Genomic DNA, 47,828 nt, shown 5'->3' with positions numbered 1-47,828 from the left:
AGCGATGGCAGTCGGCGGCATCCGCTGCGCCGCTCTCGGCGCTATCGGCGCTATCGGCGCATGACCTTGCGGGCCAGCCAGTTGCCGAGGAACTGGACGGCCTGCACGAACACGACGATGAGGATGACGGCGGCCCACGTGATCAGGGGCTGGAACTGCCGGTAGCCGTAGACCTGGGCGAAGTTGCCGAGTCCGCCTCCGCCGATCAGGCCGGCGACGGCGGTCATGTCGATGATGGCGACGAGCACGAAGGTGTAGCCGAGGATGAGCGGCCCGAGCGCTTCGGGGACGACGACCGTTCGGAGGATCCGGAACGGACCGGCACCCATCGCTCTCGCGGCCTCGATGACGCCCGGCGAGACCGTGAGCAGGTTCTGCTCGACGATGCGCGCGATCGCGAAGGACGCAGCGATGGACAGCGCGAACACGAGGGCGTCGTTGCCGATGCCCGTGCCGATCACGACGCGCGAGAGCGGCTGCACCGCCGCGATGAAGATGATGAACGGGATCGGACGGAAGAAGTTGATGACGACGTTCACGACGGTGAACACGGCTCGGTTCGACAGCAGGCTGCCGGGCCGCGTCGTGTAGAGCACCATGCCGAGCAGGAGCCCGGCGACCCCGCCGAACAGGAGCGTGAGCCCCACCATGTAGAGCGTCTCGACGGCGGCGGCCCAGAACTCGGGGCCGAGTTCGAACAGGCGGTCCATCACGACACCTCCGTCACGTCGACGCGGGAGGATATCTCGGCGAGCACCGCGTCGACCGCGGCATCCGCGCCCCTGATCGCGAGCGTGAGGTGACCGAAGGCTCGCCCCTGGATGTCGTTGATGCCGCCGTAGACGAGCTCGAACTCGACGCCGGCGGTCGCGAGGGCGACGAAGACCGCAGCCTGCGAGGCGTCGCCGTCTCGGAACGAGACCGTGACGATGCGACCCTCGTGGCGCTCGCGCAGCACGTCGAGCTCGGCGGGCGACGGGATGCCCTTCACGACCGTGCCGACGAAGCGCTGCGACGACGGGTTCTGCGGGTTCGAGAAGACGTCGAACACGTCGCCGTGCTCGATCACGCGACCGCCGTCCATGACGGCGACCTTCGTCGCGATCGACTGGATGACGTCCATCTCGTGCGTGATGACGATGATGGTGACCCCGAACTCGCGGTTCACGCGCTTCAGCAGCGCGAGCACCTCCTGCGTCGTCTCAGGGTCGAGCGCGCTCGTCGCCTCGTCGGCGAGCAGCAGCCGCGGCGAGGTCGCGAGCGCACGGGCGATGCCGACGCGCTGCTTCTGCCCGCCCGAGAGCTGGTCGGGGTAGTTCCTGGCCTTGTCGGTGAGGCCGACGAACTCGAGCAGCTCGGCGACGCGAGCCGCGATCTCGCTCTTCGACGCCCCAGCGACCGTCAGCGGATAGGCGATGTTCGCCCACACCGTCTTCGAGTTGAAGAGGTTGAACTGCTGGAAGATCATGCCGATACCGAGACGGATGCCGCGGAGCTCGCGCTCGGGCATGGTCGTGATCTCCCGGCCGTCGACCTCGATCGAACCCGAGGTCGCGGGTTCGAGCGCGTTCACGAGTCGCACGAGCGTGGACTTGCCTGCGCCCGAGTAGCCGATGATGCCGTACACGTCACCGGGTTCGACCTCGAGGGTCACGCCGTCGATCGCGACGACGGGCGGGGCGCCCTTCTCGGGCGCGGGGTACGTCTTCGTGACGTTGCGCAGGGCGACGAGCGCCATGGTGTTCTCCTTCAACGCCGAACCGGGCGACGGGCACCGGAGTCGGTGCCCGCCGCCCGTCGGCGGGTGGTCGATCGCGAGAGCTGATCCGGATCGCTCCGGGTCGGAACTCGGGAGATCAGCCCTTGAATGCCTTCGTGTCGGCCTCGACCTTGGTGAGCGACTTCTCGAGGTCCGCGACGGGGGTCTGCACCGAGACGCCGGTGCCACCGGATGCCTCGAGGAGGCCGGCCTGCACCTCGGGGTCGGTCTGGAAGATCTCGACGAGCTTCTTGTAGGTCGCGTTGTCCTTGTCTTCGGCGCGCGTGGCGAAGATGTTCACGTAGGGCAGCGCGTTCGGGTCGGTCGGGTCGTCCTGCGCGATCGCGTCCTCGAAGGTGAGGCCCGCGTCGGCGACGAAGTCGTTGTTGATGACGGCCGCGGCGAGGTCGGGCAGCGAGGTCGGCGTGAGCGAGGCCTCGAGTGCGGTGACCTTGACCTTCGACGCCGACTCGTCGATGTCGGCGAGGTCGGAGAAGATGGTGCCGCCGCTCTTCAGTTCGATGAGGCCGGCCGACTGCAGCACGAGGAGTGCACGCGCCTGGTTCGAGGCGTCGTTCGGCACGGCGACGGTCTCGCCCTCGGGGATGTCCTTCACCGAGTCGTACTTCGTCGAGTAGAGCCCGAGCGGGTAGATCGCGGTCGAGCCGATGGGCGCGAGGTCTTCGCCGGCCGACACGTTGTAGTCGGCGAGGTAGACGATGTGCTGGAACTGGTTCAGGTCGAGCTCGCCCTCGGTGGTCGCCGGGTTCGGCTGGGCGTAGTCGGTGAAGTCGACGAGTTCGATCTCGATGCCCTCGTCGGCAGCGGCCTCTTCGAAGGCGGCCCACTGGGGGTCGGCCTTGCCGACGACGCCGATCTTGATGACCTCGTTCGCGGCGTCGCCCTCACCGGCAGCCGGAGTGGCGCAGGAGGCGAGGCCGAAGACGAGCGGCACCGCGGCGAGTGCGGCGATGAGCTTCGACTGGCGGGAGGACGGGTGCTGACGTGACATGGTGGTTCCCTTTCGCTGTATTGCACGCGATCGGGTGCTGTTGGCGTGGAGCGGGCATGGCTCCGCCACAGTTGTTGACGGTGGGGGCTTCGATGCCGCGATCGCGGGTGCAGGAACAACGCTAGGCGAAGAATCTTTGCCCACTTGACGCCAGAGTCACAGTGCGTCACAGCTTCTGCGACGCTAGGCCTCCAATGACTCGGAAACTTCGAGCCAGCGCGTTTCGAGGTCGGCGACGGAGGCCTCGAGCTCGCGCAGCGAGTCGCCGAGCGCCGCCAGGCCGACGTAGTCGCCCTGGTCGTGCACGGCGAGCTTCTCGTGCTGCGTCGCGATCTGGGCCGACAGCTTCTCGAGCTTGCGGTCGATCGAGGCGAGCTCCTTCTCGGCGTTGCGCTTGTCGGCGCCCGCGAGCGAGCTCACGCTGCTGCCGGCCGCCGCCGCCGCCGCGGCGGCGGGCTGCTGCGTCGTCGTCGGGCTCGGCGTCGCGGCTGCCGCGGCATCCGATGCCCTGCGCAGCTCGAGGTACTGCTCGACGCCCCTCGGCAGGTCGCGCAGGTGTCCGTCGAGGATCGCGAACTGGCGGTCGGTGACGCGCTCGATGAGGTACCGGTCGTGCGAGACGACGAGCAGCGTGCCCGACCAGGAGTCGAGCAGGTCCTCGATGGCCGCGAGCATGTCGGTGTCGAGGTCGTTGGTCGGCTCGTCGAGGATCAGCACGTTCGGTTCCTGGAGCAGGATGAGCAGCAGCTGCAGGCGACGCTTCTGTCCGCCCGAGAGGTTCTTGACGGGCGTCGACAGCTGCGCCGTCGTGAAGCCGAGGCGCTCGAGCAGCTGCCCTGGCGTCATCTCCTTGTCGCCGACCTGATAGCTCGACCGCTGCTCGGCGACGACCGCGGAGACCCTCGACTCGGCCCACTCGGTGAGCTCGTTCAGCTCTTGACTGAGGGTTGCGATGCGCACCGTCTTGCCGCGCTTGACCCGGCCGCTCGTGGGCTCGACGGCACCCGTCACGAGCCCGAGCAGCGTCGACTTGCCGGCGCCGTTGACGCCGAGGATGCCGGTGCGCTCGCCGGGCGCGATGCGCCATTCGACGTCGTGCAGCACCGTGCGGGTCGCCGGTTCCCCGGTCACGGGGTCGACCATCGGGAACTGCACCGTGACGTCGATGAGGTCGACGACGTCCTTGCCGAGGCGGGAGACCGCGAGCCGGTCGAGTTCGACCTTGTTGCGAATGGGCGGCTCGTTCGCGATGAGCTCGTTCGCCGCGTCGATGCGGAACTTCGGCTTCGAGGTGCGCGCCGGGGCGCCGCGGCGCAGCCACGCGAGCTCCTTGCGCATGAGGTTCTGGCGCTTCGCCTCGGATGCCGCGGCCGAGCGGTCGCGCTCGACGCGCTGCAGCACGTAGGCCGCGTAGCCGCCCTCGAACGGCTCGACGATGCCGTCGTGCACCTCCCAGGTGGCGGTGCAGACCTCGTCGAGGAACCAGCGGTCGTGGGTCACGACGACGAGCGCGCCGGAGTCGGTCGGCCAGCGACGCTTCAGGTGCCCGGCGAGCCAGGCGATGCCCTCGACGTCGAGGTGGTTGGTCGGCTCGTCGAGGAAGACGACGTCCCAGTCGCCGACGAGCAGTGCCGCGAGGCCGACACGGCGGCGCTGACCTCCCGAGAGGCTCGCGATCTGCCCGTGCCACGGCACGTCGCCCAGGAGACCGGCGATGACGTCGCGCACCTTCGCGTCGCCCGCCCAGACGTGTTCCTCGATGCCGCCCACGACGAACTCGGCGACGGTCTTGCCGGGGTCGACGACGTCGGACTGGTCGAGCGTGCCGATGCGGATGCCGCGGCGATGCGTGACGCGGCCGCCATCGGCAGTGAGCCGGCCGTCGAGGAGCTTCAGGAGCGTGGACTTGCCGTCGCCGTTGCGGCCGACCACGCCGATGCGGTCGCCCTCGTCGATGCCGAGGGTGACCTCGTCGAAGACGACGCGCGTCGGGAACTCGAGGTGCAGGCGCTCGGCGCCCAGAAGATGTGCCATGTCCCTCCGAGCCTAGTCGCCGTCGCGGTCGCCCCTCATTCGAGCACCGCGCCGGTTCAGGGCCGCGAGGGGAAGACGCGCGCGAAGCCGTGCACCGCGCGGCGATCGGTGTCGTCGTCGGGAATCTCGCGCCGTCGCCACGACAGGAAGAGCTCGTCGAGTTGACGTCCGAGCTGGGCGAGCTCGTCCGCGTTCAACCGGAGCCAGTAGTGCCCCGAGACCGCGACGTCGTCCCACGGCGGCTCCGCCGACTCCAGGAACGATCGTGCTCGCTCGAACTGCCGCTCGAGGATGACGGCATCGGCCGATCTCGCCGCCGATTCGGCGGCCGTCCTTCCCCGGAACTGCTCGGCGGACCAGCGCATTCCGCGGGTCACGAGCGACCAGCGGCGCTCACGGAGGTCGGACGGGTCCTGCGGCGCCCTCACGACGAGCCCCGCATCGACGAGCACCTGCAAGTGATGCGACACACTGCCGGTCGCGATGCCGAGCGCACCGGCGAGCGCCCCGGTGGTGGAGTCGCCGTCGACGGCGAGCGCGTCGACGAGGCGCGAGCGGACCGGATGCGCGAGCGCCGCGAGCGCCCGCACCTCGTCGATGGTCCGCACGTCCCCTGGTTCGTCGTGTTCCGGCTCCGCGTGCTGCATGCCCTGATCCTACCGAATTTACGCAAGCATATTTGCGCAAGTGTTCTTGCGGAGATATCGTCCTCGCATGAGCCCCACTGCTGCGACAGCCGCCGACCTGCAATACGCCACCCTCGGGCGAACCGGCATGAGCGTCTCGCGCTTCGCGCTCGGCACCATGATGTTCGGGGCGGCCGGGAACCCCGATCACGACGAGTGCGAGCGGATCCTGCATGCAGCACTCGACCGCGGCATCAACTTCGTGGACACGGCCGACATGTACTCCGGCGGGGAATCCGAGGCCATCGTCGGCAACGCCCTTCGCGGACGTCGCGACGACGTGATCCTCGCCTCCAAGGGTCACTTCCCACTCGAAGAGGGGCGCAATCGCGGCGGCAACTCCCGACGCCACCTCCTCAACGCCGTCGACGCCAGCCTGACCCGGCTCGGCACCGACTACCTCGACCTGTACCAAGTCCACCGGCCCGACTTCGAGACCGATCTCGAAGAGACCCTCGGCGTGCTCTCCGACCTCGTCCACGCCGGCAAGATCCGCGCGTTCGGATGCTCGACGTTCCCCGCCCACGAGATCGTCGAATCGCACCGGATCGCCGAAGCACGCGGCCTGATGCGGTTTCGCACCGAGCAGCCGCCCTACAACATCCTCGCGCGCGGCATCGAGCGCGACGTGCTGCCCGTGGCCGAGCGCTGGGGAATGGGCGTGCTGACCTGGAGCCCCCTCGCCTTCGGCTTCCTCACCGGACGGTACCGGCGCGGCATGGCAGCCCCGTCCGCCGAAGGACGCGCCGCACTCCGCCCGGCATGGTTCGACCCCGACGACCCCGTGACCGCACGCAAGCTCGAGGTCGTCGAACGGCTGATCCCGATCGCAGAGCGGATCGGACCTCGCTGCCCGCGCTGGCCGCCGCCTTCCCGCTCGCGCACCGCGCCGTCACCTCGGTGATCCTCGGGCCGCGCACCCTGTCGCAACTCGAGTCGCTCCTCGAAGCGGCGGCCGTCGAGCTCGACGACGACGTGCTCGATCTCATCGACGAGATCGTGCCGCCGGGCACCGATGTCTACGCCCCCAACGGCGCATTCGCCATTCCGTGGCTGGTCGATCCGCATCGCCGACGACGGGCAGTCGGGCGACCGGCGGGGTCGCCGAACGACTAGATGATGCGCGCCCCGTGCACCGCCCCGTGCACGTGCACGGCGTGCAGGCGGGCGGCCGAGAGCGCGACCTGCAGCTCGAGCGCCGAGTCGGTGTCGTCGACGAGGAACGCGACCGTCGGGCCCGACCCCGAGACGAGACCGGCGAGCGCCCCGTGGGCGGCGCCGAGGTCGAGGATGCCGCCGAGCCCCGGGGCGAGGCTCAACGCTGCGCTCTGGAGGTCGTTGTGCAGCGACTCGGCGAGACGGTGGGCGTCGCCGGCGCGGAGCGCCTGCAGCACCGCGGCGTCGACGACCGGCGCCGTGCCGTCGTGCACGAGCCCGAGCCGCGACTCGCGCTGGCGGTCGAGCTCCCGGTAGACGGCGGGCGTCGACAGCCCGAACTCCGCGACAGCGAGCACCCAGTGGAACGACCCCGTCGCCAGCGCGGGGCTGAGCTGGTCGCCGCGACCCGTGCCGATCGCCGTGCCGCCGGAGAGGGCGAACGGCACGTCGGCGCCGAGCTTGGCGGCGAGGGCGTGCAACTCCTCCTTGGAGAGCGAGGTGCCCCACAGCGCGTCGCAGGCCACGAGCGTGGCAGCGGCATCCGCCGACCCACCGCCCATGCCGCCCGCGATCGGCACGTGCTTCTCGATCTCGAGGTGCACGCCGCCCGGCACGCCCGCGGTGCGGGCGAGGAGCTTCGCGGCCTTGATGGCGAGGTTCGAGCGGTCGGTCGGCAGCCCCGAGGTGTCGACGCTGCCGCTGAACGAGACGGTGAACCGATCGTCGGGCCAGGCGCGCACGTCTTCGTAGAGCGAGACGGCCTGGTACGCGGTGGCCACGTCGTGGTAGCCGTCGGCCTGCACCGCCCCGACCCGCATGAAGAGGTTGATCTTGCCGGGTGCCCGAACGTGCACTGCCTCGTCGGTCGCCGCGATCGTCATGACTCCACGCTAACCGACCGCTTCGACGGTCACTGCGCCGAGCCAGCTGCGCAGGGTCGCCTTGGCCCCGGCGAGGTCGTCGCCGTTCGCCATGCGCCCGCGCACGAGACCGATCGACGTCTTCCCCGCGCCGCGCGCAGACGCCGAGGCGAGCAGGAACTCGCCGCCCTCGAGCGGGAAGCGGGCGGTCGGGTACTTCGCTGCGAGGTTGAGGGCGAGCGGTTCGACTCCGGTTCGTGCGGTGACGACCGCCGCGAGCGCGCGGAGCGCCGGCTCGACGTCGCCCGCGATCGTGCGCGTGACGCTCACTTCGAACGTGCCGTCCTGCCGCTGGCCGGGCAGGCGGATGCCTCGTGCCTGCTCGTACCCGACGGTGATGCCCTGAGCCCACCACGGGTCGACGCCCTGGTCCCGCGCGAGCCAGGTCGCGATCGCCTGGTGCTTCCACTCGACGGCGCCCGCCGCGTCGAGCAGCGCGAACCACTCATCACGCGACTTCCCGGTCGCGCTGACGACGGCGTCGTCTCCGATGCCGTCGGCGCTGCCGCCCACGGCATCCTTCCCCATGCCCTGCGTCCCCACGGCACCACGCTAGCGCGTGATCAGGCCGCGCGGGCGATGCGCAGGAAGTCGGCGACGGTGAGTTGCTCGCCGCGCTCCTGCGGGTCGACGCCTGCTGCCTCGAGCACGGCCGTCGCCTGCGCCGATCCCCCGCCCAGCACCGTCGAGAGCGACTGGCGCAGCATCTTGCGCCGCTGCTGGAACGCGGCGTCGACGAGGGCGAACGTGGCGAGGCGCTCGGCCTCGGTACCGGGGGCATCCGTTCGCTCGAAGCCGACGAGCACGGAGTCGACGTTCGGAACCGGCCAGAAGACCATGCGCGAGACCTGGCCGGCGGTGCGCCAGTCGCCGTACCAGGCCGCCTTGACGCTCGGTGCGCCGTAGACCTTCGAACCGGGTTCGGCGGCGAGCCGGTAGCCGACCTCGGCCTGCACCATGACGATGCCCGACTGCAGCGAGTCGAAGTGCTCGAGCAGGTGCAGCAGCACCGGCACCGAGATGTTGTACGGCAGGTTCGCGACGAGCCGCACGGGGTCGCCCGGCAGCTCGGTGACGCGCATCGCGTCTTCGGTCACGACCGTGAGCGAGGTGCCCGGCTGCATGATGCCCGCGGTGTGCGGCAGCTGAGCGGCGAGCCGCTTGTCGATCTCGACGGCGATGACGGATGCGCCGGCCTCGAGCAGCCCGAGGGTCAGCGAACCGAGGCCGGGCCCGATCTCGAGCACCGTCTCACCCGAGCGTACGCCCGCGGTCTGCACGATACGGCGTACGGTGTTCGCGTCGTGCACGAAGTTCTGGCCGAGCTTCTTCGTCGGCGTGACATCGAGCAGCTGCGCGAGATCACGGATCTCCGCCGGCCCCAGCAGGCGCGGCGCGGTCTCGGCCCCCTCGGCCGCGTGTCGATGCGCGTTCACGCCGTCGCCCTCATCACGGGCTCATCCTGCCACGAGCCGTACACCGCCACCGTGTTCGCCGCGAGCCGTTCGCAGAACTCGTCGAGGTCGTTCTCCAGCACCTCGGCCATGAATCGCACCGTGTGCGGCACGAGGTAGGGGGCGTTCGGACGGCCGCGGAGCGGAACGGGCGTGAGGTACGGGGCATCCGTCTCGACCAGGATGCGGTCTCGCGGGGCGACCCGGAGCGCCTCGCGGAGGTTCTCGGCGTTCTTGAACGTGACGTTGCCGGCGAACGAGAGGTACCAGCCCTCGTCGGCGGCGAGCCGCGCGAGCTCCTCGCCGCCCGAGAAGCAGTGGAAGACGGTGCGGTCGGGTGCGCCGACCCGGCGCAGCGTCTCGACGACGTCGTCGTGCGCGTCGCGGTCGTGGATCTGCAGGGCGAGACCGTGCCGCTTCGCGATGTCGATGTGGGCCTCGAAGGACCGGAACTGCGCGCCCCGTCCGTCTTCGCCGGTGCGGAAGTAGTCGAGTCCGGTCTCGCCGATCGCGCGCACGCGCGGGCGCGCGGCGAGCTCGTCGATCACCGCGAGGGCCTCGTCGAGCGTGCCCGCGGCCTCGAGCTCGGGCGCCTCGTTGGGATGCAGCGCCACGGCCGCGAGCAGCCGCTGCTCGACCGCCGCGACCTCGGCCGACCAGCGCGACGTCGCGACGTCCGTGCCGACCTGCACGGCACCGGCGATGCCGACGGATGCCGCGCGCTCGAGGTGCTCGTGCACGTCGATGGGCAGCGCGCCGTCGGCGATCTCGAGGTGCGTGTGGTTGTCGTACACGGCCACGGGGAGCGCCTCGGGCGCCGGCGGGTACTCGGCGGCACGGCCGCCGTCGGAGCGGGTGCGGAGGTGTGCGGGCGAGGGGTCGCTCACGCCGCCGCTGCTCCGAACCGCATCATTCGGCCACCTCGACACGCGGGAAGAGCGCCTCGAGCGGCGCGACCTGCGTGCCGGTCGCCCAGGAGTCGGCCCGATCGATGCGCTGCTCCTGCACGGTGCCGGAGGCGCCGAGGGCCGTCCAGAGCTTCGCCGTCGCGACCGGCAGCACGGGCGAGAGCAGCACGGCGAGGGTGCCGAGGCCGTGGTACGCCGTGGCGAGCACCGTCTCGAGCCGGTCGCGCTGCGCCGGGTCCTTCGCGAGCGTCCAGGGCTCCTCGATCGTGAGGTAGCCGTTCAGGGCGTCGACGAGCTCCCAGGCCGCGCCGATCGCGTCGTGGATCGCGAGTCGGTCGATCGCCTGCCACGAGGCATCCGTCGCCCGGCGCTCGACGCTCGCGATCTCGATGTCGGCGGCCGTCAGCGTGCCGGCCGTCGGCACGGCGCCGTCGCAGTATCGGTTGATCATCGCCACCACACGCGAGGCGAGGTTGCCGAAGCCGTTCGCGAGCTCGGCCTGATAGCGGGCCGCGAGGTCCTCCCAGGAGAACGAGCCGTCTTGGCCGAACGCGATCGCGCGCAGGAAGTAGTAGCGGAACGCGTCGGAGCCGAAGGTCTCGGTGATCTGCTCGGGGGCGATGCCCGTGAGCTTCGACTTCGACATCTTCTCGCCGCCGACGAGGAGCCAGCCGTGGGCGAAGACGCCCTTCGGCACCTCGAGACCGCCGGCGAGCAGCATCGCGGGCCAGATCACGGCGTGGAAGCGCAGGATGTCCTTTCCGATGATGTGCTGGGCGGGCCAGCGCCGCGCGAACTCGGCGTCGTCTTCGCCGTAGCCGGCCGCGGTGATGTAGTTCAGCAGCGCGTCGAACCACACGTAGACGACGTGCGACTCGTCCCACGGCACCTTCACGCCCCAGTCGAACGTCGACCGCGAGATCGACAGATCGGCGAGGCCCGACTTCACGAACGAGACGACCTCGTTGCGCGCCGATTCGGGCTGCACGAAATCGGGCCGCTCCTCGTAGAGGGCGAGGAGCTTGTCGGCGAAGGCCGACATGCGGAAGAAGTAGTTCTTCTCGTGCAGCAGTTCGACGGGCTTCGAGTGGATCGCGCAGACCAGCTGACCCTCGTACTCCCCGGTTCCGGGCACGAGGTCGGAGGGCTGCTTGTACTCCTCGCAGCCGACGCAGTAGTAGCCCTCGTACTCACCGGTGTAGATGTGGCCGTCGTCGTAGAGCTTCTGCAGGAACTTCTGCACGTTCTTCTCGTGCCGCTCCTCGGTGGTGCGGATGAAGTCGTCGTTGGCGATGTCGACCGTCTCGAGCAGCGGGATCCACGCCTCGGCGACGAGCTTGTCGGCCCACTGCTTCGGCGTCACGCCGTTGGCGGTCGCGGTGCGCAGGATCTTCTGGCCGTGCTCGTCGGTGCCGGTGAGCATCCAGGTGTCGTCGCCCGCCTGTCGGTGCCAGCGTGCGAGCACGTCGGCGGCGACCTCCGTGTAGGCGTGCCCGATGTGGGGCACGTCATTCACGTAGAAAATGGGCGTGGTGATATAGAACGAGGAGCCGTCGGCCATCCCCCAATCCTACGGGCGACCGGATGTCCCGGAGTCCCGGTTACGTCGGCGGCGGCGAACGCTCCCGTCGAGGATCGCCGGCGGCACCGCCTCCTCCACCTCCATGTGCTCGTGCGGGGTCGGCACGCCGAGCGTCACGTCCTGCTCCTTGATCGCGGGTTCGTGGACCTTCTGGCCGGCGTAGCCGACGACGCGCATGCCGAGCACGATCTTTCCGGGCGCCTCGCGCCGGTCGAGTGCCCGGTAGGCGTCGGCGACGGCTTCGAGCGGGAAGATGTCGGCGATCGGCAGCCGTGCCCGCCGGGCCGCGACGAGGGCGGCGACGCGTCCGAGCGCCACGACGTCGCCGGCGTAGAGCTTGACCGCCTCCTCCTCCTGCACGGCGTCCCAATCGAGCACCGTGAGGATCCTCGAGCTCGGCACGCCGAGCGCGATCGCGGCGTCGGTCTCGCCGCCGAGGAAGTCGAGGAACGCGGTGACCGGCCCCGGCGCGACCGGCCGCACGCGCTCGGCGAGGTCGGGCCCGTACGCGACGGGCAGCACCCCGAACTGCCGCAGGAAGTCGAAGCGGGTCTCGATGCTCGTGCCGATCACGGTTGCGCCCCGCATGCGGGCGAACTGGGCGGCGAGGCATCCGACGCCGCCGGCTGCCGCCGTGATGACGACCGTGTCGGACGGACCCAGCGCGAGCCCCTCGACGGCCGTCCATGCAGTCGTGCCCGCGACGTAGAGCGAGCCCGCCACCTCCCAGGTGAGTTCGGGCGGCTTCGTCATCAACTGCGCCTCGGGCACGACGACGTGGGTCGCGTGGGCGCCGCGATCGACGAACCCCATGACCTCGTCGCCGTGCGAGAACGTCGACACGCCGGGGCCGGTCGTGGCGACGACTCCCGCGAGATCGCGACCCTGCAGCGACGGGAAGGTCACGGGCCAGCGATCGGGATGGTCGCCGCGCCGGATCGAGCTCTCGACGGGGTTCAACCCGGTCGCGAAGACCGCGACGAGCACTTCGCCCTCGCCCGGAACCGGCATCGGCTCCTCGACGACCTCGAGCACCTCGGGTCCTCCGTGCTCCGAGAATCGGACGACGTGAGCCAGGTCGTGGGTCGGGTCGTGAGACATCTCGCACCTCCACCGCTCTACGGGTACTGCCATTCTCCGCCTGCGGGGTGGATTCCGACAGGGCTTGACACGCTGCGCGGGCGACCCGCCTGGCGGCCCGCCGTGTCGGCCGCCGCCGCGGCGCGTCAGGAGGTTCAGCCGCGTTTCCGCGCCTGCAGTGCCGCCTCGTAGAGATCGCGCGTGCTGAGTCCGCTCTCCGCGGCGACGAGCGCGGCCGCGTCCTTCAACCGGGTGCCGGATGCCGCGAGCTCGAGCACTCGTGCGAGCGCGTTCTCGGGGTTCGCCTCCTGCTCGGCTGCGCCTCCGACCACGATCACGATCTCGCCGCGCACCCCGGCCTCGGCCCACGTCGCGAGCTCCCCGAGCGGGCCGCGACGCACCTCCTCGTACATCTTCGTGAGTTCACGGCAGACGGCGGCGGGCCGGTCGGCCCCGAACGCCTCGGCGAGCGCGGCGAGACTCGCGGCGAGCCGCGACGGCCCCTCGAAGAACAGCAGGGTGCGGCGGTCGCCCGCGAGTTCGGCGAGGCGACGGCTCCGCTCACCGGCCTTGCGCGGCAGGAACCCCTCGAACGCGAAGCGATCGGTCGGCAGCCCCGACACGGCGAGCGCGGTGATCACGGCCGACGGCCCCGGGAGCGCGGTGACCTCGACTCCGGCTTCGGCGGCCGCCGCCACGAGCGGGAACCCCGGGTCGGACACGGTCGGCATGCCGGCGTCGCTCAGTACGAGCAGGTCGGTGTCGCGAGCGAGCTCGACCAGTTCGGCCGCCTTCTGCCGCTCGTTGTGCTCGTGCAGGGCGATGAGCCTCGGACGGTTCTCGATGCCGAGGCCGGCGAGCAGTCGCTGCGTCACCCGGGTGTCCTCGGAGGCGATGACGGCCGCCGCTTCGAGGGCGTCGCGCAGACGGGCGGAAGCGTCGCCGAGATTGCCGATGGGCGTCGCCGCGAGGATGATCATGGTCTCAAGCATGACACCAGCCCGCCTGCCGGACTCGTTTAGGGTTGGCGCATGGGAGTGGAGCCGGGCGCCGCCGAGACGCGCGATGAACGCATCGGCGAGGCATCCGCTCACGACGAACCTGCAGACGTCGCGGCCGCCGAGACCGATGAATTCGACGAGCCGGTCGAGGAGCGCCGGGGCACGCGCCTCGACGACTGGTGGGCACGGGTGCTGTCGACCTCCCGTCGGCGCGCGCTCTGGTACTGGGGCGGACCGATCCTCGTCACGCTCATCGCCGCGGTGCTGCGGTTCTGGAACCTCGGGCATCCGCCGGCGATCGTCTTCGACGAGACGTACTACGTGAAGGACGCGTGGACACTCCTGCAGAACGGGTACGAGTCGAGCTGGCCCGAGGGCGCCGACGCCGACTTCGCGGCGGGCGACACCGGTGTCTTCAACGACGCACCCTCCTATGTGGTGCATCCCCCGCTCGGCAAGTGGATGATCTCGCTCGGCATGGCCGCCTTCGGCGCCGGCGACCCGTTCTGGTGGCGCGCCTCGACCGCCCTCGCGGGCACGATCGCCGTCTTCCTGATGACGGTCATCGCCCGCCGCCTGTTCGCGTCGACGATGCTCGCGGTCATCGCCGGCCTGTTGTTCGCGGTCGACGGCAACGCGATCGTGATGTCGCGCGTCGCACTGCTCGACAACTGGGTCATGCTCTTCTCGCTCCTCGGGTTCTGGTTCGTGCTGCTCGATCGCAGCCGGTCGAACCGCCTGCTCGAAGGCCGCCTCGAGGAAGCCCGCGCCTGGGGTCGCGAGCCGCACTACGGGCCGGCGCTCTGGGCCCGCCCGTGGGTCGTCGCTGCGGGCGTCGCCTTCGGCGCGGCGACCGCGGTGAAGTGGTCGGGCCTCTGGTTCCTCGCCGCGTTCGGCATCTACCTCGTCGTCGTCGACGCGGTCGCCCGCCGTCGTGCCGGGGTCCCCTTCTGGCTGTCGGCATCGATCCTGAAGCAGGGACCGGTGACGTTCCTGCTCCTCGTGCCCGTCGCGGCGGTCGTGTACCTCGCGTCGTGGACGGGGTGGCTCGTGACCGACGGCGGCTACTACCGGCACTGGGCCGAAGAGGCGGGCAACGCCGCGACCGGGGCGTTCTCGTGGGTTCCGCTCGCCCTGCAGAGCCTCTGGCACTACCACGAGGCGGCCTACGGCTACCACGTCGGCGTGCACAGCCCCCATCCGTGGCAGTCGAATCCGCTCACCTGGCTCTTCATGATCCGCCCGACGAACATGTACTTCTCCTCGACCGACGACGGCTCGGGGGGCTGCGGCGCCGACACCTGCTGGTCGTCGATCATCGAGATCGGCAATCCGCTCATCTGGTGGGCGGCGGCGGCGGCGTGCTTCTACCTGGCCTACCGGCTCGTGCGCTACCGCGAGTGGCAGGTCGGGGCGATCCTCGTCGGGCTCGCGGCGGGGTACCTGCCGTGGCTCGGCTACCTGAACCGGACGGTCTTCCAGTTCTACTCGATCGCGTTCGAGCCGTTCATGGTGCTCGCGCTCGTCTTCGTCATCGGGCTCGTGCTCGGTCGGCGCGACGACCCGTCATGGCGACGCGAGCGCGGCATCGCCACCGTCGTGATCTACCTCGGCTTCGTGCTGGCGGTCTCGGCGTTCTTCTTCCCGATCTGGTCGGGCGTTCCCGTGGTGCCGACGTTCCGCCAGCTGCACTTCTGGCTGCCGAGCTGGGGATGACGCGTCGGCCGACGGGCGTCACTCCCTGAGCGGCCGGAAGAACTCCCGCATCGCGGTGGCGACCGGCCCGGGTGACTGCTTGACGGTGAAGTGCCCGCCGCTCGGCAGTTGCCGCCAGTCGCGGATGTCGCGGTAGGTGCGTGCGGCGTAGCTCTGCGGGAACCCGCGTTCGCCGTACTGCACGGCCACGCCCACCGGCACCTCGACCGGCGGCATCGGCGCGGTGTCGAACCGATCGTCGAAGTACGCGCGGAACGAGGTGCCGATGCTCTGGGTGGCCCAGTAGAGGGTGATCGTCGTGAGCACGTCGTCGTCGCTCCACGCAGCCCGGTACGCGTCGTCGCCGCCGCTCCAGGTGCGGAACTTCTCGACGAGCCACGCGGCGAGCCCAGTGGGCGAGTCGTTCAACGCCGCGGCGAGAGTGTCGGGCTTCGTCGACTGGAGTTCGCTGTAGGCCGACTCGCCGAGCCACTTCGCATCGAGCCATTCCCGGAACCCGAGCTCCTCCTCGGTGGGATCGGCGCGACGATCGGCCGAGGGGAACGCGGCGTGGGTCGCGAAGAGGCCGAGCACCGACTCCGGATGCAGCGCCGCCGTCCAATCGCTGATCCACGTGCCGACGTCTTCGCCGTAGCTCGCGTAGCGCTCGTAGCCGAGCACGTCGTGCATGAGCGCATGCCATCGCTCGGCGATCCCGTTCGCGATGAACTGCGCTTCGCCCGGGGCATCCGAGAACCCGAACCCGGGCAGCGACGGCAGGACCACGTCGAACGCGTCGCCCGCCGTGCCGCCGTGACGCTCGGGGTCGACGAGGTACGGCACGATCGGCAGCATCTCGGCGAAGGTGTACGGCCACCCGTGGCTGAGGATGATCGGCACCGGCGCCGGATCGCGCCGCTCCGCGCGGATCCATGCGAAGTGCACGCGGCCGCCGCCGACATCGGCGGTGAACTGCGGCACCGAGTTCAGCCGGCGCTCGACCGCGCGCCAGTCGAATGCGCCGCCCCAGTAGGCGAGCAGTCGCTCGAGCTCGGCGGGATCGGTGCCGGCCGACCACGGCGGCCCCGGTGTCGGTGGCGGGAGCCGGCGCCCGGCGATGCGTCGGCGCAGGTCGACGAGCACGTCGTCGGCGATGTCGACCCTGAAGGGTTCCATGCGGCGACGCTACCGCCGACCGCCGACGATCGGCCCGGGGCCCTCCGATAGATACCGGGCCGGTGCCTGCGTCGGATACCGTTGTGCGGTGCGTCGTTTGCTGCCGGGACTCGTCGTCGCGGCATCCGCGGCGCTCATCGCGTGGCTCGCGCACCTGGCCTTCCCCGCCGTGCCGCTCCTGACCGCCGCCGTCGCACTCGGCATCGTCGTCGGGCAGATCCCGGCACTCCGACCGAGTCTCGGCGGCACCCTCGCACCGGGCATGCGGGTCGCCGCCCGCCGGCTGCTCCGCATCGGCATCGTGCTGCTCGGGCTGAAGCTCAGTCTCGTCGACATCGCATCGCTCGGCTGGGTCACGATCGCGACGACGGTCACCGTGGTGGTGCTCACCTTCGTCGGCACGATCGGCCTCGGCCGGGCGCTCGGCCTGCCGGGCCACCAGCCGCTCCTCGTCGCGAGCGGCTTCTCGATCTGCGGGGCGTCGGCGATCGGCGCGATGGGCGCCGCGGTGCGTGCCCGCGACGAGGAGCAGGCCGTGCCGGTCGCCCTCGTCACCCTGTGCGGCACCCTCGCGATCGCGGTGCTGCCGGCCCTGTGGCATCCGCTCGGCCTCTCGAACGTGCAGTTCGGGCACTGGGTGGGTGCGAGCGTGCACGACGTCGGCCAGGTGGTCGCGACCGCGCAGATCGCCGGCACGGCGGCGCTGGCCGTCGCCGTCGTCGTGAAGCTCACCCGGGTGCTCATGCTCGCCCCGATGGTCGCGATCACCGTCGCGGTCGAGCGGCGACGGGCGGTCGAGGTCGTGGGCCCCCGGCCCGCGATCGTGCCGCTCTTCGTGGCGGGGTTCCTCGCCGCCGTACTGCTGAACACCTTCGTGCCGCTGCCCGAGTGGGTGCTGACGGGCGCCGACGCGCTGCAGACGGCGGTGCTCGCGATGGCCCTCTTCGCCCTCGGCGCCTCGATCCGCCTCGGCGAGCTCGCGAGCACCGGGTGGCGGGCCGTCGTCGTCGGCCTCACCTCGTGGGTGCTCGTCGCGGGGCTCGCCTACGGCGCCGTGCTGCTCGGCTGAGCGGCCCGGCCCGGCCGGTCGCCCGTCACCGCGATGACGATCTTGCCGCGCACCTCGCCCGACTCCAGCATGGCGACCGCCGCAGCAGCCTGCTCGAGCGGGAACACCCGGTCGACGACCGGACGCACCTCGCCGTCGTCGATGCGCCGCGCGAGTTCGGCGAGGTCGTCGCCGCTGCGAGCCGCCGCGAGCGGCCTCAGTCGCTGCGACACGAACGGCGAGATGACGGATGCCGCGGCCAGTCGCCGCATCGGCCCGAGCACGGGGCCGCCCCGGCCCGACGACAGCACGAGCGTTCCCCGTGGTGTGAGGGAGCGGCGGACGCGACCGAGCGCGTGGTCGGCGACGAGATCGAACACGACGTCGTAGCGGCCGGCGTTCGCGGTGAAGTCCTCGGCCGTGTAGTCGATCACGTGGTCGGCGCCGATCGCCCGCACGTGCTCGGCCTTCGCACCGCGGCAGACCCCGGTCACCTCGGCGCCCGCCGCCTTCGCGAGCTGCACGGCGAACCCGCCGACGCCGCCGGAGGCGCCGTTGACGAGCACGTGCTGCCCGGCCGCGACGCCCGCGAGACGCAGGCCCTGCAGGGCCGTCGTGCCCGAGACGACGACGGCGGCGGCATGCACGGCGTCGACGGAGGTCGGCCGTGCGGCGATGAACCGTTCGGGCACCGCGACGAACTCGGCGAAGCCGCCCTGGTCGGATTCCGCGAAGACGGCATCACCGACCGAGAACCGCGTGACGGCGGCGCCGACCGCGACGACCGCGCCGGCGACGTCTCGTCCGATGATCGGCCGCTTCGGTCGCCGGAGGCCGTAGGCGAGTCGCACCGCACGCGGTTCGCCGCGCATGAGCAGCGCGTCGCCCATGCTGACCGCGACCGCCGCGACGCGGATGAGGACCTCGTCGGCCTCGGGTTCCGGCGCGTCGACCTCGGCGAGCTCGAGCTCGTCGGGGCCGCCGTACCGGTGCTGGACGACCGCCCTCACGCTGCGGCCCCCTTCGGGGACGGCGACGGAGACCATGACGACGAGGATGCCGCCGGCGACACCGCCACCACGACGCTGCCGACCTTGTGCCCGGTGTCGACGCGTCGGTGCGCCTCCGCGATGTCGTCGAAGGCGACGATGCGATCGATGACCGGCACGAACTCCCCCGCATCGATGAGTTCGACGAGCAGGGCGAGTTCCGCCGCCTTGAGCCGGATGTCGCGGAGTCCGGTGAACGCGATCGCCGCCCGGCGGCCGCGGCTGAACCAGCGGGTGGCCGGCCACTGCACCATGATCGCGGCCGACGGCACCGTGGTGAGGTAGATGCCGTGGGGCGTGAGCGCGCGTCGGACCGCGCCGAACGAGCGCTTGCCGACGGCGTCGAAGATCGCGTCGTAGGCGCCGCGCGCCTCGGCGAAGTCCTCGCTCGTGTAGTCGATCACGCGGCCGGCGCCGAGCGATGCGACGAGCGGCGCGTTCGCGGTGCTGCACACGCCGACGACCGTCGCGCCGAAGTGCCTCGCGAGCTGCACCGCCGCGGAGCCCACCGTGCCGGTTGCCCCGTTGACGAGGACGACCTGCCCGGGGGCGACCTCGGCGAGATCGCGGAGGAAGGGCAGCGCCGTGAGGAACCCGTCGACCGTCGCGACGGCCGCGGCCGCGTCGAGCCCGTCGGGGATGTGCGCGATCGGCGCCTCCTCGGCGATCTTCACCAGCTCGGCGTGCGCCCCCATCGCCGGTGCGAGCGTGCCGAACACCCGGTCGCCCGGCGCGAATCGGGTCACGTCGGCGCCCACGCGCTCGACGACGCCGGCGAAGTCGGACCCCAGCACCGGGTGCTTCGGTCTCGTGAGTCCGAAGAAGAGGCGGGCGAAGCGCGGGGTGCCGCTGCGCCCGGCGCTGTCGGACGGGCCGACTGTGCTCGCCTCGACCCGCACGAGCACCTCGTTCGCATCGATCTCGGGATCGGCGGCCTGCTGCAGGTGCACCACCTCGGGCGGGCCGTACCGTTCGTGGACTGCGATTCTCATGATGCCGACTCCTCCGCGTCCGTTGCCGCGTCGTGTTCGGGGTACTGGAAGACGTCGTCGAGCGGCACCCCGAAGATCCGCGCGAGCTGGAAGGCCATCTCGAGCGAGGGCGAATAGCGTCCCTGCTCGATGGCGATGACGGTCTGACGGGTCACCCCGAGACGCTTCGCGAGCTCCGCCTGGGTCATCTCGCCGGCCCTGAACCGCAGCGAGCGGATTTCGTTCGTGACCCTCGTGGGCTTCACCATGCCGGCACTCCCCTGCGGTAGGCGACGAGCTTCGTGATGCTCGAGACGACGGCGGAGAGCACGAAGCACAGGTAGACGGTGTTCGCGATCCAGAATCCGTCGGCGTCGAACATCGCGAGCACGAGCGCCCCGAGGGCGCCGATCACGACGAACGAGCCGCCGACCCGCTCCCCCAGCCGGTCGATCTCCTTGTCGCGGATGTCGCCCCGCGTGCTCTCGCTCGGCGAGAGGATCTCGACCAGGATGCGACCGATGATCGAGGCGACGATCGCGCCGCCGATCACCCAGAGCATGACCGGCACGTAGTCGATCTGCGCGGCCGCGGTGCCGCCGAGCAACTGGGGCAGCACGAGCGAGAGGTACACCGCACTGCCCACGACGGCGACCACGAGGTAGACCCAGGTGCCCTTCTCCTCGTACGACATGGCGGTCCCCTTTGCGTGTCAAAGATTGTTTACACTCAATGTAAAACGCAGGTGACATCATGTCAATGTTTTTTTACATTTGGCCAAACCTGCGCCAGACGACGAACGCGCGACTCGAGCACGAGTCGCGCGTTCAGTGGGTGGCGGGGCGAACCTAGTGGCTGCCGCCGTCGACGAACTTGAGGCCGACGACGCAGCCGACGAGCCCGAACAGCAGGGCGATCTTCAGCCACGAGACATCCGTGTCGCCCGTGACCATCGCCCAGATCACGGTGAGCGCAGCGCCGATGCCGACCCAGACCGCGTAGGCGGTGCCGGTCGAGATGTCGCGCATCGCCCAGGCGAGGCCCGCCATCGAGAGCGCGAGCGCCCCGAAGAAGACGACCGACGGCCAGAGCTTCGTGAAGCCCTCGGACTTGCCGAGCGCGGTGGCCCAGACGGCTTCGAGCACGCCGGACACGATGAGGATGACCCAAGCCATGACTGCTTCACTCCCGTGGCCAGTCTTGTCGCGTTCCGGGTACTGATCCATCGTCCGGGGCCGCAGTCGGCGGCCTGAGACGATGCTAGCAACCGGGGCTGGGCAGGCACTGTGCAGCGTGAGCACCGTGCAGCAACCCGAGCGGATGCCGCGGCGCGCCATCCGCTCGGGTCACGCGATGCGGGCGACCTCCGCGAAGTGCTCGACGACCGGGAACGGCTCGTAGAACCGGTGCAGGAGCTCCCGCCAGCGGCCGTACTCGGGCGATCCGCGGAACCCGACCTCGTGGGCCTCGACGCTCTCCCATTGCACGAGCAGCAGGTACTCGTTCGGCGTCTCGATCGAGCGCGACAGCTGCAACTCGATGAAGCCGGGCATGCCGGCGATGATCGCCTTCGCCTCGGCGAACGCCGCTTCGAAGTCGGCCTCGCGGCCGGGGACGACGGGCAGCAGCGCGTGTTCGAGGACCGCACCCTCTCGCTCTCGCTGCATGTCAGCTCTGTCGCGTGAAGGCGATCGCGTGACGTTCGGCCTGGTCGGCCACGAGCTCCAGCACGGCCCGCACCTCGGCGTCACTGCGGCCGTGCAGGCCGACGTGGAGATATCCGGGGTCGCCGAGCATCGGGCCGAACAGCACGAGCTTCTGCGTCTTCGACACCGCTCGGGCCTTGACGGACGGGTAGTCGCTCAGGCGGATCTCGATCTGCTTCATGCCGCGGTCGATGCCGGCCGCGTCGAGCGCGGAGGTCGCAAGATCCGCTCCCGAGCCTGCTGCGCCCGATCCGGTCACCGTGATCGGCCCCGTCCAGCGGTAGCGGACCTCGGAGATCTCCCCCCATGGCACGGCCAGCCCGCCCTGCACGACGACCCCCTCGTCGGCGACGACGATCTCGATGAGGTCGTCGCCGGTCAGCGCCGAGGCCGTTCGGCTGTTCATCGAAACGAGCGCCCAGACTCCCGCGGCCACGACGCCGACGGCGAACATCACCCAGCCGAGGACCGTCACGGTGGCCAGCCCGAGCACCAGGCCCACTGCGGCGAGCGCGATCGAGACGCCCATGATCACGACGCCCTTCGAGCCGTGCGACTTCAACTCCGCCGGATCCGAGACGAGGCTGAGCCGCGCGTGCCAGCCCTGGTGCAGTGAAGATGTCGACATGTCGCTCCTGAATCGGCTCGAGTAAGGGTGCGCGGCCGGCGGCGCGCGCGTGCCAACCCTAGACGGTGCACGCCCGTGCCCGTTGCTCTCCGTTACGCGATGGAGGCGGCGATCTCGCCGGTGAAGCTAGCGTTGCCGCATGGCAGACCGCGAATACGGCTTCAAGACCCGCGCCATCCACGCGGGCAACATCCCCGACCAGGTGACGGGCGCCCGCGCGCTCCCGATCTACCAGTCGAGCGCCTTCGTCTTCGACGACACGGCCGACGCTGCAGCCCGGTTCGCCCTGCAGAAGTACGGCAACATCTACTCGCGCCTCGCGAACCCCACCGTTGCGAGCTTCGAGGAGCGCGTCGCGAGCCTCGAAGGCGGCCTCGGCGCCGTCGCCACCGCGAGCGGCCTGTCGGCGCAGTACATCACCTTCGCGAGCCTCGCGGGCACCGGCGATCACATCGTCGCCTCGGCGAACCTCTACGGCGGCTCGATCACCCAGTTGGATGTCACGCTCCGCCGCTTCGGCATCGAGACGACGTTCGTGCAGTCCGCCGATGCCGCCGACTACGCCGCCGCGATCACCGACAAGACGAAGGCCCTGTTCGTCGAGACCATCGCGAATCCCTCGGGCGAGATCGCCGACCTCGAGGCGCTCGCCGACGTCGCGCACGCGCACGGCATCCCGTTCATCGTCGACTCGACGATCGCGACCCCGTACCTGAACCGTCCGATCGAGTGGGGCGCCGACATCGTGACGCACTCCGCCACGAAGTTCCTCGGCGGACACGGCACCACGCTCGGCGGCGTCGTCGTCGAGTCGGGCCGCTTCGACTGGCACTCCGAGAAGTTCCCGCTCTTCGGCCAGCCCGTGCCGAGCTACGGCGGCCTCCAGTGGTCGGGCAACTTCGGCGAGTACGCCTTCCTCACTCGGCTCCGCGCCGAGCAGTTGCGCGACATCGGCCCCGCGCTCGCGCCGCACTCGGCGTTCCTGCTCGCGCAGGGCGTCGAGACCCTGCCGTACCGCATCCAGGCGCACATCGACAACGCGCGTGTCGTCGCCGAGTGGCTCGAGAGCGACCCCCGCATCGAGCGCGTGCTGTGGGCGGGCCTGCCCGGCCACCCGCACCACGACCGGGCGCTGAAGTACCTGCCGAAGGGCCCGGGCTCCGTGTTCAGCTTCGAGGTGAAGGGCGGCCGCGCCGTCGGCCAGGCGCTCATCGAGAACGTCAACCTCGCGAGCCACCTCGCCAACATCGGCGACGCCAAGACGCTCATCATCCACCCCGCATCGACCACCCATGCGCAGCTGACCGAGCAGCAGCTCGTCGACGCAGGCGTCCTGCCGGGGGTTGTGCGACTGTCGGTCGGCATCGAGGATGTCGAGGACATCATCGACGACCTCGATCAGGCCCTCACGATCGCGACGGGAGCAGCACGATGACCACGCAGGCCACGAGCACGGCAGCGCTGAGCGAGACGGATGGCGCGGCATCCGCTGCCCTCGAGACCGGCGATCTCGAGACTGTGCGCCTCGTCAACGGCCTCTCGTGCGAACTCCCCGCGAGCTCGCCGCTCGCGAAGCTGCTGAAGTCGCAGCGCACCTGGACCGGGCCCGATGCGAAGCAGCGGCTGAAGATCCTGAACGCGGCGAAGTCGGTCGCGATCGTCGGCGCCTCGCCGAAGCCGCAGCGCTCGAGCTTCTTCGTCGGCACGTACCTGCAGCAGTCGAGCGACTACCGGTTGTACTTCGTGAACCCCATGGAGACCGAGATCCTCGGCCAGCCCGCCTACGCGAGCCTCGCCGACCTGCCCGAGGTGCCCGACATCGTCGTGGTGTTCCGCCGCGGCTCCGACATCCCGCAGGTCGTCGACGAAGTGCTCGCCTCGGGCGCGAAGACGATCTGGGTGCAGCTCGGCATCTGGAACCAGGAGGCCGCGTACTACGGCGAGGAGCAGGGGCTCACCGTCGTCATGGACCGCTGCATCAAGGTCGAGCACGCCCGCTTCCACGGGGGCCTGCACCTGCTCGGCTTCGACACCGGCCAGATCACGGCGCGCAAGACCGTTCGCTGAGCGACGGTCACGAGCCGACCCGGCGGCGAACGGACATCGTCCGTCGCCGCCGAGCCGACCCGCTCGCCGGGCGACCGGCGGGGCTCGGATCCCCGAGCGTCAGCGCCCGGGCCACACCGTCTCGTCGAGGTTGGCCAGGGTTCCGGGGCTCAGGGTCGCGGTGTCCTTCTCCGTCAGGTGGCCGGGGCCGAAACCGGCCATCGGGCCGGAGACCGGAAGGTTCAAGCGCGAACCGCTCAGCGCGATCGTGTACGGGGTCGCCGCGTTGTCCACGGCCACGACACCGTTCCGGCTGCCGCTGATCACGATGCCGAGCTGATGACCTGCCGGCACCACGACGTCGTTGGCGGCCAGTTCGACCGTGACCTTGTGGTTGCCTGCCCCGTCGAGGCGGGCCCAGCCCCGGGCCAGCACCTGCAGCTCGGTACTCGAGATGCGCTTGGCGACGTCCAGGTAGCAGGCGTCGTCGGTCGCGATCGCCGGGCCCCAGCAGGACTCGGTGCTGAGCGTCTGCGCGCCGTCACCCGAGGCGCTGACGCGATCCATCACGCCGTAGTCGACCAGCATGACCGACACCTGCCCGACCGGGGCCGTGTGCGTCACGTCGAGGTCGAGGGTCGGTGTGCCCGAGATCCGGACGTCGTGCTTGATCGTGCCGGTGAGGAACTGCAGTCGGTTGGCGTTGGCGCCGATCCTGACCGCGTTCGCCTCGCTCAGCGACGTGGAGTTGACATAGCCGGCCGTGGAGCGATCCTTCTTGCCGAGCATCATCGTGCCGTCGGCGTGCAGGTTCAGCGTCTGGGTGCGAGCCGACGAGATCGGCCAGGTGTCCGACTGCTCCCACTGGTTCGGCGCGGTCTCCACGCTGACGGCGGGCTCCCGGTCGATGCCGTTGTCGATGTCCATGAGCTCGTGGTCGAACCAGCGGTGCAGGGTCTCGACCCACAGCGCGCGCTCGGAGTCGAAGGGATCGACGTGCCCGAGGCGGGTGAGCCACATCTTGCGGTCGACGCCCTGCTCGCCGAGGTCCTCCCACCACTTCGAGGCGTTCATCGTCTTGACGTTGGTGTCCTGCAGCCCGTGCATGATGAACACGCTGGCCGTGACCTTCGACACGTCGTACGAGGAGCCCTCGCGGTAGTCGCGCTCGGCCCAGAAGTCGGTGTAGGCCCCCGTCTCGTCGCCGTCGTTGGCGTTCATCCAGTTCAGCCGCGCCGAGCAGTCCGTCGCGATGGTCCGGTTGGAGGCGACCGACCGGGACAGGCTGCTCGGGTAGTTGAAGGACTTCACCGCGCCCTGCCAGCGGTTGTAGTCGTACCACGAGCTGATGGCGCTGATCGGCACGATCGTCTTCAGGCCCTCGACTCCGGTGGCGGCGACGCCGTTGGCCAGGGTCCCGTCGTAGGACTTGCCGATCATGCCGGTCTTGCCGTTGCTCCAGTCGGCGTCGACGACCGCGCCAGCGGCATCGTGGGCGACACCCGTGCCGTTCAACCACTCCACGACGGCCTTGACCGACTCGATGTCTGAGCGGCCGCCCTCATCGGTGCAGCCGGTCGAACGGGCGGTGCCGGCCATGTCGACGGCGACGAAGGCGTAGCCGCGGGGCACGAAGTAGTTGTCGTAGTAGAGCGGGAACTTGACGAGGTTTCCGTCGGCGTCGTAGACCTTCCGCTCCGCCTCGTTGCCCCGTCCGGAGCTCAGGTAGTAGGGGCTCGCGTCCATGATGACCGGAACCTGTGCGACGCCGTCGAGTTCGCGGGGGCGGATGATGTCGGTCGCGATCCGCTCGTCGGCACCATCTCCGTCGAGGTCGGGGGCGATGACCCACACCGTCTCCCGGATGGCGCCGGAGTAGTCGTAGATCGGGGCGGTGACGTCGTCCACGAGCGTGACCGGAGGGTTGTCTCCCGGTGCCGCGCTGGCCGTCGCGGCCGCACCGAGCGCCAGCGGCGCCGCGATGACCACCGAGCCCGCGAGGGCGAGAATTCTGGATTTCACGATGAGGTCCTTCCGTCGCGGGACGCGATCGTCCCATTGGGAGTGCTGGGCTCTTCCTGAGGGAGCGGCGGCGACGTCGGACGCCGGTGTTCTTCGGCGAATGGTGTCGAAAGCGCACCGAAGTCCGTGCCACTCCGGTGATTTCCGGGATGTTATGTGGCAACCTACGGTGCTCGACCGAGATTGGTCAACAATCCGGGTCGGAGGGTCGGGTGCTATCCCACCCGCCGCATGGCCTGCTCACGGCGATCGGCGACGCGCGATCCCGACTCGCGCCGAGCCATGCGCCGCAGCACGATCGGCGCGAGCACGAGCCCGACGATCGCCCAGGCGCCGAGCACCGCCGCCGTCTCGAGCTGGCGCCACGATTCGCCGATCTCGATGACCACCGCATCGTCGGGCAGGAACGACGCGCGCATGCCGAGCCCGAGCCAGTAGATCGGGAACACCTGGGCGATCCACTGCAGCCAGTCGGGCAGTGCGGTGATCGGGGCGAAGATGCCCGAGATGGCGATGAGCCCGAGGATCGGCAGCGAGAGGTATCCCGCGCCCCGCGGCGTCGCGATCACGGATCCGAGGAGCACGCCGATGGCCTGCGTCGCGACGAGGCCGAGCACCAGCACCCACGCGAAGGTGATCCACGAGTACGGGTCCGAGATCTCGAGGCCGTCGACGAGGACGGCCCCCGGGATCAGGATGATGGCGAGGTACGCGAGGATCGTCGCCGAGATCTGCACGAGCTTGCCCACGAGATAGGCGCGGATGCCGTTCGGCGTCGCCTTGGCGCGCAGGAGCGTGCCGTCCTCGCGATCGGCGGCGAGCTGCTGCACGACGAGCAGCATGCCCAACGCGACGAACATGCCGAGCGCACCCGGCAGGATGATCGTGCCGAGCGAGGACGCCGTGCCGCCGATGACGACGTCGCGGAGGAAGTACACGGTCACGAGCGTGGCGACCGGCCAGAGCAGCTGGCCCACGAGCTCCATGCCGGTGAACGCCTGCCGAAGCTCGATGAGGCCGCGTCCGATCCCGGCGCGGAGGGGGGCGACGGCGGTCATCGCGGTGCTCCATTCGGTTCGGGAACCGCGCCCGAGGGCTCGGGCTCGGCGTCGAGGTCATCGCTCGCCGATTCGGCGTCCTTCACGAGCGCCAGGTAGGCGTCCTCGAGCGACGCGCGGCGGAGTTCGAGGTCGCGGATGTCCGCCCCGTCGCGTGCGAACAGTGCGCGGACGAATGCGGTCGAGTCCGGGCCGTGCCGCTCGTGACGTTCGCCGCCCTGGACCCAGCGCACTTCGTCGTGCCCGGCGATCTGCCGGGTGAGCTCCTCGGGCGTGCCGTCGGCGACGATGCGTCCGCGCGCCAGGATGACGATCCGACTGGCGAGCTTCTCCGCTTCGTCGAGATCGTGCGTCGTGATGAGCACCGTTGTCTCGAAGTCGTCGCGGATGCGCCGGACGAGTTCATGGAAGTCGCGTCGCGCCTTCGGATCGAGTCCGGTCGTCGGCTCGTCGAGGAAGACGAGCTCGGGGCGGCCCACGAGACCGATCGCGACGTCGAGCCGTCGTCGCTGGCCTCCTGAGAGCACCTTGATCGGTCGCTCGGCCTGGTCGGTGAGTCCGACGGCGGCGAGGAGGTCGTCGACGTCCCACGGCCGGCGGATCAGTGCCGTCGAATACGGCTCGTAGAGCGAGCCCTGGAACGCGAGGAGCTCGCGCACACGCCACTTCGGGTGGTCGCGCCACGACTGCAGCACGATGCCCATGCGGGCACGCCACTGCTCGGTGCCACGGGCCGGGTCGGCTCCCAGCACCTCGGCGCGTCCCGCGGATCGCATGCGGAACCCCTCGAGGATCTCGATCGTCGACGTCTTGCCCGCTCCGTTCGGGCCGAGCAGTGCCAGCACTTCACCCCGGCGCACCTGGAACGCGACGTCATGCAGCACGTCGGTCGTGCCATACCGCAACCGGAGTCCTTCGACCTCGATCGCGAGTCCATCGGCCTCGGTCGTCATCTCCGCCCCTGACCTGTGCCGGGCGTGGTCAGGCTCGCCCGAGTGCGTCGATGAGCGCGGCTCGATCGACGCCCGCGTAGGCGAGCGCACGGGGGACGGTGCCGAGATCGGCACGCAGGATGCCGACGAGCGCGTCGGCGACGGCGAGTCGATCCCGCTCGGTTCGGCCACGGTTCCGGTGGCTCGTGAAGTCGGCACGCCGCAGCGCCTCGCGCACCGTCGCTCCCCAGGTCGGCCGCGACTTCCGCGTGGCGGCGAGTCGCTCCTCGGCGACGGGCTCGATGCCGGCCGCACGCAACGACCGTTCGCGTTCACCGCGGAGCGCGGCGTCCACGCCGTCGTGGTCGAGACCGAACTCGGCGAGCGTGCGGCCGGCGACGTCGTGGCCGGCCGAGATCGCGAGCAGCAGGTGCTCGGCCTCGACGCTCGCCGCGCCGCGATCGATCGCCTCGTCGATCGCGTTGACGATGACCTGCTTCAGCGTCGGGTCGAGTGTGTCGTCTTCCAGGCGGTCAGGCATTGCGCCTCCTCAGTTCGATGCCGGCGAGTTCGAGCCGACGGTGGTGCTTCTTGTGCACGGCCTGCCGGGTGACGCCGAGGGCTTCGGCGACCTGCGTCCAGCTCCACCCCTCGCGCATCGCGCGTTCCACGGCTGCGTCCTCGAGTCGGTCGGCGAGCTCGCGCAGTGCCACGACTGCGGCGAGATCGTCGGCTTCGGCGCCGGTGGGGTCCGGGATCTGCTGAGGCGGCGGAGGCGGGGTCATAGAAGCAACTTAGGTTGCTTATCCAGTTTTGTCAACTGAAGTTGCTAAAAGGCCACGGAACGCGCTCGGTCACGGGCGGGAACAGCGCAGGAGTCCGCCCCGGAACTCGGCCTCCCATCGGCCCGGAGTTCAGCGAGCTACTCGGCCCAGAACGCGGCGAGCGCACGCGTGATCTCGTCGCGCACCTCGCGATCGGTCGCCGTCGCGACGCCGTCGCCGGGTTGCACGCCGTAGTCGCCGAAGCTCGCATGGTTGGCGCCGTCGATCTCGACGAAGACCGCGTCGGCGGGCAGCAGGTGCGCCGCGTCTCCGATCTTCTCGGGGGTGCTGAGCCCATCGTCGGTGCCCGCGATGCTGAGCACGGCGAGTCCGGAGTCGCTGACATCGTTCGCGCAGTACGAGCCGAAGAACACGATGCCAGCGACGTCCTCCTCACCCGCCATCATGCAGGCACGCACTCCGCCGAGCGAGTGGCCGCCCACGTACCACTCGGACACCTCGGGCGCGTGGCGTGTGAAGGTGTCGAGCGGCCGTTGGTCGAAGAACGCCAGGTTCAGGATCGGCTTGGTGATGATCACGGTCGTGCCGGTCTCCGCCACCGCGTCGACGAGCTTGGCCAGGTACGCGTACGGGTCGACCTTGGCGCCGGGAATGAAGACGAGCCCGCGATCCGATGCGCCGTCGAGCGGCGTCATGACGATCGAGTCGTCGAACGACTCGATGCTGACGCGCTCATCGGTCCAGGCCTCGAGCGAGGCCGGTCGCTCGCCCTGCATCACGGTCTTCGCCCACACCAGGAACCCGACGACGACGAGGACGAGGACGACGAGCACCGCGAGCAGCACTCGGACGACGCGACGGCCCGTCGGAGTGCGGCGCGGCTGGTGCGGTGCAGTGGTCGACATCGCATCAGTCTCGCAGAGCGGCGCGGGCCACCGACCTCGAATTGGCCGTTGCCCCGCGGGCGTCGCTGCGGTTCCATCGGAGCATGCACGACGACCTCGAGTTCTCCGCCGACCCTGCACGCCTCGACCTCGACCGCGTGCACACCTGGCTCGCCGAGGAGTCGTACTGGGCACTCGGCCGCTCACGTGCGGCGCTCGAGGCCGCCGTCGCCGGGTCGCGCAACTACGGCATCTACGACCGGGCGAGCGGCACGCAGCTCGCCTACGCGCGGGTGATCACCGACGGCGTGACGTTCGCCTGGCTGTGCGACGTGTTCGTCGACGCGGACGCGCGAGGTCGGGGCATCGGCGTGGCGATCGTCGAGCAGGTCATGGCGACGCTCGAGCCGCTCGGGCTCCGCCGCATCGGGCTCACGACCGCCGATGCGCACAGCCTCTACGAGCGGTTCGGCTTCGCGGCGCTGGAGCGCCCGGATCAGTGGATGGCGCGCGTGACGCCCGTCGCCGCGGACTGACCCGGGCCGGCGGACCGCTCAGGCTGCGCCCGACTCCCCGCGCACGCTGCCGGCGTCGACGCCGGCGTCGCGCCCGTAGGCCATCATGAGGAAACCCGTGCCATCGGGGCGTTCGAACATGAACTCGCGCTCGTGCAGCCGCTCGAATCCGAGACGGTCGTAGAGCCGCTGCGCCGCCAGCATGTCGGGCCCGGTGTTCAAGACGACCCGCTCGAGGCCGCGGATGCGCGCGAGCCGGAGCACGTGCGCGACGAGCACCTCGCCCACACCGCGGCGACGGGCATCAGCGGCGACCCCGAGGAAGCGGAAATCGAGCTCCCCCGCCCGCGCGAGCGGCGAGATCGCCGCGCCCGCCACGGGGGTCGAGGCCGTGCCGAGGAGCGCGCCGCTCGAGGCATCCGTCGCCACCCAGACCTGGTGGTCGCGTGCGCGCTCGGCGACCGCGACGATGTCGGCACGGTATGCATCGCTCAGCTCGAAGTCGCTCGCGTACGCGGCTTCGACGAGTTCGGTGACCGGCCCGACCTCGTCGGGGCGCATGAGTCGCACGCGGAGGTCGGCCTGCTCCTGCAGGGCGAAGCGGTACGCGAACGCCAGCACGTCGCCGAAGTGCTCGTCGCGCTCGGGTTGCCGCTCGAATCCGAGCCGCGCGTAGAGGGCCTGCGCCCGGAGGTTGCGTTCACCGGTGTCGAGCAGCAGCGCGTCGGCGCCCCACCCCAAGGCGGTCTCCATGCTCGCCCGCATCAGCGCCTCCCCCATGCCCGCACCCTGGGCGGAAGGGTCGACGGCCACGAGCCGCACCTCGGCCTCGTCGCCGATCGCGACTCGCGAGTACGGCGTGCCCGCGCGCAGCACGCTCGCGGTGCCGAGCAGTCGCTCGTCTTCGGCGACGGCCACGAGCACGGCCCCGGATGCCGCGCGCCCCGAAACGTCGCGCTGGAGCGCGCGTCGCTCCTCGCTCACCGGCAGGTGCCCGTAGGGGCCCGCAGCGAACGCGGCGGCGATGAGGGCGGGTTCGGCGGCGAGGTCGGCGTCGCGGATCGGACGGATGGTGAGCTGGCGGCTGTCGGTCTGCATCGCCGTCCAGCCTACGGCGGGCAGCCCGGCATTAGGCTCGACAGCGTGCCGCCGACCACGACCGATGCACCCCGAGTCGCCCTGCTCGGGCCCGTGCTCGTCGCGGGCCGGAGCGGCGAACTCGTCGAGCCGCCCGGCACCCTCGCGAAGGCGCTCATCGCGCTGCTCGCCGAGGCCGCCGACCAGCCCGGCCGGCGCGGCCTCAGCACGAACGCGATCGCGGCCGAGCTGTGGGGCGAGGCCCAGCCGCGCAACCCCCGTGCAGCGCTGCAGACCCTCGTCTCGCGCGCTCGCGGTGCGACGGTCGAAGGCCTCATCGTCTCCACGACGAGCGGGTACGCACTCGCGGCCGACGAGCGGCCGAGCGATCTCGCCCTGGCGCGGTCGCTCCTCGCCGATGCTCGATCCCTCCTCGACCACGAGCCGGGCGAGGCCCTGGCAGCGGTCGAGGATGCCCTCGCGCTGTGGCGCGGCGAACCCGGCGCCGATCTCGGCGACGCCCCGATCGGGGCCGAACTCGCCGGATCCGCGGCAGCTATCAACGACGAGCTGCACGAGGTGCGGGCCCGGGCGCGGCTCGCGACCGGCGACCCCGGCGGTGCCGCCGACGATGCGGGCAGGCTCGCGACGACGCATCCGCTGAACGAGCGGCGGCAACTCCTCCTGCTGCAGGCGATGGCCGACGACGGACGCCGCCAGGAGGCGCTCGAGGCCTTCGGGCGATTCCGCGCGCGCCTTCGCGACGAGCTCGGCGCCTCCCCTGGCGCAGAGCTCGTCGCCCTCAACACCAGGCTCCTCGACGATGAGCCGGGAATCGAGCACCGCGTGCGCCTCGGCCTCCGCGCCGAACCCAACGAGCTGCTCGGCCGCGAGCACGACGTCGCGGCGATCTCCGCGCTGCTCGGGTCGGCACGACTCGTGACCGTGCTCGGTCCCGGCGGGCTCGGCAAGACCCGGCTCGCGCAGGCGGTCGCGGCTCGCGCCGACGATCCCGCGGTCGTGGTGGTCGAGCTCGCGAGCATCCGCAGCGATGACGATGTCACGCTCGCCCTCGCCTCGACGCTCGGCATCGGCGAGCCGTCGGTGAGCACCCGCCTCTCCGATGCGGCGCCCCGACCAGACCTCGCCACCCGCGTCGTCCAGCAGCTCGCCGAGCGCCCGACGCTGCTCGTGCTCGACAACTGCGAGCACGTCATCGACGGCGCGGCGCGCTGGACCGCGACGCTCCTGGCATCGGCTCCGCATCTCCGCGTGCTCGCCACCAGCCGCAGCCCGCTCGCGATCACCGCGGAGCACGTCTATCCGCTCGGCGCCCTCCCGACGGTGAACGCCGACGGGGTGCCCGGTGCCGCGGTGCAGCTGTTCCGAGACCGGGCGAACTCGGCGCGTCCCGGTGTCTCGCTCCCCCGCGAGGCCGTCGAGCGACTCTGCACGCACCTCGACGGGCTCCCGCTCGCCATCGAACTCGCGGCAGCACGCGTGCGCTCGATGTCGGTCGAGCAGATCGAGGCGCGCCTCGAGCACCGCTTCGCCCTGCTCGTCTCCGGCGACCGGTCGGCTCCCGAACGGCACCGCACGCTGCAAGCGGTCATCGAGTGGAGCTGGCGCCTGCTCGAACCGGCCGAGCAGCGTGCGCTCGCGCGGCTCTCGCTGTTCGTCGACGGATTCGGCGTCGACGCAGCAGCCCGCATGATCGGCGACGACGGCGACGCCGCCACGGCGGAGACCGCCGACCACGTCGTCGATGCGCTCGTCGCCCAGTCGCTGCTCGCTGTGGCCGAGCCGCCCGGTTCGACCGCCCCGCGCTATCGCATGCTCGAGACCGTGCGAGAGTTCGGCCAGCTCGAGCTCGACGCCGCCGGCGATGCCGACGACGCTCGACGCGCGATGTTCGAGTGGGCCGTGGAGTTCGCACTCGACGGTGTCGAGCGCACCGCCGACCACCGCCAGATCGAGATGCTGCACGGTGTCGCGCTCGAGCAGGACAACCTGGTGTCGATCCTGAGGGCCGCGATCGCCGGGCGCGACGCGCGCGTGGCACTCGGCGTCTTCGCGGTGCTGGCCTACTCGTGGTCGGTGCGCGGCAACCACGACGAGGTGCTCTCCTTCATCGGCGACCTGCTGACGGCGAGCACCGGGTACACGCCCGAACCGCGATTCAACGAGTTGGCGGCGACCGCGTACATCACGATGTCGGCGACGGCGCTCGTCGCCGAGCACCGCCAAGGGCTCATCGCGCTCTCACGGCTCCGCCGGATCATCCGCTCGGGTGCGGAACTCGCGCCGTGGCAGCGCGGAGCTGCGGAGTTCCTCCTGGGCCTCTCCGATCTCGATCACGCGCACGCGTCGCTCGAACGGATGACCGCCTCCGACGACCTCGCCGAGGCGCTGCTCGGCGGCATCCTCACCGCCCAGGTCGCCGAGAACGAAGGCGAGATCGATCGCGCCGCGACGGCGGCACGTCGCGCCTTCGAACTCTCGGAGCGGAGCGGGGAGGCATGGATCGGCGCGATGGCGGCGATGACCCTCGCCCAGCTCGCCAGCCAGACGGCGCGGCCCTCCGAGGCGCTGCGCTGGAGCGAGGAGGCGGCGCGGCGCCTGCGATGGTTCGGTGCGGCCCCCGACCTGCTGCAGCTCGAGTGGATCGAGGCGGTGGCGCTGCTCTCGCTCGGCCGACTCGACGAGGCCGAGCAGCGATTCGAACGGATGACGCAGGGCGATCGCACGGGCGACATCCGCTTCGATCTCGGCGCGATCGGCGAGCTCGGGCTGTCCGAGGCGGCGCGCACCCGCGGGGAGACCGCCAACTCCGTCGAGCACACGCATCGCGCGCTCGAACGATACGCGCTGCCCGGCCGCCGGGCGTCGCCCTGGTACGTCCTCTCGCTCGCGGCGTTCGTCGCCGCCGGGGTCGACGACGACCGTGACGGGAACGAGATCGCCGACACGGCACGGCGGCTCCGCGCACGCACGCTCGCCATGCACCGGGTCAGGCCGGGGTACATCGACAAGCCCGTGCTAGGCACCGCGCTCGTCGGCTGGTCGAGTTGGGCGATGACGGTGCCATCGCTCGAGGACCGGGCACTCGAGCTGCTCGCCCTCGCCGAGCGGCTGTCGCCGCGCCAGGACCTGCCGCTGCTCGCGCTCACGGCCCGCGTCGAGGCCGCCGAGCAGCGGCTCGGTGCGGCGCGGGTGCACGAAGCCCGGTCGGCCGCGGCATCCGTGTCTCCGGATGCCGCAGTCGACCGGGCCGTCGAGCTCCTCTCGGAGCGGGTCCCGTAGCCGAGGCGGCTACGCCTTCCGCATGTACGCCCGCACCGTGAGCGGTGCGAAGACCGCGACGATGACGGCCGCGCCGAGCAGCGAGACGCCCGCGTCGGGCCCCCACGTACCGGTGTTCACGAGGTCGCGGACCGCGGTCACGAGGTGCGAGACCGGGTTGATGTCGACGAACCACTGCAGCCAGTCGGGCATCGTGTCGGCCGGCACGAACGCGTTCGAGAGGAACGTCAGCGGGAAGAGCACGATCATCGAGACGCCCTGCACGCTCGATGCGGTGCGAGCGATCACGCCGAAGAAGGCGAAGATCCAGCTGATCGCCCACGAGCAGGCGATGACGAGGAGCCCGGCCCCGACGACCGACCAGATACCGCCCTCGGGGCGGAATCCCATGAGGTAGCCCATCACGAAGGTCAGGGTGGTCGCGATGCCGTATCGCACGGTGTCGGCGAGCAGGGCGCCCGACAGGGGCGCGATCCGCGCGATCGGCAGGGAGCGGAACCGATCGAACACGCCCTTGTCCATGTCCTCGCGAAGCTGCACGCCCGTGACGACCGAGGTCGTGATGACGGTCTGCACGAGGATGCCCGGAATGATGATCGGCAGGTAGCTCGCGACGTCGCCCGCGATCGCACCGCCGAAGATGTACGTGAACATCAGGGTGAACAGGATCGGCTGCACCGTCACGTCGACGAGCTGCTCGGGGGTGCGCTTGATCTTCAGCAGGCCCCGGTACGCCATGGTGAGCGTGTGCGAGACGGTCTCGGAGATCGAGACGCGGTTCTTGAGCGTGCGCTGGGCGCCCGGGGTGATCGGCGACGCGGCGGTCGCCTTCGGGGAAAGCATGGTGGTGGTCATGCGCGGCTCCCTTCGAGCTCGGCGGATGCTCCGGTCCCCGCGTCGTCGGATTCGACGCCGTGACCGGTGAGGGTGAGGAAGACCTCGTCGAGCGTCGGCTTCTGCACGCTCATCTCGGCGAGGTGGATGCCCTCGTCGCGGAGCGTCACGAGCAACTCGGTGACGAGGTCGGGGTCGTTCATGGGCGCGGTGAGGCGACCGGCCTCCGGCGAGGCGGATGCCGCGACGCCCAGCACGCGCTGGATCGCGACGCGCGCGTCGTCGGCGTCACCGAGGTTCACGAGCCGCAGCTCGAGGGTGGACTCCCCCACGGAGGCCTTGAGGTCGTTGGCCGTGCCTTCCGCGACCACGCGGCCGCGGTCGATGACCGCGATGCGATCGGCGAGCTGGTCGGCCTCGTCGAGGTACTGCGTGGTCAGCAGCACCGTCGACCCCGACGACACCAGGCGGCGGATGGTGTCCCACATCTGGATGCGCGTACGCGGGTCGAGGCCCGTCGTCGGCTCGTCGAGGAAGATGAGCGGCGGCTGCGCGATGAGGCTCGCGGCCAGGTCGAGACGACGGCGCATGCCGCCGGAGAAGTTCTTCAGCGGTCGCTTCGCGGCATCCGTCAGGCCGAACTCCTCGAGGAGTTCGGTGGCCTTGCGACGCGAGTCCGCGGCGCTCAGTCCGTGCAGTCGCGAGAACAGGAAGAGGTTCTCGGTGGCCGAGAGCGTCTCGTCGACGGAGGCGTACTGGCCCGTGACGCCGATGAGCTGACGCACGACCTGCGCCTCGCGCTGCACGTCGTGGCCGAAGATGCGGGCGCTGCCGCCGTCGGGCTTGAGCAGCGTCGCGAGCATGGAGATGGTGGTCGTCTTGCCCGCGCCGTTCGGGCCGAGCACGCCGTAGACGGACCCGGTGGCGACGCGGAGGTCGACGCCGTCGACGGCGCGATTCGCACCGAACGTCTTGACGAGCCCCTCGGCCTCGACGGCCCAATCGGGTGATGTGTGTGTGGTCATGGGTACACAGTGGGCGCGCGTGCTTGCACGACGCTCACGCGGCGCTCACAGCGCCCTGACGGCCGCGACGGACTCCGACAGCCGCTGACCGCCGCTGCCCCGCGACGGACGCCCTGACCGGCGACGTGCGTGCGGGGCGCCGATCTTGCGCCGAACCCGCGCCGCGAACGCCGGATGCGCATGAATCTGCGAGTTCCCGCCACAACACTGCGCGCCCTGCGGCGTAGCCTTGAAGGGTGACAGCGTTCGTCTCAGCCCTCGATCTCTTCTCGATCGGGATCGGCCCCTCGAGTTCCCACACCGTCGGCCCGATGCGGGCCGCACGGGCGTTCGCCGAACACCTCGCGCGAGACGGCGTGCTCGACCGCGTCACCCGCATCACGTGCTCGCTGTACGGCTCGCTCGGCGCCACCGGCCTCGGGCACGGGACTCCCGACGCGGTCGTCGCCGGCCTGGCCGGCCTCGAGCCGCACGACTGCGACCCCGACGAGGTTCGCGGCGCCTGGGCGGGTCTCGGCGATGACGGCGCCGAGGTGCGCATCGTCGGCACGCACACGATCCGGATGCTCCGCAGCGATGTCGCCCTCGAACCGCGCACCCGCCTGCCCGGCCACCCCAATGCGATGACGCTGCAGGCGTGGGGCGACGACGCGCTCCCCCTCGCGGAAGACACGTACTACTCGGTGGGCGGCGGGTTCATCCGCCGCGAGGGCGAGACGGCGTCCGAGGCCGAGGCGCTGCGGCATCCGCTGCCCTACTCGAGCGCCGACGAACTGCTCGCACTCTGCGAGGAGCACGGCGTCTCGCTGTGCGACGTCGCACGGTACAACGAGGTCGCGGTCCACGGCGAGCAGGGCATCGACGACGGCCTCGACGCGATCTGGGCGGCGATGGCCGAGTGCGTCTCGAACGGGCTCTCGGCCGACGGCACCCTGCCCGGCGGCCTGCGGGTCAAGCGGCGCGCATCGCTCGTGCGACAGCGCCTCGAGGAGTACGACCGCGACGAGCATCTGCGCGACACCTCGACCGAATGGCTGCACGCGTTCGCGCTCGCGGTGAACGAGGAGAACGCGTCGGGCGGGCGGGTCGTCACGGCCCCGACGAACGGCGCGGCCGGCATCATCCCGGCCGTCGGCCACTACTACCTGAAGTTCGTGCCCGGTGCCGATGCTGCCGGCATCCGCCGATACCTGCTGACCGCCGCGGCGATCGCCTCCCTCGTCAAGAAGAACGCCTCGATCTCGGGTGCCGAGGGCGGGTGCCAGGCGGAGGTCGGTTCGGCGTGCGCGATGGCGGCCGGTGCACTCTGCGCCGTGCTCGGCGGGACGCCCCGACAGATCGAGAACGCCGCGGAGATCGCCATGGAGCACCACCTCGGCCTCACCTGCGATCCCGTCGGCGGCCTCGTGCAGGTGCCCTGCATCGAGCGCAACGCGATCGCCTCGTCGACCGCCGTCTCCGCCGCACGCCTCGCACTGCACGGCGACGGCACGCATGTCGTCTCCCTCGACACCGTCATCGAGACCATGCGGCAGACGGGCATCGACATGATGACGAAGTACAAGGAGACGAGCGAGGGCGGGCTCGCGGTCAACGTCATCGAGTGCTGATCGGCGGGCACGGCACCCGCCGTGTCCCCCGATCGGGAATCTCGCGGTGCACGCGAGCGTCTGACACGCTGTGCAGATGGACACCCCCGACCCGAACATGCCCGATCTGCTCTGGGGCGCAGGCCTCATCGGCCTCGTCATCGGCCTCGTGATCTATCTCGCCGTGCTCGGGCTCATGCTCTGGATCGGCTACCTGATCATCAAGGCCGCGGTGCGCAACGGCCTGCGCGACCACACGATGTGGCTCGAGGGCCGGCGCAGCCCGTTGCGCTGAGACCGGAGCCGGCAGCCGCATGGGACTGCCGGGTGGGTGCCGGTGTCCCGGCCGGCGCCCACCCGTGCTCGGCGCGCCCGCGTCAGCAGGCGCAGCTGATGACGCCGTCGGCGACGGCGCCGCCGCCGAGTCCCGTCTCGACGACGTTCGTGAGCGGGTCGGCCGCGAGCTGGGCCGGCCCGTCGGCGGTGTCGTAGGCGAATCCCTCGCGCACCCAGTACTCGAATCCGCCGATCATCTCCTTCACGGGGTGGCCGAGCAGCGCGAACTCGAGTGCGGCGCGCGTCGCCCCGTTGCATCCCGGACCCCAGCAGTAGACGACGACCGGCGTGCCGGTGGGGATCAGCGCGGCGGCCTCTGCGGCGATGCGGCGCCACGGCAGGTGCACGGCGCCGGGCACGTGGCCCTGCGACCACGAGGCGTCGTTGCGGGTGTCGACGAGCACGAAGCCCGGCTCCGAACCGGCGAGCGCGGCGGCGACATCCGAGACGTCGGCCTCGAAGCCGAGCCGGCCCCGGAAGTGCGCGATCGCCGCGTCGCGGTCGGCGACGTGCGCGAAGAGCGCAGGTGAGGGTGCGGGTGCGGCTGTCGGCGGCGTGGCCGTGATCGTCTCGGTCATGCTGTTCACACTGTCAGCCGCCGCCGGTCGAGGGCAGGGAATATCGCGCCGTCGTGGCGCGACATCCCGCCACTCGTGGTCGTCAGCCCGCGAAGAAGGCGGTGACGGCAGCGCCGAGTGCGGCGAGGTCGTCGACGTGCGCGAGCTCGCGCGCCGAGTGCATCGAGAGCAACGGCACGCCGACATCGACCGTGCGGATGCCGAGCCGGGTCGCCGAGAGCGGGCCGATGGTCGAGCCGCACGGGATCGAGTTGTTCGAGACGAACGGTTGCGTCTCGACGCCCGCCTGCCGGCAGACCGCCGCCCAGAACCCCGCACCCTCGGCGTCGCTCGCATAGCGCTGATTGGCGTTGAGCTTGAGCAGCGGACCCCCGCCGAGCGAGGGCCGGTTCGCCGGGTCGTGCCGTTCGGGATAGTTCGGGTGCACCGCGTGGCCCGCATCGGAGGAGACGATCCAGGATGCCGCGTACGCACGCCGACGCTCGATGTCGCCGGCGCCGAGCCCGGCGCCGATGCGCACGAGCACGTCGTCGAGGAAGGGGCCGCTCGCACCCGAGCGCGACTCGGAGCCGAGTTCCTCGTGATCGAACGCGGCGAGCACGCTGACATGACCGGCATCGCCGGGCACCTCGAGCAGGGCCACGAGCCCGGCATAGACCGAGCTCAGGTTGTCCATGCGCCCAGAGGCGAACAGGGTGTCGTCGAGGCCGAACCGCGCCGGCGCCTGCGTGTCGGCGACGAGCACGTCATGGCCGACGATCCGCTCGGCGTCGACCCCGGCCGAGGCCGCGAGCACCTCGAGCACGTCTCCCGTGCCGCCGGCACCCCAGATCGGCTGCACGTGGCGCTGCTTGTCGAGGGTGAGCCCCTTGTTGACCTCGCGGTCGAGGTGGATCGCGAGCTGCGGGATGCGCAGCATGGGGCCGGTCCGCACGAGGTGCGTGGCGCCGTCGTCGGTGACGATGCGGCCCGCGAGCTCGAGTTCGCGGTCGAGCCACGAGTTCAGGAGCGGCCCGCCGTAGACCTCGACCCCCGCCTGCAACAGGCCCTCGGAGCTCGACGTCGGGCGCGGCTTCAGCTTGAACGACGGCGAATCAGTGTGAGCGCCGAGCACGCGGAACGGCGTCGTGCCGCCCGCGGCCGCCGGCGTCACCCACGCGATGACGGCGCCGTCGCGAACCACCACGTGGCGTCCTCCGCCCGACGGCCATTCGTCGCGCTCGTCGAGTCGATCGAAGCCGGCGGATTCGAGACGGCGCGCGACCTCTTCCGCCGCGTGGTACGACGACGGCGAGGCGCGGACGAAATCGGCGAAGTCGGCGATGTAGGCGTCAGTGCGTGATGCGGGCATCCTCCCATCCAACACCGCTCGCGGCCCGTGGTCGAGTTCGCCGCTCGGCGTCGGGCGAACCAGCTCGTGCTCGCGCCCGCCGCGCGGCAGCGCAGGTCAGGCGAACCGCACGACGGCCTGCAGGCGCGAACGCACCTCCATGACCTCGGTGCCGCCGAGGTGGGCCGACCCCGGCAGGCCCTCGCGCACCGCGCTCGCGAGGCGCGAGCGACGCACGAGCGCGACGACGGCGCCGCGATTCGTGCCGCCGAGCTCGAGGGACTCCTCGGCGTGCTCGTCGGGCACGACGATGATGAGCGCGGTCGGCTTGACCTTGGCGGCGCGACCGATCGCCTTCGCGCGCGCGGCGAGCGCTCGCACCGGGCGCTCCCCGTCGAGCGCCGCGCCGACCAGTTCGCCGCGCTTCATGGCGACGGGCCCGCCCCAGTCCTCGGACTGGATCGCGAAGAGGCCCGTCGGGCCGAGCACGAGGTGGTCGAGCTTCGGCGGCAGGCCGTGGCCCGCGGCATCCGTCGCGACGTCGTGCCACACGGTGTAGGCGATGCCCAGCGTCGACAGCGAGCGGGCACTCGCCTCCTCGGCGAGCGCGTCGGCGAGCACATGACGGATGTCGCGTGGTGCACTTCGCACGAGCGCGGGGTCGTAGGGGTCGGCGAGGGTCACGCCGCGGCCGGCCCACTCGCGGATCAGCCCGAGGTAGCGCTCGCGCGACAGGCCCCCGGGGTGGCCGTAGGTGCGGGCGAGCGGGCGCGAGTCGCGACGCGGCTTCGGCGCAGCCGGCGCCCACGCCTCTCGGCTCGGCGCCGGGGCCCCGCCGCGGGCGCCGCGGTCGAAGAGCGCACGCGCATCGGGCGTGCCCACGAGCTCCCACGCGAGTTGCACGGCGTGGAACCGCACGACATCGCCGCCCGTGTCGGGGTGCGCGCTCCGGAGCGCTCGACGATAGGCGAGCCGCAGCGTCGCGTCGTCCGCGTCGGACGCGACGCCGAGCACCTCGTACGGTGAGGCGGAGAGCGGACTGTCGGGCATGGGCTCGCTTTCGAATGTGCGACCACGAGAATACCGCGGCGCGGCTGTACGCGGGTCTAGACTGCCGACCACAGGGGCCCGAGCGGGTCGTGGGAGAGGCTGAAATGCTGATCGACGTGAAGATTGCCGTGACCGAGCGCGTGACTCGTCGGAGGAGCTGAGATGCTCGTCGACGTCAATTACTGGGCCGTGATCGTCGCCACGCTGTCGACAATGCTCGTGGGATCGATCTGGTACACGCCGAAGGTCTTCGGCAACTACTGGATGCGGGTCGCGAAGGTCGACGATTCCGGCGAGCGCGGAGCGGTCGGACCGATCCTCACGACGCTCATCGTGAGCTTCATCTCGGCGTGGGTGCTCGCGATCGCGACCCAGGTCGCCTGGACGGCGCTCGGCGGCAACTACCTGCTGATGGCGTTCACGACCGGCCTCATGCTGTGGGCAGGCTTCACCGCCGCACGCTTCATCACGCACGACGTGTTCGAGGGCCGCCCGCCCGGGCTCACCATCCTCAACATCGGGCACGAGCTCGTGACCGTGGTGGTCATGGCGCTCATCATCGGAGTCTGGCCGCCCGCGGGCACCGTCTGACGGGGAGCCGGCCCGGCTCGCTCCGCCTCAGTCGGCGAATCGCAGCATGCCGTCGTCGACGAGCGTGCGCACCGCGGGCAGCAGCTCGCCCGCGAGCGCCGTCTCGTCGACCTCGAGCAGCTGGGCCAGCGCGGCCACGATCGCGCCGACGGGCAGCTCGCCGTCGCTCGCGCCGACGAGCGCCGCGAGCCCCGTGTCGAGGCTGATCGCCCGCCCGAAGCCGCCGCCCTGGCGCAGCAGCATCGCCGTCGGGTCGTCGTCGCCCGGCCAGTAGTGACGCTCCTCGGTGACGTCGCCGGCAGCCGTGAACCGGGTCGCGGCGAGCATGGCATCGTCGAGGGCGGCCTGCCGGTCGTGTCCGGCGAGGCACTCGGCGAGGTGCGCTCCGAGTCCGGACTCGTTCGAGCCGAGCGGTCCGTGCAGGCGCTCGAGTCGCGCGAGCCCGCCCTCCGAGCGAGTGGATGCCGCGGCATCCGCTCGTCGCAGCAGCACGTAGCCGAAGCCGACGCGCTCGACCCCGCGTGCGGCGAAGTCGTCGAGCCAGGCATCGTAGAGCCGGTCGAACTCGGCGCTGCCGGGCCGCGTGCCGCCGTCGCGAATCCACGTCTCCGCATACTCGGTGACGTGCTGCACCTCGCGCTCGATCACCCAGTGCTCGAGCATGGCCGCCCAGTCGCCGACGCGTTCGAGGCCGTCGGAGGCGGAGGCGCCGGCGGGGCCGCCAGCGGAGGCGCCCACGCCCCGGTACTCCCAGTTGCCGAGGAGCTGCGCGACGCCGCCGGGCTCGAGATGGTCGTGAGCCCCGCGGATCACGGCTTCGACGAGCGCATCGCCCACCATGCCGCCGTCGCGGTAGTCGTACTCGGGAACGCCCTCGATGCGCGGGGTGATGACGAAGGGCGGGTTCGAGACGATGCGGTCGAACCGCTCGCCCGCGACCGGCTCGAAGAGGCTGCCGAGCCGGAACTCGACGCCGCCGATGCCGTTCAGCACCAGGTTCAGTCGCGCGATCTCGAGCGCACGCTCGGAGATGTCGGTCGCGACGATGCGCTCGGCGAACCGCGACGCGTGCATCGCCTGGATCCCGCAACCGGTGCCGAGGTCGAGCACGCGCTTCGCGGGCGTCGGCAGCATGAGTCCCGAGAGCGTCATCGACGCGCCCCCGACGCCGAGCACGTGGTGCTCGCCGAGCGCGTGTCCGAGGGCGAGCTCTCCGAGGTCCGAGAGGATCCACCACTCGCCGGCGCCGTACGCATCGGTGAACGCATACGGACGCAGGTCGAGCCGAGCGCGCACGGTTGCTCCGCGGCCCGAGCCGCCGCCGTCGCCGGCATCGCCGACGAGCCCGAGCTCGATGGCCCCCTCGACCCCGAGCCCGACGAGGGCGTCGGCGAGCTCGCCGTGCGGCACGGGGACACCGAGCACGAAGAGTTCGGCGAGCGTCGCGAGGCCGGCGGATGCCCCGTGCTCGCGCCTGCGGGCATCGAGCACCCGCCTCGCGGGCACGCGCTCGCCCCGATGCAGGGCCGCTGCGGCGTCCTCGCCCCACAGTTCCTCGAGCGCAGCGACCGTGAAGTCGGCGGCCACGAGGTCGGCACGCAGGAGGCCCAGCAGCTCGTCGGCACGAGCCTCGTCGACGGCGGTGAGGGGCGACGGATTCGGCTCGGTGCTCATTCGACCATTCAAGCGCACCCGCGCCGCGGCGATCCGATCGGGGCTTCGGTCAGCGGGTCGCGAGGTCGAGCACGAGCGGGAACGGGCCGAAGCCGTCGTCGATCGTGAGGTGGCCGCCACCCGCCACGGTGACGTACTCGGCACCGAGCGGCTCGGCGAAGACGCGGCCGGCCCCCTCGGGGCAGTACGGGTCGGCGTCACCCGAGACCACGATCACGTGTTCGGCGGCGGCGTGCACGGCCTCGCCGTCGAGGGCGAACCCGGCGACGTTCGGGATCCCCCTGAGCACGGGGTCCGAGACCGGGGCGACGAGCAGCAGTCGGGTCGCCGCGGCATCTGTTCGCCCTTCGGCCGCGCGTCGGGCCGCGACGACGAGCCAGGCCGCGCAGCCGAGGCTGTGGCACACGACCGTCAGCGACGCGGGGTCCGTGCCGGCCAGTTCGGCCTCGATCGCGGCGACCCAGTCGTCGAGCACGGGTTCGTCGGGCTCGGGCAGCTGGGGGTAGCGAACGGATGCCCCGCTCCCCTCGAGTTCGGACGCGAGCCACCGCTGCCAGTGCCCGTCGGGGCGCCGGTTCTCGTAGCCGTGCAGGATCAGGTACGTCAAGACTCGTGCCCCTCAGGTTCGGCCGGCATGGCGGCTCCCGGCAGTGCGCACCATTCAAGCAGGTGGCCGGCGCGACGACGATGCCGACCGTCATCGATTCGTCATCTGGAGTACATGTCGGGTTGCGCTCTGTAACCCGCCCGTCACACGGTGCGTTTAGCGTTGATTACGATCGAGACAAGGCGAGGGGAGGTGCGCATGGCAGAGTCGACGACACTCGAGCGGCTGCGTCAAGACGCACGCGACGAGCTCTCGGCGCTCATCGAGCTCCGATGCCGCCTCGGCGAGGACCCGTGGGTGTTCCTGCCCGACCTGCCATCGGTCGACGAACAGGTCGTCGCGACGCTGCGTGAAGACCGGCTCCACTCCGAGCGCTGGCGCACGGTGCGGGCCCGCGCCTATCACCCGGCCGCGCGCGAGGGCGACGTCGCGAAGTTCGAGTACGAGCTGCTGCGCGAGATCGCCCTCGAGCATCCCGACCTCAGCCCTGCGGTGTGGTCGGTGCTCGACCGGGTGCCGTCGCGCTGGTGACCCGCTGCACGCGCATCCAGGTGATGAAGCCGAAGATCGTGAACAGTCCGTAGAAGACGTACAGCAGCGCCGAGGCGTAGTAGCCGGCGCTGATGAGCAGCGGCACGCCGACGATGTCGACGGCGACCCAGATGAGCCAGAACTCCGTCCATCCCTTGGCCATGCCCCACGTGGCGAGCAGCGACCCCATGAAGATCCACGCATCGGCCCAGACCGGTTCGAACGAGCCGAGAGCCCGGAAGATCGGGGTCAGCACGAGCGTGCCGCCGAGGAGGGCGACTCCGAGCAGGATGCGGGCTCGCGCGCTCGCCCACCTCGGCTCGACCGCGGAGTCGCTCACCTGACGGTGCTGCGACCAGCGCACCCAGCCGTAGATCGACACGGCGATGAACATGAGCTGCCGCCCGGCCTGACCGAGCAGGTTCACGGGGTTCGGCGTCTCGAAGAGCGCGCCCATGAAGACCGTGAAGAGCAGCGCGTTGCCCACGATGCCGACCGGCCACGCCCAGACCTTGCGCCGGAGCCCGCCGAGCGCGCTCGCGAGCCCGAACACGTTGCCGACGATCTCGCGCCAGAGGATGACCTGGTCGCCGATCACGAGCTGGGCGTCGAAGAGCCACTCGATGGGGTTCATGCCGGATCGCCCCGCGAGGGGTCGGCGGCACCCGCCTCGGCCCTGGCACGCGCGCCGCGCGTCACGAGCATCGCGATGAGCCGCCATCCGAGCAGGAAGGCGGCGAGCGTCAGGGTCGCGACGATGATGAACGCGAGCTGCGTGCCCTGGCCGCTCACCGCGCGGAGCAGCATGCCGCCCACGACGGTCACCGCCCAGACGATGACGCCGGTCGGCCAGACGGCGAGCGGATGCCGCCACGCTCGCGCCGCGAGCCAGCCCGCCACGAGGGCGGCGAGGAAGGGCCACGCCGTGCCCGCGATTCCCGCGAGGTCGAGCCCCTCGGCGTGGCTCCTCCGGCCGATCGACACGAAGACGACGACGAGCACCGCATCGAGGATCGCCGCGATCGCGATCGTGCCGGGGCGGTGCTTCACGGGCTGCGTCATGCTCTCATCGTACGGATCCCGGAGTTCTCGTGCGCACCCGATGCGCCCCGCCCTCACTCGAGCGGGCCGAGTGCTCCGAGCATCGACGGGTCCTCGACCGGGAGCGCGCAGACGAACGCCTCGCAGCGGTACGCGACGGCCTTCCCGTCGCGCGCAGTGCGCGCATCGAACAGCGAGAATCCCGCCTCCGCGAACTCGCGTGCCTGCCGCTCGTCGACGATGACGACGACGGATGCCTCGTGCGCCCGGGTCGCTGCGACGAGCGCGAGTTCCTCGGGTGCGACACCGTCCACGTCCCCGTCCGCGTCCCCGTCGGCGTCCGCGTGCTCGGGGTCGCTGTCGATGCGTTCGGGCCCGCTGCCGGCGCGCTCGGGCACGACCGTCACGAGCTGCACGACCGGCGCCGCGAGCCTCGTCATGAGCGCGAGTGCGCCGCCGAACGCGAGCGGGCGCTCCAGTGCGATGCCCGCCACGGACGACATCGCCTGCTCCGCCGCGGCGAGATACGCATCGCCGGCTCCCAGCAGGTGCAGTCGCCACGCGGCATCCGCGCAGGCGGTGACCCCCGATGGGGCTGCGCCCTCCGCCGGATCGTCGGGCAGCTGGAGGCCGCGCGCCCGCAGCACGGGGTCTCCCCCGCCCGGTGCTGCGAACGGGAGTCTGCTGTCCCCATCCTGATCGGCACTCGCGGCCGCCATCGCCGCATCGACGAGGGCGCGCGCTGCGACCGCGTAACCCGACTCACCGGTCACTGCTGCGAGTTCGAGGAGCCCGCCGGCGAGCATGCCCGTGTCCTCGAGGGTCGCGACGGCCGTCGAGGCCAGCCCATCGAGCGACGCCCGAACGAGACTGCCGTCGGGCAGCAGGTGCGTGGCCAGCAACAGCGCTGCGCAGCGTCTCGCCGCCTCCACCGACTGCGCGTCCCCGCGCACGAGTCCGTGCCTCGCGAGCGCGGCGATCGCGAGTCCGTTCCATCCGGTGAGCACCTTCTCGTCGAGGGGCGGGGGCGCGAGCCGCGCCCGCCCTTCGGAGTCCTGTCGGTAGTACCCGCCCTCGCTCCGCTCGCCGTCGATCACGCTCTCCGAGTCCTGGGCGCTCGCGAATCCGCCGCTCGGCAACTGCAACCGGTCGATCAGGAACCTCGCGATGCCGTCGGCGATCGACAGCGTGTGCTCGTCGCTCGGCCATGCCCGCCCGAGCTCGGTCGCAACCCGGAGGAGCAGCGCATTGTCGGTGAGCATCCGCTCGTAGTGCGGCTCGCTCCAGTCCGCCCGCGTCGCGTAGCGGAAGAACCCGCCGTCGACCGGGTCGTGCAGCGGGGATGCGCCCATGAGCCGCACGGTCCGCTCGGCCAGCGCCCTGCCCGATCCGCCGGCTGCCGTCAGGAACTCGAGCACGGGCGCCACCGGGAACTTCGGCGCACCGCCGAATCCGCCGTGCACCCGATCCTCCTGGGCGGCGAGCGCCTCGACGGCGCCCTCCAACTCGTCACGACGCGGCAGCGCACCCTCGGTTCGAACAGCGGATGCCGCGGCCAATGCCTCGGCCACTGCCGACGCCGTCGCGTCCAGCTCCGCGCGCCGGTCCCGCCAGGCTGCGCTGACGGCGGCGAGCACGTTCGTGAAGGAGGGGGTGCCGCGGAGCTCGTGCGGCGGGAAGTACGTGCCGGCGTAGAACGCACGCCCTTCCGGCGAGGCGAACACGGTCAGCGGCCAGCCCAGGTCGCGCGTGAACGCGGAAGCAGCCGCGAGGTAGCTCGCGTCGACATCGGGATGCTCCTCTCGGTCGACCTTGATCGCCACGAATCCGTCGTTCAGCACTGCGGCGACCGCGGGATCGCTGAAGCTCTCCCTGGCCATCACGTGGCACCAGTGACAGGTCGCGTACCCGACGGAGATCAGCACCGGTACATCCCGTTGCCGGGCCGCCTCGAATGCCGCTTCGCCCCAGGGGTACCAGTCGACCGGGTTCGACGCGTGAGCGCGCAGATAGGGGCTCATCGCATCGCCGAGCCGGCTGCCCATTCCCTCAGGATAGCGAGGTGGTTGTGTGGTGGTTCGGTTAACGGCGAAAGGCCGCCCTGTCGGGCGGCCTTCGGTCGTGTGCGTGGTGGTGCAGCTCGGGGGCTGCAG

General features: G+C 71.0%; 49 protein-coding genes and 1 riboswitch. Of the genes, 12 read left to right on the top strand and 37 right to left on the bottom strand.

Features of this window, described 5'->3' with window-relative positions; genetic code table 11:
• Positions 1–50 precede the first annotated feature (50 nt).
• From ACFTQE_RS09530 to ACFTQE_RS09510, 5 genes are all read right to left on the bottom strand, one after another.
• Entirely contained in the window at positions 51–710 is a 660-nt protein-coding gene (locus ACFTQE_RS09530) for a methionine ABC transporter permease (RefSeq protein WP_376924826.1), read from the bottom strand.
• The gene (locus tag ACFTQE_RS09525) at positions 710–1,738 is read right to left on the bottom strand and encodes a methionine ABC transporter ATP-binding protein (protein WP_376924825.1); all 1,029 of its coding nucleotides are present in this window, start codon (positions 1,736–1,738) and stop codon (positions 710–712) included. The genes ACFTQE_RS09530 and ACFTQE_RS09525 overlap by 1 nt, the downstream gene beginning before the upstream one ends.
• 118 nt (positions 1,739–1,856) lie before the next feature.
• A complete protein-coding gene (locus ACFTQE_RS09520) occupies positions 1,857–2,771 on the bottom strand; it encodes a MetQ/NlpA family ABC transporter substrate-binding protein (RefSeq protein ID WP_376924824.1) in 915 nt (304 codons plus the stop codon).
• A gap of 183 nt (positions 2,772–2,954) precedes the next feature.
• A complete protein-coding gene (locus ACFTQE_RS09515) occupies positions 2,955–4,805 on the bottom strand; it encodes an ABC-F family ATP-binding cassette domain-containing protein (RefSeq protein ID WP_376924823.1) in 1,851 nt (616 codons plus the stop codon).
• A 56-nt stretch (positions 4,806–4,861) separates the two neighbouring features.
• Positions 4,862–5,452, bottom strand: a complete 591-nt coding sequence (locus ACFTQE_RS09510) for an ArsR/SmtB family transcription factor (RefSeq protein WP_376924822.1) — start codon at positions 5,450–5,452, stop codon at positions 4,862–4,864.
• 67 nt (positions 5,453–5,519) lie between these two features.
• On the opposite strand from ACFTQE_RS09510, the gene ACFTQE_RS09505 reads away from it, so the two are divergent.
• Positions 5,520–6,395, top strand: a complete 876-nt coding sequence (locus ACFTQE_RS09505; RefSeq protein WP_376924821.1) for an aldo/keto reductase — start codon at positions 5,520–5,522, stop codon at positions 6,393–6,395.
• Positions 6,341–6,607, top strand: coding sequence for an aldo/keto reductase (locus ACFTQE_RS09500; protein ID WP_376924828.1), 267 nt, complete (start codon positions 6,341–6,343; stop codon positions 6,605–6,607). The genes ACFTQE_RS09505 and ACFTQE_RS09500 overlap by 55 nt, the downstream gene beginning before the upstream one ends.
• On the opposite strand, the gene ACFTQE_RS09495 is transcribed toward ACFTQE_RS09500, so the two are convergent.
• From ACFTQE_RS09495 to rsmI, 7 genes are all read right to left on the bottom strand, one after another.
• Complete coding sequence (locus ACFTQE_RS09495) at positions 6,604–7,530, bottom strand: 4-(cytidine 5'-diphospho)-2-C-methyl-D-erythritol kinase (RefSeq protein ID WP_376924820.1); 927 nt, start codon at positions 7,528–7,530, stop codon at positions 6,604–6,606. The two genes, ACFTQE_RS09500 and ACFTQE_RS09495, sit on opposite strands and share 4 nt — an antisense overlap.
• Positions 7,531–7,539: 9 nt before the next feature.
• Entirely contained in the window at positions 7,540–8,112 is a 573-nt protein-coding gene (locus ACFTQE_RS09490; RefSeq protein WP_376924819.1) for a hypothetical protein, read from the bottom strand.
• Positions 8,113–8,132: 20 nt separating this feature from the next.
• Positions 8,133–9,005 carry a 16S rRNA (adenine(1518)-N(6)/adenine(1519)-N(6))-dimethyltransferase RsmA gene (gene rsmA, locus ACFTQE_RS09485; RefSeq protein WP_376924818.1) on the bottom strand — a complete coding sequence of 291 codons (873 nt, stop codon included), beginning with the start codon at positions 9,003–9,005 and terminating at the stop codon, positions 8,133–8,135.
• The gene (locus ACFTQE_RS09480; protein WP_376924817.1) at positions 9,002–9,910 is read right to left on the bottom strand and encodes a TatD family hydrolase; all 909 of its coding nucleotides are present in this window, start codon (positions 9,908–9,910) and stop codon (positions 9,002–9,004) included. The genes rsmA and ACFTQE_RS09480 overlap by 4 nt, the downstream gene beginning before the upstream one ends.
• A gap of 22 nt (positions 9,911–9,932) precedes the next feature.
• On the bottom strand, positions 9,933–11,492 hold the full coding sequence (gene metG, locus ACFTQE_RS09475; RefSeq protein ID WP_376924816.1) for a methionine--tRNA ligase: 1,560 nt from the start codon (positions 11,490–11,492) through the stop codon (positions 9,933–9,935).
• Between the two features lie 9 nt (positions 11,493–11,501).
• Complete coding sequence (locus ACFTQE_RS09470; RefSeq protein ID WP_376924815.1) at positions 11,502–12,614, bottom strand: NADP-dependent oxidoreductase; 1,113 nt, start codon at positions 12,612–12,614, stop codon at positions 11,502–11,504.
• Positions 12,615–12,748: 134 nt separating this feature from the next.
• On the bottom strand, positions 12,749–13,573 hold the full coding sequence (gene rsmI / locus ACFTQE_RS09465; protein WP_376924827.1) for a 16S rRNA (cytidine(1402)-2'-O)-methyltransferase: 825 nt from the start codon (positions 13,571–13,573) through the stop codon (positions 12,749–12,751).
• Positions 13,574–13,624: 51 nt separating this feature from the next.
• Between rsmI and ACFTQE_RS09460 the strand changes: the two genes are divergently transcribed.
• Positions 13,625–15,310: a dolichyl-phosphate-mannose--protein mannosyltransferase gene (locus ACFTQE_RS09460; protein WP_376924814.1), complete on the top strand. Its 1,686-nt coding sequence runs from the start codon at positions 13,625–13,627 to the stop codon at positions 15,308–15,310.
• A gap of 18 nt (positions 15,311–15,328) precedes the next feature.
• On the opposite strand, the gene ACFTQE_RS09455 is transcribed toward ACFTQE_RS09460, so the two are convergent.
• Positions 15,329–16,465 carry an epoxide hydrolase family protein gene (locus ACFTQE_RS09455; RefSeq protein WP_376924813.1) on the bottom strand — a complete coding sequence of 379 codons (1,137 nt, stop codon included), beginning with the start codon at positions 16,463–16,465 and terminating at the stop codon, positions 15,329–15,331.
• A gap of 88 nt (positions 16,466–16,553) precedes the next feature.
• Between ACFTQE_RS09455 and ACFTQE_RS09450 the strand changes: the two genes are divergently transcribed.
• Complete coding sequence (locus ACFTQE_RS09450; protein ID WP_376924812.1) at positions 16,554–17,534, top strand: YeiH family protein; 981 nt, start codon at positions 16,554–16,556, stop codon at positions 17,532–17,534.
• Here the strand turns inward: ACFTQE_RS09450 and ACFTQE_RS09445 are convergent.
• The 7 genes from ACFTQE_RS09445 to ACFTQE_RS09415 all read right to left on the bottom strand — a co-directional run bounded on the left by ACFTQE_RS09445 (position 17,510) and on the right by ACFTQE_RS09415 (position 21,867).
• Positions 17,510–18,523: an NAD(P)-dependent alcohol dehydrogenase gene (locus ACFTQE_RS09445; protein ID WP_376924811.1), complete on the bottom strand. Its 1,014-nt coding sequence runs from the start codon at positions 18,521–18,523 to the stop codon at positions 17,510–17,512. The genes ACFTQE_RS09450 and ACFTQE_RS09445 overlap by 25 nt on opposite strands.
• On the bottom strand, positions 18,520–19,554 hold the full coding sequence (locus ACFTQE_RS09440; RefSeq protein ID WP_376924810.1) for an NAD(P)-dependent alcohol dehydrogenase: 1,035 nt from the start codon (positions 19,552–19,554) through the stop codon (positions 18,520–18,522). The genes ACFTQE_RS09445 and ACFTQE_RS09440 overlap by 4 nt, the downstream gene beginning before the upstream one ends.
• Complete coding sequence (locus ACFTQE_RS09435; protein WP_376924809.1) at positions 19,551–19,802, bottom strand: helix-turn-helix transcriptional regulator; 252 nt, start codon at positions 19,800–19,802, stop codon at positions 19,551–19,553. The genes ACFTQE_RS09440 and ACFTQE_RS09435 overlap by 4 nt, the downstream gene beginning before the upstream one ends.
• On the bottom strand, positions 19,796–20,227 hold the full coding sequence (locus ACFTQE_RS09430; protein WP_376924808.1) for a hypothetical protein: 432 nt from the start codon (positions 20,225–20,227) through the stop codon (positions 19,796–19,798). The genes ACFTQE_RS09435 and ACFTQE_RS09430 overlap by 7 nt, the downstream gene beginning before the upstream one ends.
• A gap of 154 nt (positions 20,228–20,381) precedes the next feature.
• Positions 20,382–20,708: a DMT family transporter gene (locus tag ACFTQE_RS09425; protein ID WP_376924807.1), complete on the bottom strand. Its 327-nt coding sequence runs from the start codon at positions 20,706–20,708 to the stop codon at positions 20,382–20,384.
• Between the two features lie 14 nt (positions 20,709–20,722).
• Positions 20,723–20,787, bottom strand: a riboswitch (guanidine-III (ykkC-III) riboswitch).
• A gap of 92 nt (positions 20,788–20,879) precedes the next feature.
• A complete protein-coding gene (locus tag ACFTQE_RS09420; RefSeq protein ID WP_376924806.1) occupies positions 20,880–21,200 on the bottom strand; it encodes an antibiotic biosynthesis monooxygenase family protein in 321 nt (106 codons plus the stop codon).
• 1 nt (position 21,201) lies between these two features.
• Positions 21,202–21,867: a hypothetical protein gene (locus tag ACFTQE_RS09415; protein ID WP_376924805.1), complete on the bottom strand. Its 666-nt coding sequence runs from the start codon at positions 21,865–21,867 to the stop codon at positions 21,202–21,204.
• Between the two features lie 139 nt (positions 21,868–22,006).
• Between ACFTQE_RS09415 and ACFTQE_RS09410 the strand changes: the two genes are divergently transcribed.
• Complete coding sequence (locus ACFTQE_RS09410) at positions 22,007–23,302, top strand: O-acetylhomoserine aminocarboxypropyltransferase/cysteine synthase family protein (RefSeq protein ID WP_375837586.1); 1,296 nt, start codon at positions 22,007–22,009, stop codon at positions 23,300–23,302.
• A 140-nt stretch (positions 23,303–23,442) separates the two neighbouring features.
• Positions 23,443–23,934, top strand: coding sequence for a CoA-binding protein (locus tag ACFTQE_RS09405; RefSeq protein ID WP_374191138.1), 492 nt, complete (start codon positions 23,443–23,445; stop codon positions 23,932–23,934).
• A 99-nt stretch (positions 23,935–24,033) separates the two neighbouring features.
• Here ACFTQE_RS09405 and ACFTQE_RS09400 read toward each other — a convergent pair whose 3' ends face one another.
• The 6 genes from ACFTQE_RS09400 to ACFTQE_RS09375 form a co-directional block, all read right to left on the bottom strand.
• Positions 24,034–25,935 (bottom strand): CocE/NonD family hydrolase, encoded by a 1,902-nt coding sequence (locus tag ACFTQE_RS09400; protein WP_376924804.1) that lies wholly within the window; start codon positions 25,933–25,935, stop codon positions 24,034–24,036.
• A gap of 215 nt (positions 25,936–26,150) precedes the next feature.
• Positions 26,151–26,993, bottom strand: coding sequence for an ABC transporter permease (locus ACFTQE_RS09395; RefSeq protein WP_376924803.1), 843 nt, complete (start codon positions 26,991–26,993; stop codon positions 26,151–26,153).
• Positions 26,990–27,946 (bottom strand): ABC transporter ATP-binding protein, encoded by a 957-nt coding sequence (locus ACFTQE_RS09390; protein WP_376924802.1) that lies wholly within the window; start codon positions 27,944–27,946, stop codon positions 26,990–26,992. The genes ACFTQE_RS09395 and ACFTQE_RS09390 overlap by 4 nt, the downstream gene beginning before the upstream one ends.
• A 28-nt stretch (positions 27,947–27,974) precedes the next feature.
• The gene (locus tag ACFTQE_RS09385; RefSeq protein WP_376924801.1) at positions 27,975–28,466 is read right to left on the bottom strand and encodes a Clp protease N-terminal domain-containing protein; all 492 of its coding nucleotides are present in this window, start codon (positions 28,464–28,466) and stop codon (positions 27,975–27,977) included.
• Positions 28,459–28,710: a helix-turn-helix domain-containing protein gene (locus tag ACFTQE_RS09380; protein ID WP_375837596.1), complete on the bottom strand. Its 252-nt coding sequence runs from the start codon at positions 28,708–28,710 to the stop codon at positions 28,459–28,461. Before ACFTQE_RS09380 ends, ACFTQE_RS09385 begins: the two co-directional genes overlap by 8 nt.
• Before the next feature lie 137 nt (positions 28,711–28,847).
• Positions 28,848–29,615, bottom strand: coding sequence for an alpha/beta hydrolase (locus tag ACFTQE_RS09375; RefSeq protein ID WP_376924800.1), 768 nt, complete (start codon positions 29,613–29,615; stop codon positions 28,848–28,850).
• 83 nt (positions 29,616–29,698) lie between these two features.
• Here ACFTQE_RS09375 and ACFTQE_RS09370 point away from each other — a divergent pair, with 83 nt between their 5' ends.
• A complete protein-coding gene (locus tag ACFTQE_RS09370) occupies positions 29,699–30,130 on the top strand; it encodes a GNAT family N-acetyltransferase (protein WP_376924799.1) in 432 nt (143 codons plus the stop codon).
• An 18-nt stretch (positions 30,131–30,148) separates the two neighbouring features.
• Here ACFTQE_RS09370 and ACFTQE_RS09365 read toward each other — a convergent pair whose 3' ends face one another.
• Entirely contained in the window at positions 30,149–31,207 is a 1,059-nt protein-coding gene (locus tag ACFTQE_RS09365; RefSeq protein ID WP_376924798.1) for a GNAT family N-acetyltransferase, read from the bottom strand.
• Between the two features lie 45 nt (positions 31,208–31,252).
• On the opposite strand from ACFTQE_RS09365, the gene ACFTQE_RS09360 reads away from it, so the two are divergent.
• Positions 31,253–34,489, top strand: a complete 3,237-nt coding sequence (locus tag ACFTQE_RS09360) for an ATP-binding protein (protein WP_376924797.1) — start codon at positions 31,253–31,255, stop codon at positions 34,487–34,489.
• Between the two features lie 9 nt (positions 34,490–34,498).
• On the opposite strand, the gene ACFTQE_RS09355 is transcribed toward ACFTQE_RS09360, so the two are convergent.
• Together ACFTQE_RS09355 and ACFTQE_RS09350 are read right to left on the bottom strand one after the other, a co-directional pair.
• Positions 34,499–35,344: an ABC transporter permease gene (locus tag ACFTQE_RS09355; protein ID WP_376924796.1), complete on the bottom strand. Its 846-nt coding sequence runs from the start codon at positions 35,342–35,344 to the stop codon at positions 34,499–34,501.
• Positions 35,341–36,348: an ATP-binding cassette domain-containing protein gene (locus ACFTQE_RS09350; RefSeq protein WP_376924795.1), complete on the bottom strand. Its 1,008-nt coding sequence runs from the start codon at positions 36,346–36,348 to the stop codon at positions 35,341–35,343. Before ACFTQE_RS09350 ends, ACFTQE_RS09355 begins: the two co-directional genes overlap by 4 nt.
• Before the next feature lie 236 nt (positions 36,349–36,584).
• Here ACFTQE_RS09350 and ACFTQE_RS09345 point away from each other — a divergent pair, with 236 nt between their 5' ends.
• Together ACFTQE_RS09345 and ACFTQE_RS09340 are read left to right on the top strand one after the other, a co-directional pair.
• Complete coding sequence (locus ACFTQE_RS09345) at positions 36,585–37,958, top strand: L-serine ammonia-lyase (protein WP_376924794.1); 1,374 nt, start codon at positions 36,585–36,587, stop codon at positions 37,956–37,958.
• A gap of 76 nt (positions 37,959–38,034) precedes the next feature.
• Positions 38,035–38,232 carry a hypothetical protein gene (locus tag ACFTQE_RS09340; RefSeq protein WP_376924793.1) on the top strand — a complete coding sequence of 66 codons (198 nt, stop codon included), beginning with the start codon at positions 38,035–38,037 and terminating at the stop codon, positions 38,230–38,232.
• A gap of 82 nt (positions 38,233–38,314) precedes the next feature.
• On the opposite strand, the gene ACFTQE_RS09335 is transcribed toward ACFTQE_RS09340, so the two are convergent.
• From ACFTQE_RS09335 to ACFTQE_RS09325, 3 genes are all read right to left on the bottom strand, one after another.
• Positions 38,315–38,851, bottom strand: coding sequence for a rhodanese-like domain-containing protein (locus ACFTQE_RS09335; protein WP_376924792.1), 537 nt, complete (start codon positions 38,849–38,851; stop codon positions 38,315–38,317).
• Positions 38,852–38,933: 82 nt separating this feature from the next.
• Positions 38,934–40,202 (bottom strand): M18 family aminopeptidase, encoded by a 1,269-nt coding sequence (locus tag ACFTQE_RS09330; RefSeq protein ID WP_376924791.1) that lies wholly within the window; start codon positions 40,200–40,202, stop codon positions 38,934–38,936.
• Between the two features lie 96 nt (positions 40,203–40,298).
• Positions 40,299–41,231, bottom strand: coding sequence for a J domain-containing protein (locus ACFTQE_RS09325; protein ID WP_375837612.1), 933 nt, complete (start codon positions 41,229–41,231; stop codon positions 40,299–40,301).
• A 162-nt stretch (positions 41,232–41,393) separates the two neighbouring features.
• Here ACFTQE_RS09325 and ACFTQE_RS09320 point away from each other — a divergent pair, with 162 nt between their 5' ends.
• The gene (locus ACFTQE_RS09320) at positions 41,394–41,822 is read left to right on the top strand and encodes a DUF1761 domain-containing protein (protein ID WP_376924790.1); all 429 of its coding nucleotides are present in this window, start codon (positions 41,394–41,396) and stop codon (positions 41,820–41,822) included.
• A 27-nt stretch (positions 41,823–41,849) separates the two neighbouring features.
• Here the strand turns inward: ACFTQE_RS09320 and ACFTQE_RS09315 are convergent, their stop codons facing one another.
• Both ACFTQE_RS09315 and ACFTQE_RS09310 read right to left on the bottom strand, forming a co-directional pair.
• Entirely contained in the window at positions 41,850–43,496 is a 1,647-nt protein-coding gene (locus ACFTQE_RS09315) for a methyltransferase (protein ID WP_376924789.1), read from the bottom strand.
• 49 nt (positions 43,497–43,545) lie between these two features.
• The gene (locus ACFTQE_RS09310; protein WP_376924788.1) at positions 43,546–44,103 is read right to left on the bottom strand and encodes an RBBP9/YdeN family alpha/beta hydrolase; all 558 of its coding nucleotides are present in this window, start codon (positions 44,101–44,103) and stop codon (positions 43,546–43,548) included.
• 198 nt (positions 44,104–44,301) lie between these two features.
• On the opposite strand from ACFTQE_RS09310, the gene ACFTQE_RS09305 reads away from it, so the two are divergent.
• A complete protein-coding gene (locus tag ACFTQE_RS09305) occupies positions 44,302–44,634 on the top strand; it encodes a hypothetical protein (protein ID WP_376924787.1) in 333 nt (110 codons plus the stop codon).
• On the opposite strand, the gene pnuC is transcribed toward ACFTQE_RS09305, so the two are convergent.
• Genes pnuC through ACFTQE_RS09290 form a run of 3 tightly spaced genes read right to left on the bottom strand, consistent with a single transcriptional unit; the run spans position 44,585 to position 47,720 of the window.
• Positions 44,585–45,268 (bottom strand): nicotinamide riboside transporter PnuC, encoded by a 684-nt coding sequence (pnuC, locus tag ACFTQE_RS09300; protein ID WP_376924786.1) that lies wholly within the window; start codon positions 45,266–45,268, stop codon positions 44,585–44,587. The genes ACFTQE_RS09305 and pnuC overlap by 50 nt on opposite strands.
• Positions 45,265–45,696 (bottom strand): DUF3054 domain-containing protein, encoded by a 432-nt coding sequence (locus tag ACFTQE_RS09295; protein WP_376924785.1) that lies wholly within the window; start codon positions 45,694–45,696, stop codon positions 45,265–45,267. Before ACFTQE_RS09295 ends, pnuC begins: the two co-directional genes overlap by 4 nt.
• A gap of 53 nt (positions 45,697–45,749) precedes the next feature.
• Complete coding sequence (locus tag ACFTQE_RS09290; RefSeq protein ID WP_376924784.1) at positions 45,750–47,720, bottom strand: thioredoxin domain-containing protein; 1,971 nt, start codon at positions 47,718–47,720, stop codon at positions 45,750–45,752.
• Positions 47,721–47,828 lie beyond the last annotated feature (108 nt).

This window comes from Agromyces sp. NPDC056965, assembly GCF_042673425.1.
Taxonomy (GTDB): domain Bacteria; phylum Actinomycetota; class Actinomycetes; order Actinomycetales; family Microbacteriaceae; genus Agromyces.
Note: the sequence above shows the minus strand (reverse complement) of the source record. Positions and strands in the feature narration are given on the sequence as shown.

Excerpts from the sequence above, each read along its gene's own strand:
- ACFTQE_RS09530 (WP_376924826.1), bottom strand. The coding sequence starts at position 710 with ATGGACCGCCTGTTCGAACTCGGCCCCGAGTTCTGGGCCGCCGCCGTC.
- ACFTQE_RS09525 (WP_376924825.1), bottom strand. The coding sequence starts at position 1,738 with ATGGCGCTCGTCGCCCTGCGCAACGTCACGAAGACGTACCCCGCGCCC.
- ACFTQE_RS09520 (WP_376924824.1), bottom strand. The coding sequence starts at position 2,771 with ATGTCACGTCAGCACCCGTCCTCCCGCCAGTCGAAGCTCATCGCCGCA.
- ACFTQE_RS09515 (WP_376924823.1), bottom strand. The coding sequence starts at position 4,805 with ATGGCACATCTTCTGGGCGCCGAGCGCCTGCACCTCGAGTTCCCGACG.
- ACFTQE_RS09510 (WP_376924822.1), bottom strand. The coding sequence starts at position 5,452 with ATGCAGCACGCGGAGCCGGAACACGACGAACCAGGGGACGTGCGGACC.
- ACFTQE_RS09505 (WP_376924821.1), top strand. The coding sequence starts at position 5,520 with ATGAGCCCCACTGCTGCGACAGCCGCCGACCTGCAATACGCCACCCTC.
- ACFTQE_RS09495 (WP_376924820.1), bottom strand. The coding sequence starts at position 7,530 with ATGACGATCGCGGCGACCGACGAGGCAGTGCACGTTCGGGCACCCGGC.
- metG (WP_376924816.1), bottom strand. The coding sequence starts at position 11,492 with ATGGCCGACGGCTCCTCGTTCTATATCACCACGCCCATTTTCTACGTG.
- ACFTQE_RS09470 (WP_376924815.1), bottom strand. The coding sequence starts at position 12,614 with ATGTCTCACGACCCGACCCACGACCTGGCTCACGTCGTCCGATTCTCG.
- rsmI (WP_376924827.1), bottom strand. The coding sequence starts at position 13,573 with ATGATCATCCTCGCGGCGACGCCCATCGGCAATCTCGGCGACGCTTCC.
- ACFTQE_RS09460 (WP_376924814.1), top strand. The coding sequence starts at position 13,625 with ATGGGAGTGGAGCCGGGCGCCGCCGAGACGCGCGATGAACGCATCGGC.
- ACFTQE_RS09455 (WP_376924813.1), bottom strand. The coding sequence starts at position 16,465 with ATGGAACCCTTCAGGGTCGACATCGCCGACGACGTGCTCGTCGACCTG.
- ACFTQE_RS09440 (WP_376924810.1), bottom strand. The coding sequence starts at position 19,554 with ATGAGAATCGCAGTCCACGAACGGTACGGCCCGCCCGAGGTGGTGCAC.
- ACFTQE_RS09435 (WP_376924809.1), bottom strand. The coding sequence starts at position 19,802 with ATGGTGAAGCCCACGAGGGTCACGAACGAAATCCGCTCGCTGCGGTTC.
- ACFTQE_RS09430 (WP_376924808.1), bottom strand. The coding sequence starts at position 20,227 with ATGTCGTACGAGGAGAAGGGCACCTGGGTCTACCTCGTGGTCGCCGTC.
- ACFTQE_RS09425 (WP_376924807.1), bottom strand. The coding sequence starts at position 20,708 with ATGGCTTGGGTCATCCTCATCGTGTCCGGCGTGCTCGAAGCCGTCTGG.
- ACFTQE_RS09420 (WP_376924806.1), bottom strand. The coding sequence starts at position 21,200 with ATGCAGCGAGAGCGAGAGGGTGCGGTCCTCGAACACGCGCTGCTGCCC.
- ACFTQE_RS09415 (WP_376924805.1), bottom strand. The coding sequence starts at position 21,867 with ATGTCGACATCTTCACTGCACCAGGGCTGGCACGCGCGGCTCAGCCTC.
- ACFTQE_RS09410 (WP_375837586.1), top strand. The coding sequence starts at position 22,007 with ATGGCAGACCGCGAATACGGCTTCAAGACCCGCGCCATCCACGCGGGC.
- ACFTQE_RS09395 (WP_376924803.1), bottom strand. The coding sequence starts at position 26,993 with ATGACCGCCGTCGCCCCCCTCCGCGCCGGGATCGGACGCGGCCTCATC.
- ACFTQE_RS09390 (WP_376924802.1), bottom strand. The coding sequence starts at position 27,946 with ATGACGACCGAGGCCGATGGACTCGCGATCGAGGTCGAAGGACTCCGG.
- ACFTQE_RS09385 (WP_376924801.1), bottom strand. The coding sequence starts at position 28,466 with ATGCCTGACCGCCTGGAAGACGACACACTCGACCCGACGCTGAAGCAG.
- ACFTQE_RS09380 (WP_375837596.1), bottom strand. The coding sequence starts at position 28,710 with ATGACCCCGCCTCCGCCGCCTCAGCAGATCCCGGACCCCACCGGCGCC.
- ACFTQE_RS09375 (WP_376924800.1), bottom strand. The coding sequence starts at position 29,615 with ATGTCGACCACTGCACCGCACCAGCCGCGCCGCACTCCGACGGGCCGT.
- ACFTQE_RS09370 (WP_376924799.1), top strand. The coding sequence starts at position 29,699 with ATGCACGACGACCTCGAGTTCTCCGCCGACCCTGCACGCCTCGACCTC.
- ACFTQE_RS09365 (WP_376924798.1), bottom strand. The coding sequence starts at position 31,207 with ATGCAGACCGACAGCCGCCAGCTCACCATCCGTCCGATCCGCGACGCC.
- ACFTQE_RS09355 (WP_376924796.1), bottom strand. The coding sequence starts at position 35,344 with ATGACCACCACCATGCTTTCCCCGAAGGCGACCGCCGCGTCGCCGATC.
- ACFTQE_RS09350 (WP_376924795.1), bottom strand. The coding sequence starts at position 36,348 with ATGACCACACACACATCACCCGATTGGGCCGTCGAGGCCGAGGGGCTC.
- ACFTQE_RS09340 (WP_376924793.1), top strand. The coding sequence starts at position 38,035 with ATGGACACCCCCGACCCGAACATGCCCGATCTGCTCTGGGGCGCAGGC.
- ACFTQE_RS09335 (WP_376924792.1), bottom strand. The coding sequence starts at position 38,851 with ATGACCGAGACGATCACGGCCACGCCGCCGACAGCCGCACCCGCACCC.
- ACFTQE_RS09330 (WP_376924791.1), bottom strand. The coding sequence starts at position 40,202 with ATGCCCGCATCACGCACTGACGCCTACATCGCCGACTTCGCCGATTTC.
- ACFTQE_RS09325 (WP_375837612.1), bottom strand. The coding sequence starts at position 41,231 with ATGCCCGACAGTCCGCTCTCCGCCTCACCGTACGAGGTGCTCGGCGTC.
- ACFTQE_RS09320 (WP_376924790.1), top strand. The coding sequence starts at position 41,394 with ATGCTCGTCGACGTCAATTACTGGGCCGTGATCGTCGCCACGCTGTCG.
- ACFTQE_RS09315 (WP_376924789.1), bottom strand. The coding sequence starts at position 43,496 with ATGAGCACCGAGCCGAATCCGTCGCCCCTCACCGCCGTCGACGAGGCT.
- ACFTQE_RS09305 (WP_376924787.1), top strand. The coding sequence starts at position 44,302 with ATGGCAGAGTCGACGACACTCGAGCGGCTGCGTCAAGACGCACGCGAC.
- pnuC (WP_376924786.1), bottom strand. The coding sequence starts at position 45,268 with ATGAACCCCATCGAGTGGCTCTTCGACGCCCAGCTCGTGATCGGCGAC.
- ACFTQE_RS09295 (WP_376924785.1), bottom strand. The coding sequence starts at position 45,696 with ATGACGCAGCCCGTGAAGCACCGCCCCGGCACGATCGCGATCGCGGCG.
- ACFTQE_RS09290 (WP_376924784.1), bottom strand. The coding sequence starts at position 47,720 with ATGGGCAGCCGGCTCGGCGATGCGATGAGCCCCTATCTGCGCGCTCAC.